The organism is Armatimonadota bacterium, from assembly GCA_018268395.1.
In the GTDB taxonomy this organism is placed as follows: domain Bacteria; phylum Armatimonadota; class Fimbriimonadia; order Fimbriimonadales; family Fimbriimonadaceae; genus JAEURO01.
On sequence record JAFDWQ010000005.1, the window covers coordinates 340,314 to 397,984 of the forward strand.

Consider the following 57,671-nt stretch of genomic DNA (forward strand, 5'->3'; position numbering starts at 1 on the left):
GGGGCAGGTTCTAACTTGATCGTTGCAACAGACTTTTTTCGAGATGGAAGTATCTACTACAAGGTAACGGAAAAGGTAGATGTGGATTCGTTGACCATTGAGGACATTTCTCGACTTCCACTTGAAGAACGGTTGACGATTATGATTTCAGTCGCAAGTTCCGTTGGCCGTCTTCACAGCAAAGGAATTGTTCACGGCGATTTGAAGCCTGATAACATCTTGATTCAGCGCGACATGTCCGGAAAGTTTGTGGGGAGGTTGATCGACTTTGACAATAGCTTCGTGGCCGGTAGCCCGCCGAAGAACCCCGAGGAGGTAGTAGGTGACTTGGCGTTTTATTCGCCTGAGCTCGCCGCGTACATCCAGGGCGTGAAGGGAGTATCGGGGACGAATGTCACGACTGCCTCAGATGTGTTTGCACTTGGGCTCGTTTTCACCCGGTATGCAGCGGGGACGTTTCCCGCCTGGGACAAGCGGTATCCATATGCCTTTCAGGCCGTCTCAGATGGATCCACTGTTCTAGTACCGGACGCGGTGCCGAGCCAATTGAGGCCGCTTTTCGAGGGCATGCTCTCCAGCGATCCGTCGATTCGACCGAGAATACAGACCGTGTTTGACGATCTTAAGAAGGTTCGGAGCGGGCGGACACTAGGCGACCCCGCAGCCGCAGCAATGAGGCCAAGCGGGGTTACTGGCAAGCTGACGCTAAAGGCAAAGTCCGAGAGCGTGGAGCCGAGCACTGAAGGTCCAGCGGCCCTCGTGAGGCCACACTTGAAGCTTTCCAAGAACCTAGAGTCTAAACCGACCGTAGGTTCAGTCACGCCGGAGCCGGCCGTGGAGACAAAACCCACGCTACGAATTAGGTTTGGCAAGAAGCCAGGGTCTTCTTAGGGCCACTGTGCCGAGCCCTCTGCCATTTAAGTTGAAATCGCGGTGCCCGTCACTTCCGAAGGAATCTTGCTGTAGCTCGTGTGGCCAATAGGATAAGTTGGATCGCTAGGTTGAACAGCCGGAGCCAGAAGTCCGCGAGCTCTCTTTTCCAGGCCTCACTCAGCAGAGGCCAGAAAACGAACGAGAGGAACGCCAACCCGACTATTAGTGTTAGAGCTCGGTCGAGAAAGTAAGACAAAACACGACCTAGGGTGCTCCAGGTGATTTGAAACGCTGGAGGGACTACGAGAATCAGGATTAGCCCGATCAACAGCCAAGTGGCCACCCGAAGGTTCACGCTCGTGACGCCGGGGCTCAGCTTTGTGGAACCGCAAGTCGTACAGACCTTTGCGTCGAGCGGGCTCTCATGACCTTCGCTGCAGGCTCTCACGCCCAGCGTCGCTCTACAATTGCCGCACCACTTCGTTTCCTGCGGCCAGACTCGCTTGCACTTCGAGCAAAGGATCATGACCAGACCTCCGGGACGGCTACACCCGACTCACAGAACGTGAGGCATCTGAACCGTTCGTCTGCCTGTGCAAGAGCCGCAAAATGCCGCTTTCTGCGCTCGCTCGTCGTGAAGGTCAAGACCCGCAGTTTGGACGCGTTGTAGGCCCGTTCAAAGGCGCCGCAGAGTTCGTAGTTTCGGTAGGCGAGGAGCTTTCGCGAGAACTTAGTCGACGAAGAATGACCCAGATCGACTTCTATCAAAGTCGGGTGTCCTTCTATGACCGCCATGCCGTCCGGTCGCACTTCGTATGTCTTGCCATGGAAGGCAAACGAGTGCCAGAGCTGAGCCTCGAAACGCCAGGCTTCACCTCCTTTTGCGAGAACAGAAATCCGAACCTCTGTCACCGAGAGGGCGTGGAGCAGAAACCGGGGCGAAGCAGGACGGTTTGTCAACAACTGCGCTATCCGTGCACCGACAATTTCCGCTGCCTCGATTGTTGCCGAATAGAGTCTCTGTCCGTGGAACGGTGTCAAGAGTGGTCGAACGAGGCCGCTTTTGGAGAGCCTGCTCATCGTCCGGTTGCATCGAGAGACCGATTTGAAGTATCCGAGCTTCACTAGCTGATCTCGGCTCAGGACATGACTTAGGGCGACGTCTCGAAGCAAGCGAACGTCACGTTCTGTGATCCTCACAGCCAGTCCCCCAGATCAATGTCGGGCCCATCCCCTTTTTTCGGTTCGGGGGGCGCAGGCTTAGTTGTTTGGTCGGGAGAGCGTGCAAGCACCTTTGCACGAAACCGCTTGATGGCGCGGTCGGAAGCCCTCTTTCCAGGAGCGTCAAATTGAACGAGAGCCGACTCACCGTCGCGGGTCTGGACGAACGCCTGGCCCACGCCGAGCTGCCGAACGTCGTCCAGCGTCCTTTCCCCTCCAAGCTCCCGCGTGACGACTTGCGCATCTTCAAAACCCACCTGGAACAGGATTTGGAGGCCGACGTTGTTGCGAACGACCGAACGAAGCTTGCTTGGGAGTTGAGCTAGGGTCTGGTGCGAGAGCACGAGGGACAGCTTGAACCTCCGCCCTTCAGCGATGAGGCCCTCAAAGCTCTCAGAAGCCATGTTCTCGAATTCGTCGACGTAGAGCCGAACCGGATTTCTATTCCTCTCAGGCACGTCGACACGGGCCAGCATTTCGCGAGCGATCGCTGAGACCACGAGACTCCCGAACATTCGGGCCGAACGCTGAAGCTCGTCTACTGCAAGAGAAATCAGAACAATCTGGCCGGGTTTGCCGAGGACTTCTTCGAGATTGATTGGCTCACAGTCTCCGAGGATGCGGCGAAGGTTTGGCACCGCAAGAAGCGAGGTGACTTTGTTGAGGACAGGCAGTGCCCAAGCGTGTTGCTTTTCCTTGCTGAATTCGTTGAACCGAGCCCAGAAGTCAGTCAGGTCGTCATCGGAGACGCTTTTCAGGCATTGATCCCGGAAGGTCGGGTCGAAAAAGACGTCGTGCAACCTCGGAAGCGGTACTCCTGAGCTTGCCATCAGAAGCAGTACCGAACGGAGCGTCTCTTCGAGCTGGACGCCCCAACTAGGCGATTCGCTCGCCAGTACGTCGAGAACGTGAAGAGCCCGGATGAACGGCTCGCCCGCACCGGACAGTGGGTTGAAGCCGAACATTCTCCCCTTTTCCCTGAGATCGAGAAGTGTGACGCGGGCCGGATCGATGTCCCTTTTCTCGCACAGCCCGAGCACGCCTGCCACAAGGTCGCCACGAAGATCGACGACGACCAGCGAGTGCTCGGCCTGAATGTCCTGGTCGATGAGCCGCAGGATGAGGCTCGTCTTGCCGCAGCCCGTGCTACCGAGAATGTAGCAATGCCGAGCAAAGTCCGAGGCCGTAAAATCCAGCCGTTCGCCAGTTTCGCAGTCAGTGGCAAGAGCCGTGTCAAGCACAGGCTTGTTCGTGCAACGTTTGCCAGATGCCAACTGGGAAAGCCAGACCACAGGCCGTTCGATGAGGTCGAGTAAGTGTTCCATCGTAAACTGATGTGAACTTTGGGGAACGGAGATGGGGCGCACAACCGGCATAACGGTTTCTTTAGGGCAGGCTAAAGCCAAGCCCTTTGGCATCGTCTTGCGCGATGCGATCAAAGAAGAGTTCGGAACCAACCTGGAGTTCGCCCGCGCCGCGGGCAAGACCCAAGGACGAATCTCTCAGGTCATCAATGGCCCCGAGTTCCCGGATGCCAACACCCTTTCCTGGGTCTTGGAGACGTTTGTTTCTTTCAAACTCAGGGAACGCATTCGTGAAGCGTGGGTTCGCGACTTCGCCGCTCCCCGGCTCGACAGCGATTGGCTAGACGGAGGCGACGCGGTGTTATCGCGCATTAATGAGTTGGCCGAACAGGATCCTCGGCTCGCCCTGCGCTTCGCCGAGCAGCTTCGCACGAGGCTTGACGATCCAGAGGCCTGGCAGCAAGCTACCGAGCGGGTAGTGCACTTGAGGCTTCGCTTAGCTAGTCCAGGAACTGCCGCCGTTGTCATCAGCGAAATGGAGCGCCAGGCCACGGTGCGCGATGATCCACTGGATCTCCTGACCAGCCTTTGGATGCGGGGCAACGTGCTCAGGAACCTGGAAAACGTGCCTGCCGACACCCTCCTCAAGACTCACCAGAAGGCCGTGCAGTTTGCAGACGCGTTTACGCCGAGCGATCGAAGCGGCCGGGAAAGATGGCTCAACCGCAAGGCTCAAATGGACAGGGATTTTGCCCTTCACATGCTTTCGTTCCATGAGAGGAAGCCACTCAGTGAACACGACTTGCAACTGGCACTTCGAGCCGTCGAGGACTCGATCAGGGACGGAGACGACCCAGCTTTCTACTACATGGGGATGGAAGTGAGGGCCAGAGTCGAACTCGCGATCGGCTGGGTCGTGAAGGCCGAAGACAGCATCGACGAAATCCGTGCCCAGGGACTAAAACACGGAACCGAGGTCATCGAGAAGACAGAGCTCACGCGGGCAAAAATCCTCATCGCAAGAAACGAAAAAGAACGAGCTCTCGAGCGGCTCGTCAAGATTTCCGCGTACTGTCTTGAAAGAACGAACTTGCACCATTACCGCACTGCCGACCAGCTCATCCTCCGCCTCGTGGGAAGTGTATAGTTCCCGCCCTCCCGCCCTGTCTGTCGGTCGGTTTCTGGTCGGTTTGTTCGGAACAGATGTAGCACAAGACCCCGCACAAGCCTGTGCGGGGTCGGTGAACCTGGTTCGAGTTCGGATCCAAACCTGACTTTCTCGATTGAGATTTTGTGTCTCATTCTAGACTTAACTCCAGCCAGGCCCGTGCTGTGGACAACTCAACGTCGTTCGCTGTTCTTTATATTTACTGTCTATTATTGTTGCTGCTCGAATTCTGATACGGCGTTTCCTATCTTCCTGTAGCGCCGGCGAGGCGTCGTGTGGATAAGTCGCTTCTCCGACAGTGCTTGCACAGCCTTCCAGACGGTCTCGCTACTCCGGCCCGTCCACTTCATCAACTTGCGGTAGGGCAGGACGACGGTGGCGTCAGGCTTGTTCCATCCCGCTGTTTGGCGAAGTAGAATCAGGAGCAGGCGCAATTCCGTGTCGGTCAGAGTTGGGAGCAGGGTTTGGATCAGATAGTTGGGAACCTTCGTCCAGTGCGCTTGAGACCTCGGAAGATTCAGTTTGAGCCTTGGCATAGTAGAACTCTTTAGGTGGTGAATAGTTGTTCCTGACGGCGTCCATGATGAACGCCTCGGGGCGCTTGGCCTTGCGATAGGGCAAATACTCGAGCTGTTTCTCGATCTGGTCATACGGGTAGCCGATCAGGAGTTCTTGGACTCCCTTGTGACTGACACCGAGCTTGAGCAAGTGGTATGCGATTTGTGTCGCCCGGTCGTGACCGGACAAGAGCTCTTCATCCGTCATTGGTTTTCTGCTAGAAATGAAAGGATTCTGAAAGACTGGGCTTCGAGCCCTCCGAAGAAGGCATAGTCCACCTCTCCGTGGGGACGGACACCGATCTGGAACCGGGTGAGTAACTCGACGAGGCCGTCGCCATCGATGATCTGGAGCTTGAGCGGGTTATAGCGATCCTTGTTGCGGCGGGCCAGAGGCGAAACGTGCTTCGTGGCAACGAGGAGGCCCATGTCGGCGTTTCGACGGATCACAGTCCCAGCGAGCTCATCGAGCATCCGTTGGCGCACCGAGTCACGCACGACCTTGACAACCACCTTCGCAGGAACCGTCCCCACATCCATCTGGCAGAGCAGTTCGTGCCCGCCATAACGCGATTTTTGACGGCTTTCCCTGCGGTCTAGGATCTGAACGTCCCCGAACCCGGCACGAGAGAGCACCTTGGACGTGACCATGAGCAGCGAGTGAAGCGAACAGTTCTGTAGCGCACATTTGATCTGGTTCTCATTCATAGGACTCCTTTCTCCCCGTAGCCTCGGGGATAGCGTGACGTCACCCAGGTTCCTGGCACGACGTCCGCATAGTTAGATTTGAGTGCTCCAAACTCATCACAGGCGTTTTCGGGGAGACAGCCCCGGCACCCAACTAGACCGCAGGTAAAGCGGGTCAAAAAGCGGCCCGACTCTGCGCATAAATCCCTTGGATCGATCCGGAAGCCTAGCTCCCGTTCGATCGCCTCCGTTAATCGAGCGACCATCCTGAACGAGGGATTGACCTCGCCGTGGATGACCCTAGACACCGAGGAGATACTGACTCCAGCATCGAGGGCGAGCTTTGACGTGCCCCTGAACGCAAACCGGTCTGAATGCGCCATCACATCGGTGAACCGATTGATGACCGGCCCGAAAGCCTGGAATGGTGGTGGGTGTTTCATAGAAACATTGGATCACACCGAACATAGACCGAACAAGAACTCAACCATCGATGCAATCGTTGCACGCTCGTGCTGCAACTTTTCATGTCGGATTTAGGAGCGTTTAATTCTCGCATGATGCTCCCAGAAGCAAAAACCCGGGGCGGCGTTGCAACTGGGACTTGGGACCAGCGCGGGGTCCCGCTACATTCTCAGCAGGACGATGATCACTTCTCATCGGGGCAACTTGCGTTTGCCAGGCCCATGCCGACCCAAGATGGTGTAGAAAGAGTCCGTTCGATCTGCCACCGCAAACTTGGCCGAAGCCTGTCCGACGAGGAGGCCTATGAAGTTCTGAACCGGATCATTGGGGTCGTCTATTACATTCATCTTGCTCACCTTCGATGCCCAAGTACGCGATCTACACCAGGAAGTCCAACGACGACAAAAAGCTGACCGAGAAATCAACGGGCGAGCAGCTCAATGAGTGTCGTCAGATCGCCTTGCGCGAAGGTTTGACGGTGACTTGGGAGTGTGAAGAGAGTCGTTCAGCAAGGACGCCAGGGCGACGGCTCAAATACACGGAGCTCGTCCGCCTGATCGAACGTGGTCGAATAGACGGCGTCCTGTGCTGGCATGTCAACCGATTGGTGAGGAATATGGAAGAGGGCGGCAGGCTCGTCCAGTTCCTCGTCGACGGCCGGATCAAGGAGATACGAACACCACACGCGACGTACAAATCGGGAGAGAACATTCTTGCGGTCGTTATTGAAGCTGCCAGCGCGACTCAGTTCAGCATCGATCTGAAGAACACCGTCAAGCGGTCGATGGACGGGAACTTTCGTGCTGGCGGGTGCAACTATAAGGCTCCCCAAGGCTATCGGAACGTCCGGGATCCGATCAATTTTGAGCGCGGTCGCATCGAAGTCGACCCCGAGCGGTTTCGCCTCATTAGAAAGGCTTGGGAGGAGTTGCTCACGGGCACGGCGACTTTGCGTCAAATCACCCGTCACCTTTCAGAGTGGGGCTATTCGATTCGGGCGACGCTCAACCGACCTGAGAGGCCCGTTTCGTACTTGGCCGTCACCGAGATGTTCCGCAATCCATTCTACGCGGGCTTTGTCAAGCAGAACGGAGAGCTTGTGCGTGGGAGGCACGAGCCAATGGTTTCCGTCGCCGAGTTCCAGCTGGCGCAGCAGATCCTTGGCCCCAACAAGACTGCACGGCGCGTCCACGAACACGCCTTTGCCGGGCTCCTCAAATGCGCCTATTGCGGACAGACCGTGACCGCAGAGATCAAGAAGTTGCGAACGGGAGTTTGGGAGGGTTACCACTGCTCCAACACCTATGGCAAGTGCACTAAACGGGGACTCAGTTCTACAGAGCTGGAGCAACAAATTGGCGGGCAGCTCTCCAGCCTCAGGATCGATTCCGACATTCTAGAGGTGGCTGTCGAAACAATTCGATCGGCAGTTCGCGAGCAACGTACCAACCTCGCGGTGCAGACGTCGCAACAGGAGCAGGCGCTAGCCCGGGTCGAAGAGCGGTTGCGCAAGTTGACCGACATGTGGCTGTCAGGTCTATTGACTGACGAAGAACGGTACAGGGGGCTTGAGTCACAGCTCTCCGCGGAGCGTCTTGAGATACAAATGGCAATGAACGGCAAGGTCGTGAACGAAGGCATGATGACTCAGAATCTCGATGCTTCAGTCAGGCTCATCCGGCTAGCTGGGAACTGGCTTGGGAACTCCGACGCCGCACTCAAGAAGCAGGTCGCTCACGAATGCGGCCGCCTTCTCTTCTTTGGAGTCGAGAAGCGGGTGGAACTGGAGGTAAGGCCGCTACTCAAAGACATCGTGTCATTTATTGAGGATCAGCGGGGCTCGTTCGAACCGCCAGAAATGGGCTCGCAGAGCAACAAAAAAGCCGCTTTACAGCGGCAGGTTTGCTTTGGTGGACCTAAACATAGCGGAGTCGAAGTGCCACAGAGCCTGCTAGACCTGTTGGCGAGCGATCGCATTGAACTGCCAAGCTTCGAGACATCCATTGGAATCCCTTAGGACTTGCGGTAGGCCGCATGACCATTCGGAAACGGAAGGAAGTTTTTCCCAACTCCTTCTCATGGAAAACCCGGGCTACATGCCTCCCTCGTACAAACCTCGCGCGCAAAGCACCGAAAAAATCGCCAAGTACCAGGCAAACTTCCTTAAGCGGGTGGGGCGTAAGTTCACGTAGCAGCAGGCCCGCCAGCACCCCTTGCATTTGGATCGAATCCTGTCCCTGCTCGCCGCCGAGGACTTCAGTTCGTTGCACGAATGGCTGGATGTTTCAAAGCAACTCACCGCTCAACGTCAAGCGGGTGCACCGGTTGCAGAAGGAAGGGCGCCTCGACCCCCTCAAGGGCTGCCAGAAATAGAGGACGGGTCAAGCCTTGCCGCTGTCGGCCGGATCCCCCAATGAGGTCTCGTCCTCGACTTCTGCTTCGGCTCCGTCCTCAACGGCACGAGGCTCAAGGTGCTGGGCGTCGTCGACGCGCACACCCGCGAGTGCCTGGCCTTGAAGGCCGCGAAGAGCTTCAAGTCGCTGCGTGTACAGGCCGTGCCGGCCTCGCGCTTCGAGCAGCGCGGGGCGCCGCAGAACCTGAGGAGCGACAACGGCAGCGAATTCTTCGCCCGTTCGCTCGCCGTGTTCCTGTTGCAGTCCGGCACTCAGAGCCGGTTCATCAAGCCCGGCTCGCCTTGGCAGAACGGCCACGCCGAGAGCTTCGACTCGCGACTTCGTGCGGAACTGCTGGACGTCGAGGTCTTCCACAACCTGGCAGTGCCAAGCTGTCTTTGTTCCGGCGGTTCTACAACGATCAGCGGCCCCACTCCTCGCTCGGCTACATGAACCCGGCGCAGGCCGTGCTATCCTGCAGGCAGGGATCCTCTTAGGACGATTTCATGAATGGGGGCAGACAATCTGCCAGCAGGAAGCACTTACACAACGGCTATCTCCTCGGGAGCTAAACGGCGCATTCTCGATGTTGGCTCAGATGTCTGTCCGTCGACCCTAGGCCCTAAGACCAGATAACATCATCAACAGCGTGAAGCAAAGGAGGGATGCCCATTAAGCCAGAGACGACATCCAATCAAGTCACTACCACGACTCTTCGATCTGTCCAAGTGAACATTCTCGACCCTAAAGAAGCCGTAGATGCAGTCAACGAGTGCTCGAAGCACGTTTCAGTTTATTTTACTGCATTTCTCGCCTTCACTGCATACATGGTGCTAACGATCGCATCGACGACAGACTACATGCTTCTTGTCGGCCGAGACTTGAACTTGCCTATCGTTAACATCTCCTTGCCCCTGAAATGGTTCTACGCCGTAATGCCACCCATATTCTTGGGGTTGCACCTCAATCTTCTCCTTCACGTCGGTTGCCTGCGAGATCAGATTGATGTTTTTGAGTCGATGGGAGAACCTGCAGAACGTACGTTACGCAGGAAGTTACTATGGCCATTTGCCTTAACGTATGCTTTCTTCCCCGAAACCTTGATTTGGTATCGTGTTGTTGAACTGCTGACTGTGCGAATAATGCCAGTTGTGGCACTTCTTTTCATTCAGCTCCGATTCTTGCCATATCACGATACAACTATTACATCATTGCACCGAATCTGTGTACTTGTTGACTTCGCAATAGTGCTCATCTTTTATCGTATGGTCAACCGCACCAGGATATCGCGATATTTGAAGGTGCTCCAGGCCAGCGCAACTTTGTACGTTAGTGTATTCCTTTTCGTAGTACCTGGTGATCTACTTGATAGCCTGCCGTTTAGTGCAGCATGGTTGGAGTCCAACGTTTGGCCTGGAGTTCCTCTGCAAACCCACCCTATTCATCGTAATCTCCTATTGATGGATCAGAATATTGGTAAGGACGATGTCATTCGGAACATCAGTACGATGCCCCCGGAGGAGCGAATGGGGCCTTTGGATCCATTCAAAATTCCTTCCACGTCATTCAGCGGTCGCGATCTAAGGGGCGCACGCTTCATAAGCTGCACCTTTGTACGTCCACAGTTCTTCAGTGCCGACCTTGCAGGCGCTAGATTCCTAATGTGCGATTTGCTAGGCGGTAGTTTTGAGATGGCACGCTTGGCTGATGCGCATCTGGTCGGTTGCTCACTGCGCTCGACAAACTTCCGTGGGGCCGATTTCGAGGGTGCCGTGGTTGAAAAGTCGGATTGCAGTAGCGCGGTTTTCACATACGCAGATCTTTCGTCCGCGAGTCTTAGAGATGTGTTACTGCGTAAGGCACGATTGGGACTAGCAAAATTTGAATCACGGGGACATATTCTGATACTGAGGGACACTGAATGGTCTAGCGCTGACTTTTTTCTGCGAGGGGGCACCAAGGACTTGGATGCGATTCAATGGTTAGTAAAACATTATCCTGCAGATGGGTGACCTTGATTGGCGTAAGAATATTGACGTTCCCATTGGTGAAGACCCATTGATAGGAGTACTGCCTGCAGGAAAGTTCGGTCTGTGCGAGGCCGAGTGATCGAGTCTCGCGGTGTCGCCACCGGGGTCTGGTTAGTTCAGGCCACGGCCGAGGGAAATGCAGACCTGAGCGGACAGGGCGCCGGCGACCATATCGCAGGCTGGTTCTGGTGGACGGAATGGCTCACAGAGTGCTGGGTGAATCCACACGGACAGTACGCCCCCGACCACTCTTCTGGCACGCGCTGACGCTCCTCGGTTGTGCCCTGAGTTCGCTCGGTGTCTCGTACGCCGTGCACCGGACCTACGAGGGGAGTGGTGTGTTCCCGACCTCAACCTCGATCGTGACGCTCTTCACGGTGTTTGAGCCCCGTTCCGTGCATGATGCGTCTGGGATGGTCTCGGACGCACCTACGTGTGACTCGTGGCCCTCATCTGCAACATACTGCTGCTCTTTGCCGCATCTCAGCTGATGGTCGATGTTGGATCCCCGGCTTGATTTCGCCAGACTGCGAGCCAGTATTCAGTTGTCTACCGTATTTTATCTTCAAGGAGCCTGAAACGCCTGGCTGACAGCGCGTGATGAGGCACAGCAATGGACAAGTTGGACGCGACCTTCTGAAAGCAGCCCCACACTATGTGGGGCTGGTGAAAGGCTCAAGTACATCGAAAACATAGGCCAAGGGGATCGTCTAGTGAGGCGGATCCAAAGGGCCTTTCGGCAAGGGATCGAATCATCCTGTCCACCGTCCGATTGCACCGAGAGAAGGTCGGAAGCTTCCCCGGAGCGCGTCGAGACACCGCTAGATCAGTCTTTGGATCCCATTGATACCTCCAGAGTCGAGCGGCGCGGAATGGCTCGTTCCTTAGATCGTCGCCCAAGTGCGCACGAATGCCACCAGAAAAGACAATTACTCGCGGCGCCCCCCATCGCAAAGGAACCACCGCTGCTCGTTGGTGAGCTTCGTTGTGCACACCGCAAACAAGGATTTCCGCGTTAAGGATTCGGCGCTCAGCCTCTCTCTCGATGTCGTCGAGCACTGCTCTGCTCCAAGGGCCGGGCCCGAAGGCTGCTTCCACACAGGAGAGCTTGCCGTGCAAGAGCCGGACGTTGCCATACAGCCACAAGCCGCCGGCATCGTAGAAGCTTGGCTCGTCTTCGTATCGAGTGCACCTACGTGCAGGAATGTCAGAAGTTGCGCCAGATGATGGCGCTTTGTTTAGGTTGGTAAGGGGCATGATCGAGACCTCTCGACCCGCCGCGGCACAAGGGGCCGGGCGTGTCCTCACCATGGAAAGTCACCTCTTGTATCGGTGAAAGAAATGATCCATCGATGCAACTCTGCGTCCGTTCCTTGCACAGATGACCCATTTCTTGTGACCGGCATCGATTGGAGTGACAGTGGCCTCAGCCCAGGGCCATCGGGCTCTGGGCAACTGAGGTTTATCCCATGCACATTCAAAAAAAACGGGGCCTCGCGCGACTGTGTGAGGTCTCTTCGTGAACGAGAAAGTCTACGAACAGGTCACGGCCCAGATCACAAACGCACTCCTCCGAGGAGTCGTCCCATGGCGCAAACCGTGGGCCGGCGGTGATGCAATGCCGACAAACGCAAGAAGCAAGAAGCAGTACCGAGGGGTGAACGTGTTCCTACTTGCGCTCAGTCCCTTCACCGATCACCGATGGGTCACCTTCCAGCAAGCACAGGAGTTGGGAGGCAACGTCAAACGGGGCGAGCGGTCTTGCCCGGTCGTCTTTTGGAAACCCTGGCACGTCGAAGGCGTCGACCAGGAAGCCGGTGAGGTCGTGAAATGGAACGTTCCACTTCTCAAGCAGTACCACGTCTTCAACGTGGAGCAGTGCGAGAAACTAGACATCCCTCCGCTGATGCGCCACGGCAGGTTAAATAAACGGATCGAGCGGGCTGAGCAACTGTTCCGAAGCGTCCCTGATCCTCCCCGGTTCCAAGAACAAGGGACGTCGGCCTGGTATCGACCGACCGAGGATCTCGTCCAAGTGCCACCGATCGCGTCGTTCGAATCGGCAGACTCCTACTACGCCACAGTCTTCCATGAGCTAGGACATGCCACGGGTCACGAGCGGAGACTGAACCGAGCCTCAGTCACTGGCGAGATTCAGTTCGGATCTGCCTGCTACAGCCGCGAAGAACTCACAGCGGAGCTCTGCTCAGCGTTCCTTTGCGCGGCCATCGGACTCGACAATTCACTCATTGAAAACTCGGCGAGCTACGTCCAGTCTTGGCTCTCAGCCCTTCGAAGCGACAAGCGAGCCATTGTGTTCGCTGCCGCACGGGCACAGAAAGCCGCCGACTATCTCTTGGGAGTCACCTTTGACGACCAACCCATCTAGGCGCGTCCAGCGCCTCCCAGCCCCACAGCACATGCTTGGGGCCTTTTTTATTTGTGTCGGACTCGCCGAAACAAGAGAAGTCCACGACCGTTTGGAAGCGCGGATTTCAACTTGACCGTGGGGCGCTTTACTTCTTGCGCAGATATACGTGCGTCTGCAGTGGATCGGCCTCATAGTCGGTGATGACACCGAAGCGTTGGCCGTTCCTGGCAACATGTCCAGAGTGGAAGCCGTAGGGCTTTCCGAAGATCGGGTGGTTCCCCTCAAGTCTGTGTCAGTTCCTGGATTGGCACGCCGATGCTTGGCAAGAGCATCTTTGATTGAGGTCTTGTCTAGGGCCTCTTTTGCGTCGTCCCAAATTACGATTTTGCCAGTGTTTACTCGCATTGTGATTTTCCTTGGCCGCTTTTTCGGAGTGGCCAGCCCGATCCTATCGCCGTGCTAAGACAATGTCGCCCGAAGGAGCTCAAGTATTAAGCCGAGGCTAAATCGAGACTCCGAATGTTGTCGCGCGCGTTTCTCCTTCATCGCCGCGACGATAAGAGCCAGCTGGCAAGAAACAGCCCGATCAGCGCCAGGAGCACGGTGACGTGACCCAGGATCGCCGTCCGCCACTCCCGCCGATCGATCTGGCCGGCGCACCACTTGCAGACGACCCGCATGCCGTAGCTGGTCTGAACGTGGCTCACGCTCGTCTTCGGATACCTACGTCGAAGCCACTCTCCGGTCTTGACCCGTCGACGGAGGTGCCGTCCGTCTTCGATCTTCCGCCCACAGCGGTAGCAGTTCGCCATTTGCCAAGTACGCCCCCAAAGCGGTCGTTCCGCAAAACCCACCCGTTTGATGCAAGCGCTTGACACTCGGGAACCAAGTGTCGTATCGTGCCGTTTGGTATCATACGAGAACAAACGACATGACTACATCCGGATGGCTCACGCCCGAAGAGGCTGCCAATTACCTGAGCATTGGGCGAACCAAGCTGTACGAGCTGGCACAGCTTGGGAAGATTCCAGCCCAACGGATCGACAAGCAATGGAGGTTCAAAGCTGAAGACCTGGATCGGTGGCTTTCGGTTTCAAAATCGATCGACGGGTATTTCCAAACGATCCCGGCAAACATCCTCGACAACGAGCTGCTTCGCGAACCGCAGCGCGAAGCCTATGCCAAGCTGTATGACTTCTTTAAGTCGGGTGGCAAGGACGCTCTGATTCAGCTCCCCGTGGGTTGCGGCAAGTCAGGTTTGGCGTGTATCGCACCGTTCGGCATCGCCGAGGGAAGGGTGCTGGTCATTACGCCGAACCTCACGATCCGTGACGAGATGAAGAACAATCTCGACATCACAAACCTGAAGTGCTTTCTCAAGCGCTCGAACGTGTTGTCGAAAGTGGACATGCTTTCCGGGCCCTTCGTGACGACGCTCGACACGGGAAACACGAGCGTGACGGATGAATCTCACTTCGTCGTCACCAACGTGCAGCAACTCGCAACAAACACGGACAAGTGGCTCACAAAATTCACATCCGACTATTTCGACATGATCATCGTCGACGAGGCACACCATAGCGCCGCGTCGAGCTGGCAGAAGGTGAACGACCACTTTCCGAAAGCCAAGGTTATCAACCTTACGGCGACGCCGTTCCGCAGCGACGCTAAGGAAATCGGTGGTGATCGGATCTATCGGTATCCGTTCCGCAGTGCGATGGCTAGGGGTTACATCAAGAGCCTCACCGTGGTCTACGTTTCTCCGCAGGAGATCGAGCTCACATTCAAGGGCGAGAGTGAGGCAACGACGCTCACGCTAGACGAAGTCCTGAAGCTAAAGGAGGAGGAATGGTTCAGCCGTGGCATTGCCATGTCGGACAAATGCAACGAGTCGATCGTGGACAACAGTCTGGAGAAAGTCGAGTTCCTTCGAAACGGGTCTAGCATCAAGCACCAGATCATCGCCGTTGCAATGTCTATTCCGCACGCGGAGAAGATCCGGCTGCTCTATGAGGAGCGAAACTACGACGTAGCTGTCATCCACAGCAAGATGAGCGAAGAGGATCAAGCCACCGTCCTCAAACGCCTTCGCAGCAATGAACTCGACGCCATTATCAACGTGCAGAAGCTGGGCGAGGGCTTTGACCACCCTCAGCTTAGTGTTGCCGCCGTCTTCCGACCTTACCGCTCTCTAAGCCCCTACCTTCAGTTCGTGGGCCGTATTATGCGCGTGAACGTCCAGAACAAGCCGCGCGATCCGGACAACTATGGATTCATAGTGACCCACGCTGGGATGAACCTCGACCGACTTCTAGACGACTTCAAGCAATTCGAAAAGGACGACGAGGAGTTCTGGGCGAAGATTAGCGCGGGATTGGAGCCGGACGAGCCGCCGCTTCCTCGGGGGGAAGGTGGCGGACGCCAAAACATCAAAGCGCCGCTCGTCGTCCATGGTGAAATCGTCAATACGCTCTTTGAAGAGGAGTTCATTGACGACGAAGAGGAACGTCTCCAGCAACTCCGAGAACAGCTCGAAGCCCTTGGCTTTGATCCCGGCAAAGCTACGGAGATAGTCCGCACGGAAAGGAAGGAGCGCTACGAAGTGGTTCCCGCGGCGTCCCCGCTCGTCGTTCAACCTCAGAAAGAGCTGGAGAGGCTGCGCAAACAGCTAGACATTGAGATTCGGGCCAAGGCAAAGGTGGTCGTCGTGAACAGCGGATTGAAGATTATTGGTCGAGACATTCCCGCCAAACTCATTCCGGACATCGCCGCCGTGAACAATTTGATCGCCGTGATCGTGATGATGAGCCAGGCCGTCAAGCAGAAAGTAAACGACCGGCCACGTGCCGAGTGGAGTCGCGACGACTTTGCACGGGCAATTGAGCTGGTTCCTGGAATCGCGCAAGATACCGTGAGGCGAATCTTGGCGGCCAAGGGAGCTAAAGATGCCTAAAGGACGGCCGCCCTCGATGCTGAGCATGGGCAATGGCCCTTTGAAGTTCGTCACCTCGGTCAACGCGACCAATTGCAAGAGGTGCAAAGGACGCATTCTCGGGAAGACGTTGTGTGCTGAGCTTCCAGTATTCCAAAATGGATTCCCCATACCAAAGCGTGTCTGCCTCTCCTGTGCTGCTGCTATCGTCAACACGACGCAGTCCGACCTCGACAACCTGCGCGCTCAATTACCGGCATGAACCTTCCGGAATGCGCTCACTTCCACTAATCTGAACTTATGCTCACAGGCGACCTACGAAACCAAATCGACCGACTCTGGGACTCGTTCTGGTCGGGTGGAATCTCCAACCCCCTGGAGGTGATGGAGCAGATCACGTACCTGCTCTTCCTTCGGCGTCTCGACGAGCTCCAGCAGCTTGAGGAGAACAAGGCCTCTCGCCTCGGTCAGCCGATCGAGCACCGTTTCTATCCGGATGGAAAGGATACGAAAGGGCGTTCATACCAAGACCTTCGTTGGAGCCGGTTCAAGCATTTCGCCCCCGCCGAAATGTACGAGGTGGTGAATGAGCACGTCTTCCCGTTCCTCAGGACGCTAGGCGGTAATGGCAGCACCTACGCCCATCACATGAAGGACGCACGGTTCACGATCCCGACCGCTGCACTCCTGTCCAAGGTTGTCGACCTCATCGACAAAGTGCCGATGGAAGACCGGGACACCAAGGGCGACCTGTACGAGTACATGCTCAGCAAGATCGCCACGGCCGGTCAAAACGGGCAGTTCCGCACTCCGCGTCACATCATCCAGCTTATGGTCGAGATGATGGCTCCACGACCGACCGACACGATCTGCGATCCAGCCAGTGGCACTTGCGGCTTTTTAGTTGCGGCCGGCGAGTACCTTCGCCGCGAGAACCCGGAAATGCTCCGCGACCCCAAGCTCCGCGACCACTTCCACGGGCAGATGTTCCACGGTTACGACTTTGACAACACCATGCTCCGCATCGGCAGCATGAACATGATGTTGCACGGAGTCGAGAACCCGGTCATCACCTACCGCGACTCCTTGGCCCAGGATCACGGCGGCGAGGCGAACAAGTACACGCTGGTCTTGGCAAATCCGCCGTTCGCAGGCTCTCTGGACTATGAGAGCACGGCCAAGGACTTGCTCCAGATCGTCAAGACGAAGAAGACCGAGCTCCTTTTCCTTGCACTCTTCCTCAGGCTCATGAAGCCGGGTGGTCGGGCCGCGGTCATCGTCCCTGACGGTGTGCTCTTCGGATCGAGCACCGCTCACAGGGCTCTCCGCCAGCTCATCGTCGAGGAACAAAAACTGGACGCCGTTGTCAGCCTTCCGAGTGGAGCATTCAAGCCCTACGCCGGCGTCTCGACTGCCGTGCTGTTCTTCAGCAAGACCAACTCGGGGGGAACAGACGAGGTCTGGTTTTACGACGTCAAAGCTGACGGCAGGAGCCTCGACGACAAACGGACTCCCCTTCTTGGTGAGGACAAGCTTGGGCCGGTTCCTGCAACGAAGTTGACCGAGGAAGAGCACGCCAAGAACAATCTGCCCGATGTACTGGCACGGTGGGGCCATCGAGCAGACACTGAGCGCCAGAATCCAAGAACGGCTCAGAGCTTCACTGTGCCCAAGTCTGAGATCGCGGCCAACGGCTACGACCTCAGCCTCAATCGGTACAAGGAGATCGAGCACGAGGAGGTCGAGCATCGCGACCCGAAAGAGATCTTGGCACAGCTCTGGAAACTAGAAGAGGAGATTCAAGCAGGCATGCGCGAGCTTGAAGCAATGCTATGAGTAATGATCCGCACCGAGCATTCATTTCACACGCCAGCGAGGATAAGCCGGTCTATGCCGAGCCCCTGGCTGTCAGCCTGCGTGCGATGGGTGTGGACGCTTGGTTAGACAAATGGGAGATGCAACCAGGCGACAGCCTGATCCAGAAAATCTTCTCAGAAGGAATTCATGGCACAGACGCGGCCGTGATCATCCTATCCCATACAAGCATCGTTAAGCCTTGGGTTCAAAAAGAACTCAATGTCGCGGCAGTCGACAACATCCAAAAAGCGCTCCGCTTGATCCCGGTTCGGGTCGATGACTGTACAGTGCCCGACGTGCTCCGTGATCTCCTTTGGTTGGACTGGACTGCCGAAGGCGGTGCGGAACCCGTTGCTAAGCGGATCGTCGAGACGCTTCACGGACATAGTTCCAAGCCACCACTTGGAACACCGCCTCCCCACCTGACAGCACCGAGGTTCACTGTCCCCGGCTTGAACGCCCGTGACATCAAAGTCCTCCAGATCATCTTTGAAGCGTCTCTGGAAAGCGGAACTGTGCTAATTCAGGGCGAACCAATCCTCGGGCCCGCAGAAGAGGCAGGACTTTCCTTTGACCAGGTTAAGGAGTCCATCCAAATGCTTGAGTCTCGCGGCTTCATCGTCGACGAAGATCAAACAATCGCTCAGCGCCAAGTGATCGTCACCCTAAACCCGGGTGAAGCACTGAAGCTTGGGCAATCGTATGGATATGACCTTGAAGCCATGCTTCGTAAGCTCGTGGCCATAGTCTGCAATGAGCAAGCACACTCTCTTTATGCCCTGGTCGAGCAGTTGCCCGAGTACCCTCGGGGCCTTGTCGAGGCATCGGTCAGAGTGCTCGCAGGAAATGGCTTTTGGCGAGAGTCCGGAACGATCGACGGGAATCTCCATATCTATTCGGTCACGCCGACAGCGAAGCGATGGTTGGAGGCGAATACATGAGCGACCAACCCAGGTCAGGCGAGATCATCCTCTACACCGCCACCGATGGCGTGGCCCGAATTGAAGTCACATACGAGAGCGAGACGTTCTGGCTCTCTCAGCGGAAGATCGCCGACCTGTTTGGCGTGTCCGTGCCGACCGTCAACGAGCACCTGGCGAACGTCTTTGAGTCTGGCGAACTCGACCGCGAGGCAACTATTCGGAAATTCCGAATAGTTCAGGTGGAGGGCGACCGGGAGGTCGAACGCGAGGTCGAGCACTACTCTCTCGACGCCATCATTGCCGTCGGCTACCGGGTCAACTCCAAGCAGGCGACTCAGTTCCGGATCTGGGCCACCAACACCCTCAAAGAGTACGTCATCAAGGGCTTCGTCCTGGACGACGAGCGGCTCAAGCTCAACAAGCGGTTCGGCAAGGACTACTTCGACGAGCTCCTTGAACGCATCCGGGAAATCCGGGCGAGCGAGCGGCGCTTCTATCTGAAGATCACCGACCTCTACGAGCAAGCAAGTATCGACTACGATGCCAAGGCGGAGATCACCAAGACCTTCTTCGCGACCGTCCAGAACAAGCTCCATTGGGCCGTGAGTGGTCAAACCGCTGCCGAAATCATCGCCGATCGGGCTGACGCGACCAAGCCGAGCATGGGGCTCACGACGTGGAAGAACGCACCGCACGGCAAGGTGCTGAAAGGTGATGTCGGAACGGCGAAGAATTACTTGATCGAGAGGGAGATCAAGGACTTGGAGCGCATCGTCACGATGTACCTCGACTACGCCGAGCTCCAGGCGTCGCGGCACATCGCGATGAAGATGGCCGACTGGGTCGAGAAGCTCGACGCCTTCCTTCAGTTCAACGGCTTCGAGGTGCTCGACAACCCTGGCAAGGTCTCGGCCGAGGTGGCCAAGCGACTGGCTGAGGAGCAGTACGAAAAGTACAGGGTCAGGCAAGACGAGGCGTTCGAGAGCGACTTTGAACGTGAGGTGAAGCGAATCGAAGGGGAGGAACAATGACCTACGAGACGTTACCGCTAGCGAAGGTCGCCACATTTCTAGATTCAAAACGTAGGCCGGTCAAAGAGGCTGACCGAGTGGAGGGGCCGTATCCCTACTACGGGGCGAACGGTCAGCAGGGATGGATAGACGGCTTTCTGTTTGACGAGCCGCTAATTCTTCTCGCCGAGGACGGTGGCCACTTTGATGATCCCAAGCGAGGGATTGCATATGCCATCAAAGGCAAGACATGGGTTAACAACCACGCACATGTCCTGAAACCGAGTGAGAGGATGGATTTTCGATATCTCCTCCACGCTCTCAAGAATCGAGATGTTCGAGCGTACATTAACGGAAGCACACGAGCGAAACTCACCAAGGACGGAGCCGCGAGAATCCCAGTCCAGGTTCCGCCGCTCGACGAGCAACGCCGCATCGCGTCGATTCTGGACAAGGCCGAGGACCTCCTCGCTAAACGCCGCGCCGCGCTCGACCTCCTCGACCAGCTCCCGCAAGCCACCTTCCTCGAAATGTTTGGCGACCCCGCCACCAACCCCAAGGGCTGGCAAGTTCGCCCACTACGTGATGCGGCCGATGGCAAATATGGCGTGAAAGCGGGGCCGTTTGGGTCAGCTATCAAGAAGGAGGACTACGTCTCTCATGGGTATCGCGTCTATGGTCAGGAGCAGGTCATTGGTGGCAGTTTTGAGATCGGAGACTATTACATCGACGAACGCAAGTATAAGAAGCTTGAATCCTGTGCCGTCAAGACTGGCGATCTCTTAATGAGCCTGGTCGGGTCATTTGGAAAGGTTCTAGTTGTTCCAGAAGGCATTGAACCGGGCATCATCAATCCTCGACTGCTCAAGATTACGCCTAACTCCTCATTGCTTAATTCAACGTTCTTAGCTCACCAGATTCAGTTCCCAACCACCCAATCTCGGCTATCTAGCGTGGCTCACGGCGGAACAATGGGCGTGCTAAATGCTGGCATTCTGAAGGATCTTATCACCGTCATGCCTCCCATCGACCTCCAACGCCGATTCGTCGCCCGAGTGGAGGCGATCCACCGCGCCAAAGCCGCCCACCGATCCGCCCTCGAGAAACTCGACGCCCTCTTTTCTACGCTCCAAAGCCGAGCTTTCGAACAAGGGCAGACCCCGCCCGAATACATGACGCGAGAACTCGTTTCCCGCTAGAATGAGGGAGCCATGTCGAGCACCGTCCGAACTCGGCTCAGTCACGAGACCCTGAAATGGGCCCGTGCTGCGAGTGGCTTTGAACCTGACGAGGTGGCCAAGTCGGCGGGTGTTTCACTTCAGCGATACAAGGAATGGGAGACAGGAGATGACCGACCCACCTTCAGACAACTTCGCCAAGTGGCGAACAAGCTGAAGCGCCCGCTGGCAATGTTCTACTTGCGGAAGCCACCTGTCGAACCGGCCCTTCCTCCCGACTTTCGAGTTGTTCCAGGCAAGGAGGACAGCTCGTATAGCCCTGAGTTACGGCTTGAAATCCGAAAGGCCGAGCGGATGCAACTGCTTCTGGCATGTTTGGTCGAAGAATTGAATCTTTCGCAGCCAAAGGACGTACCTCGCATCCGAGTCGAGGACGACCCAGAGTCCGCCGGAGGGCTCTTGCGCAGTTTCCTTGGACTTTCCGTTGAGCAACAACTCAGTGTCGGCGAGCCAGCGGCTCTCTACCGAGAATGGCGAGACGCCATCTTTTCGCGAGGGGTTGTACCGATACAATTTGGTGTTGAGCGCGAGCAAGCGCTGGGCTTTGCCTTGTGGCACGACTTTGCACCCCTCGTGGCCGTCAATACGAGGCAAGCAGCGGAAGCGAAGACTTTCACCCTGCTTCACGAGTTGGCACACATTGCCTTGCGTATGCCAGGCGTTTCGGATGCGGCAATTCCCTTCAGGCAAGTCTCCGACGGATCACGATCCGAGATAGAAGCCTTTTGCAACCGCGTTGCCGCCGCCACCTTGTTGCCGGCGGACTCAGATGCTCTGAAGGCCACAATGTCGGCTCTTACGCAGACGGCGAAGTTGGATCTAGCCTCTTTTCGCCTGCAGGCCCGCCGTTACGGTGTCAGCAAGTATGCCTTGGCCTACAGGCTCTCTAGTCTAAACCCGGATCTCGGAAGCGGAGTACAGGCCGCTGTTTCTCAGTGGTTTGCCATCGATAACGCCAAGAAGCCAGCCCCTACTGTGAAGAAGGGCGGGCCGCCGCCCGCGCTGATAACTCTCGGCAGACGCGGACGAGGCTTTTCCAAGGCAGTTCTGTCTGCAGTGCGTGAGAGCCGCCTTAGCGTTGATGATGCACGAGACCTGCTCGATCTTGAACCGCACCATTTCCCCAAGCTTGAGGAGTACGTTTTCAAGGGCACTCCCGATGAGGAGGGCGAGGAGTGAGCAATACATACTTGCTCGACAACAATGTGTTGATCTTCCTCCAGTGGGGCGATCCCCACTTTCAATTCGGGCCAATTTACGACTGGATAGATACGATGGGTCAAGCTGGCCGCCTATTCGTTCCTGAGGTTGTGCTTGGTGAGTTCAAGAACAAGGAGCGAAGGCAATGGTTCGACGACCGCCCTCATCTGTGCCTCAAACACGATGACGACCAGGACGAGTGTCTGGCAGAGCTGGTTAATCAGCTCCCTGACTTCGTTGACCCTTCAAAGACATCCGAGGATGGCGATCAGCCCCTTGTGTCGGCTGCGATGAAGCTCAACCGCGTGGCCACCGGGGACTTTGGCTCGGGCCCGGCGATCGTTGTGTCACACGAGCAGCGCCGAAAGGCAACGTTTCCATATCTGAAGGTTCCGGACGCCTGCGATCACTACCAGATTCATTGCGTCGATTTCTTCGAGATGCTAAGGATGGAGGGAGTGCTAACCATCTGATCCGTCATGGATTCTCAGTTTTCCTTCTTACAGCTCGAGTTTCCCGAAGCCTTCGAATCCGCCTACCGGGCGGAGGCTTTGGCAAACCCGGATCCTCGGGCGGCATGCTTCTACGCACGCCGCGCCCTCGAGTTGGCCGTCACCTGGATTTACGAGAACGATCCGGCAGTTCAGCTCCCCTATCGCGAAGACCTGAGCGCACTCATCCACGAGCCGTCGTTCCGGCAGCTCGTCGGCCAGCCCGTCTTCTACAAATGCCGCGCGATCAAGGAGCTCGGCAACCTAGCAGTCCACTCCAACAAACCAATGACGGCGAACGAGTCAGTGTCAGCTGTCCGTGAGCTCTTTCACGTCTGTTACTGGCTCGTCCGCACGTACGGGAAGGGTGCGAAACCAGAACCGGGAACAACGTTCAACCCGGCTCTTCTTCCAACGGACTCGGGAGTCCCAAAGCAGACCCTGGCCGAGCTCCAAGCACTGAACGATCAGTTGGCGACAGAGCGTGAGAAGCTGTTCACAGCCCTCTCTGAGCGAGATGACTTGGACGAGCAGCTCAAGAAAGCTCGTGCGGAGCTTGCGGCAGTCAAAAAGGCAAACGAAGCGACTCCAGATCGGCACAACTACTCCGAGGCCGAGACTCGCGACCTCTTCATTGATCTCCTGCTCTTGGAGGCAGGATGGACCCTCGACAAATCCGAAGACCGAGAATTCGAGGTTGACGGAATGCCGAACAACGAGGGTAAGGGGTTCGTCGACTACGTCCTTTGGGGAGATGATGGCAAACCGGTCGGACTCGTGGAAGCCAAGCGCACGAAGCGGGATCCTCGCGAGGGGCAGCACCAGGCAAAGCTCTATGCCGACTGCTTGGAGAAGCGGTTCGGGCAACGGCCGGTGATCTTCTACACGAACGGCTACCAGCACTGGATGTGGGACGACGCGTCGTACCCACCCCGGGAAGTGCAGGGGTTTTTCAAGAAGGCGGAGCTTGAGCTGATGATCCAGCGGCGACTGTCGCGGAAGTTGCTGGCCCGCACGGCGATCAACGAGAAAATTGTCGAGCGCTACTACCAGACGAGGGCGATACGCCGTATCGGCGAGTCCTTCGAGCAGGACAACATGCGCCGCAGTCTGCTGGTTATGGCGACTGGCGCCGGCAAGACGCGAACGGTCATTGCCCTTGCTGACCAACTGATGCGAGCAAATTGGGCGAAGCGCGTGCTCTTCCTGGCCGACCGCGTTGCACTTGTTAACCAAGCGGTGAACGCGTTCAAAAAGCACTTGCCTGAAGCGACGACCGTCAACCTCGTCACCGAGAAGAACGTCGAAGGCAGAATCTACGTCAGTACGTACCCGACCATGATCGGCCTGATCGACGAGACGAAGGGCCAAGAGCGAATGTTTGGGCCAGGTCACTTTGACCTCATCGTGATCGACGAGGCCCACCGCTCGATCTTCATGAAGTACAAGTCGATCTTCGACTACTTCGACAGCCTGTTGGTAGGATTGACGGCGACGCCGAAGGACGAAGTCGACCGCAACACTTACAAGCTGTTCGAGTTGGAAGATGGCGTGCCGACCGACGCATATCCGCTTGAAGACGCGGTTCTTGACCACTACCTGGTGCCAGCGCGATCGGTGTCCGTCCCTCTGAAGTTCCACTCTGAAGGGATCAAGTACGACGACTTGTCCGATGATGAGAAGGAACAGTTTGAGCTCACCGATTGGAAGGAGCGCGACGATGTGCTCCAGAGCAAGAAGGTCGAGGCCACGGCGATCAACCAGTGGCTGTTCAACGAAGACACGGTCGACAAGGTGCTTAAGCACCTAATGGAGCGCGGGCTGAAGGTTGACGGCGGCGATAAGCTTGGCAAGACCATCATTTTCGCCAAGAACCACGACCACGCGGTCTTCATCGCCGATCGCTTCAACAAGAACTACCCGATTTACAAGGGCGATTTCGCCAAAGTCATCGATTTTAAGACCGAGTACGCCCAGGATCTCATCGACAAGTTCAGCAGCGCGCCGAAGATGCCTCAGATCGCGATCTCAGTGGACATGCTCGACACCGGAATCGATGTTCCTGAAGTCGTGAATCTCGTCTTCTTCAAGCAAGTTCGTTCCAAAACCAAGTTCTGGCAGATGGTCGGGCGCGGCACGCGCTTGTGCCCTGACCTCTTCGGCCCAGGTCTGGACAAGAAGGAGTTCTTCATCTTTGACTACTGCGGCAATCTAGAGTTCTTCAGCCAGGATATGGAGGGCACTGACGGCACTTCTGGCATGTCGCTCTCCGCGAGGCTGTTTGCGGCTCGCTTGCAGCTGATCGCCAAGCTGAGCTCTACGGAAACGGGCGCCACAGCAGTCAGGGAGCACGTCGAACAATACGGCGAACCAAAGTCGGACGAGGAAGTGATGAAGTCCATCGTCGGAATCCTCATGGCGGAGGTTGGCTCGATGAACACGGGCAATTTCATCGTGCGTGCAAAGCGGAAGTTTGTCGAGAAGTACCAGCAAGCTGAGGAGTGGGGCGACCTAGACCCGGAAAAGCTAGCTGAGCTGGAACACGAAATCGCAGGCCTACCGACTGAGCAAGCTCCCGAAGCAGTGGAGTCCAAGCAGTTCGATCTGACAATGCTCCGAGTCCAACTGGCGCTCCTCAATTCATCGCCCACCTACAAGCGGCTGAAGCAACAAGTGCAGGACATTGCCGGAGCTTTAGAGGAGTCGGCCGACATTCCAGCAATCAAGGCTCAGATGAACCTCATCGAGGACTTACAGAACGATGGATGGTGGGAGGATGTGACTGTTCCGATGCTGGAGATGGTCAGGCTCCGATTGCGCACACTGGTCAAGCTCATCGAACGACAAAAGGGCAATCCGGTCTACACAGACTTTGGCGACGAGATGGGCGAGGAGTCCGAGGTCACCTTGCCTGGATTTACGAGCGCCGTCAGCTTTGAGCGATTTCGCGAGAAGGCACGTGCCTTTCTGCGGGCGCACCAAGACAAGGAAGCGATCCAGAAACTCCGCCTGAACGAGCCGATGACCGAAGCAGATCTTGCCCAGTTGCAGGAGATCCTAGTTGAAAGCGGAACAGGCGACGAGGAGACAATCCAAAAGGCTTCGGAGCAGGGGCTTGGATTATTCGTGCGATCCCTGGTCGGGCTAGATCGAGAGGCTGCGAAGTGCGCGTTCAACGAGTTTCTTGTCGGTAGGGAGCTGAATCCGAACCAGATCGAATTCATCGATCTGATCATCAACTATCTCACGGAACACGGGGTGATGGAGCCGCGGGCACTGTACGAGTCCCCCTTTACGGACATCAATCCCCTCGGCCCCGATGGGGTCTTCGAGTCAGGTTGGGTCGACAAGATCATCGGCGCGCTCACCTCAATCCGAGAACACGCCCTGGCATAGGATTGCCCTGGCCAATTCCGTGCCAGGGCTTCATTCTCACTTGTCTGATGCTTGAACAGGCTCAAGTAGTCGTAACCTGTTGCCCGCAGCAGCCCACGAATCACGAATCGACTTCTTGTACTTGGGCAGCACCCCAACAAAGTCGACTGATGTAACTCGGCGGTCTTTACAGATTCGATCGATTGACTTTGTGTAGCGAGAGATGGTGGGGGTATTCGAGGCCGAGTCATCTCCCCCGTCGGTCATCACGGTGACCTGTACGCGGTCAGCGGTCGTTGCGGATAGCCGGGCCGAAACAGCCTCTGCCATGTCAACGAAGTTCGTGCCTCGGCGCTTATCCGACGAGTCGGTTCCTCGTTTCAATCTGGAAACGATGGCCTCGATTGGCGTCGAGTCAATTTCTCCCGCGAGAAGTTCTTCAGTGGTAGACCCCATCCTGTAGAGGCTGAACGTCGTACTGGGATCCGCTGACTCCAGCCTCGATACGACAACTGCTTGTTGTTGAGCACGCTCGGCTCGGGTGCTTCCGCTGTAGTCGACGACGAGCACAAGTTCAGTTCTGCTCCCGTGGATGCAAGCGGCCTGGCACAGAACCACCGCGATCAATATGAGGGACGAGTAGCCCTTCACAGTCCGTTCTCCTTGTCGGCCCGGCGAAATCGCTTCGTCGCATCCTGCGCCTGGGCCTTCCAGCCAGCGAATCGAGCGTGTCTCCGATGGATTCGGAGGTCTGCCTTATGTTCCTCGGGCATGTCGGGAGATTCCGGAGTCTCTGAGTGATGCCTGTCAATCACCCCGGCAAGCGTACGTTGAACCTCTTGGATCTTCGGATCCAGCCGATCGAGCTCGCGCTCGATCGTTTTCACTGTGTTGAGCGACTCGATGGCGTTTCGCACTTCCAGATAGTGGCGTTGGTCTTCCATCTCGGCGCGCTCGTGCCTTCTCTGCTCGGCTTCGATTCGCCGCGATGATTCAATTGCGTAAGCGTCGTTGAAAGCGACAACACTCGCACCCACGACATAGACGGAGCTCAGACAGCAACCAATCAGAAAGGCCAGCCAAAAAGGCGTCGCGTGCGCTGGATCGACAAGTGCGCGTGCGGCATTGACAGCAAGGATTGCCTTGGCGTCGATGAGAGCCACCGCGAAGATGCACGCACTAGAAACGGTCATTGCTGTCGTAAGGGCCAATCTTGGCTTCATCCGATCGGCCGAGGCGGCCATTGTTCCGGCGCGCTTCCACGTTGGATGCACCGTGAGGAAGACACCTGCCACGATCACCGCAGCGAGTGCCATCGAGATCAACAGGGCAATTGGATTGAAGGCGAGTTGTTTTGGTGGCGTTTGCATGACCACTGCACCCATGCCGACGGTAGCCAGAACGAAGCACCCGACCATTCCGGCCCATTTGAGAATTTGACTTCCCCCAAGGGCCGAGGTGTGCACTCCGGCTAGCCCCGCACGGTCAGCTGCATCGGCCTCGTGCAGCTTTGTGATCGCGTAGACGTCCTGAACTGAAGTGTGACCAGGCACGTACTCCAGACCAAGCACGGCGAGAGCCTTGACAGCCACCTCGTTAGCCGCGCACAGGTCGGACTCCAAGGTCACCCTTTGTGTGAGTAGCTTCTGGAGCCGCTCCGACTCAATTGACTCAACAAGGTCGATTTGCCGACCCTTCCTTTCGATGTGCCGCCGATGTTCCGACAAGCGCTCATCCAGTTTCGCCTCGTGGATGGCCTCGCGCTCGGCGTGAGTGTGCAGCCATTCTTGGATCTCGTGGTCGAGCCCGGCTTGCTTGGCGTCGCGCTCGGCAGATTGGTGAGTTTGTTTTCCGTTGCTTTCCATGATTTCACCGCGACCGGCTGAAGGTGTGGAAGCTTCGCGATTCGACTTGCGCGTCCCTGGATTCTCTCGCCTGGACGAATGCGTCCAGTTGGGCCGAGGTGATGCGACGAGCGCGCCCGATCGTGATGCTTTCCAGTTCACCGGATTCGATGAGTCGGTACACGAACGCCCGCGAGAGCGAAAGAAGCCGGCAGGCCTCCATGACTGTGTAGGCGAGCTTCGAATGATTCATGTGCTGACTCATGCGGCGATGGTCACACGGTGCGTTCTTAGGTTCCGAATTGACGCCAGATTCTTTAGCCGGGACTAAAGCGCTTGCACCGATGGCGAGCGACTTGTGCCTCAGAGTGAAGCTGATAGAGTCGGATAGCGGTGGCTCTCAACGGGCCGATGCACCAGAGACCGTGCGCCACAAAGCACGCTGGTTGTCGGCCCTTACGGAGCCACCATACGAACACCGAATCAATCAAAGTTCCCGCTGGGTCTCATCGACGCGCTTACGGTCCCCAATCAAAAAAGCGATGTGTGGCAGATTTCCTCATTCGCGATAATGGTAAGATCTTGCTTCTCGACCGTCTGGCGATCGGCCGCATTCTTGCACTGTGGTTTCCCCACCATTACATCCTGAACATAGGCTGGATTTTGCCGCTAGACTTATCAACAATGATCGTTAGGGAGTCGCTTCGATTGGCATTTGTGTACGTGGCCGCGAAGACTCCAGAGAAATCATCAATTGTTACTGTAACCGGGAAACGCAGTTCATAGTGGAGTGCTACCTTCAGTGTCTCAAGCAGCATTGTCGTTCTCTTTGCCCAGCTCTTTGACTTCCGGCTCCGCCTGTTACCGGAGCTGTCCCCAAAACCCTGAGTTTCGAGGCCCTCATGTTGCCGCACAGGAGCGGAAACAATACTTGGACTATGGCCCGACGATTTCACTATCAGCGTCAGGGCCTCATCGGCCCAGACTGCCTGCAAAGTAAAAGCCCTTGGCACCGTCTTGCCAAGGATTGAATTGTTCGCGCACCTGTAGAGAGCCATGGCTTCGGGCCCCGACAGTATTTGGGGCGACACCAGAGGAAGCCCCGAAAGAGCAATTAGCAGCGTCATCATTTATAGAAATAATCCTTATGTTATCTAATTCCGTACCTAGCACATTCCTTAGGGATTGGGCAGTTGTTTCGCTTGAAGAAAATGCATTCCGAGCGCAGAAAAACGTCGACATCGCTTTCGCACTGTGCTGGATTCGCGGCCCTTTTGCACTTGCTCTTGGAGTTGATCGCACACGAATAGCTAATCATGTGTGCTTCACACTCCCGCGGATTGCCATCACTGTTAGTTGGACCATCTGGCCGTCCGTTACAAGTCGCCGTGTTGCGAGCATGCCACAACTCGTGTTTTGCAATACATTCTAAGATGAAGGACGGTGGCTTATGGCCCAAACCCTTCTTAAGTACACCGGCGTAGACGCACACGTATGGTGAGCCGCAACAGCATATTGTTTCACCCACTGGGGCACCACCTGTCCTATCCATTTCATCCAAGTGCCCTCTTTCGAGACTTTCGCAAATGCCTTCGCATTTTGCTATGTAAAGAATAAGGCCAATCTGGGCACTAAGGCCGGTAAAGTCGGAGAATGCTTGCGGCATCGCAGATGCATAGATGTACGCTGACTCTTTGGGCCAGATGGGATCCACGGTCATCCATCTTCCGAGGTTTTGGCGATAGTGCCTGGCCCTGACGTACGTCCTGCGGCTGGTGTCCTTGTAGTAGCCGAGGGTGCCCACGTACTGGAACGGTGTCGCGCTGGAGCCGGACCTGAGTTCGCCGTACGGCCAGTACTCCCAAGAATCGGTCACCGATTGCGCGTTGTCGAGCAGGGCCACGGTCGATCCAAGCGGGTCGGGGACGAAGTCCTTCCGCACCCCGCCCCTCACCTCAGAGACGACCTCGCCGTCCACGACCGTGTACCGAGCCTTCATCGGCATGATCTGACGGACATTGTACGACAGTTTTCAGGTGCCGGATACAATCCGGACTCAGTGTCGTTCCGAGAGCAGTGGTACAGCGACGAACAAGCCCGGTTCCTGGCCGTGCTCGCCAGACTTTGCCGTCCGCTTGAAGGGTCAGTCCTCGAATTCGGCAGTTGGGAAGGTAAAAGTACATGCGCCATCGCAAACTCAGTGCATCCACAAGTCGTGACTGCAGTCGACACGTGGCAGGGTAGTGCGGACGAAGACCCCGAGCACGTCTCAGTCAAAGCCGCGAAGGAGCGAGACGTCAAGGCCATGTTCGATTCGAACGTGCGGGCTCTGACCGCAGGCAATATCCGCGCCGTCGTCGAGGATTGTCACCGCTTCATGGAAGATTACGCCAGCCCGGTGAAGTTCTGTCACATCGATGCGAGCCACGACTACGACAGCGTGAGCCGCTCCATTAGGGCCGTGCTTCCGAACCTCGTTGAAGGAGGGATCCTTTGCGGCGACGACTTCATCAACGCCAGCAGCCTGGCTCCCGGATTGAACGGCGGAGTCGAGCGGGCAGTTCGAGAGTGCCTGCCCGGGTTCCTGTCTCGCGGAAACCTTTGGTATTGGATCACGACTGCCAGGCGCATGGCCCTTCTACACGGATCCGGGTAAGACTGGGTGGAGGTACGTCGCTCCCACGTCGGTCGCGCGAAAAAGACCCGAAAACCTCATCCAAGAATCCGCCCTCATCTCGAACAGTGCGCCTGCGTAATCCGGATACCTGTCGGCGGCCGGATGCAGACGCGTCAAGTCGGCCTTGCGCCAGCGGTCTGCCTCGATAAGATAGCACTGGTCGGAGAACCCTCGACCGATCGAATAGCCACGGCGTTCTGCGACCGAAACGGAGCGGACTTCCCGCAGGTTCCCGTTCCAAACAGGGTTCACGCATGCTGTTTCCAGATCTTCCGATAGAAGCCGGCATCCTCTGCCGACCCAGTCGCTCTGGTGGCCTAAGGCCGCATCGCTCGCGTAATGCACGAGGAACCTCGTCTCGCAAAGCCGGATCCCGACAAGTTCGGCGGACGAGTACCAAAGCCCTCGCCCAAGATCGGCCGCAACGAGGTCGAACGAAGCGAGGACGGGCTCAAGGCAGTCGGGAACAAAGATGGCTGATGTTGCGAGGCCCTTCTTGACCAGGTGATCGGCCGCCTTCATGGCCGCGACCGGGTCCTTCACGTTGTTCACCAAGATCCTCCGCTCTTCGAAAGGGGTTTCGTGCCGATCGATCAAGGACGCGAAGTGGCGTTCTTCGAGCACCTGCCGCCAGTCTGCTTCCCAGCACTTCGTTTCGAACGTCACGGACAGATCGTTACTCAACAATCCGCATCATGACGGATCGTAGCGACCGTTCCTATTGTATGATTTTCATCCATGGGTAAGACGACCTCGCGCCGAGGGCTCTGCGTGGTCTATTGCGTCCACGACGACCGGTACTACCTCGAAGAGGCGATCGGGTCGTTCAAAGGGGCGGGGCCGGTCTACGCTTTCGTCAGTAGGATCCCATGGCACGGCGCCCTGGGAGACTGGCAGGCAGCAGGCCAAGCAGCGGTAAAGGCAGGGGCCACGGTCGTCGAAGGCGAATGGCCCGACGAAGACTCCCACCGCCGAGCGGCCCTGGACTTCGTCAAGGTGCAGGGCTACTCTTTCGCTCTCATACCGGATGGCGACGAGATCATCGAAGACCGCTTGCTCGGACAGCTTGTGTCGGTCGCGGCTGGAGACCAAGCCGACGTGGTGAATGTGGAATGGGACACGTACTGGTGGTCGCCGGAGTACGTCGTCCGTCCACGAGAGCCGTTTAGGCCCGTGATGCTGGTCAAACTCGACACCGCGCACCACGTCCATTTGCGCCAGTTCATAGGCGACCGGACGATGTCTCTCGGAGAAAAGTGCGGCATCGTCCACCACTTGTCGTACTGCGGCCCGGACGAGAGGATCCGAAGGAAGATCGGATCCTGGTCTCACCGGCGCGAAGTCGTACCGGGCTGGTACTCGGACGTCTGGTGCAGATGGAAGTCGGACCGTGCCCTACGGCACCTGCATCCGACGCACCCTTCGAACTACGGGTTCGCGGAACGGATCCGGATCCCTGCTCAGTTGTCGTCGGTCGCAAAAGAACCAGAAGCGTCCCGCGCCAGCCAGCGCCGCGGCACATCTGAGAAGTGGCCCACGGTGTCCGTATGCATCCCGCTCTTCGGTGGAGAAGAAGACATCGCAGCGTGCCTCGACAGTCTCGAGAGCTGCCGCGACCTTCTGCACGAAGTGATCGTCGTCGACAACGGGTCCCCCGACAAGGCCGCGTCAAGAGTGAAGGAGTGCGAATGGGCGACGCTCATCGAGAACGAGCGCAACCTCGGGTTCGCCAAAGCCAGCAACCAAGCCTACGCACATTCTTCCGGCGATGTAGTGCTGTTCTTGAACAGCGATACGGTCGTCCCCAGGTCGGGACTCGTGGCGCTGATCGAGGATCTAGAACTCTCAGGCACGATCGCGGCCGCAGGGCCGCTTTCCAACACCGTCGGACATTCTCAGCGGACAGAGCCGACTTACACGCGCCTCGAAAACCTCGAACTGTTCGCGGAAGACCTGGCGTCGACTGGATCGGAGCCCCGCGACACGGACATGGCCGTGGGATTTTGCCTGGCCGTCAGGAGGCGCGTGCTTGAGGAGGTCGGACCTTTCGACGAATCGTTCGGGACCGGACTCTTCGAGGACAACGACCTCTGTCACCGTATCCGCAGGGCAGGCTACCGCATCGTGGTCTCGACGAGGTCGTACGTCCACCACAAAGGCTCGGCGAGTTTTGCAAGGGCCGGAATCGACTCCGGCCGGCTGCTTCAGGAGAACGCGCAGAAGTACAAGGACAAGTGGAGGCACGACCTTGAGACAGGGTTCGTGGACGTGCTCCCTGGACTGTCCGAAAGGGCGTGCACGTACGTGGCGGACCGCAAGCCGGAAGTGCTGGTCAGAAAGCTGCGCCCTTTGGTCGAGCGGGCGGACGTCAGCCTTTGCATGATCGTGCGCGACGAAGAGCGCGTGATCGGAGACTGTCTGAGGAGCGCGGCACCGTTCTTCCGGGAGATCGTCGTGGTCGATACAGGATCGACCGACCGGACGGTGGAGATCGCGCGCTCGTTCGGCGCGCGCGTGTACGAGCACACTTGGGAGTCGAGCTTTTCAGTGGCCCGTAACCGATCGCTCTCGTACGCGAACGGCAAGTGGATCTTTTGGATGGACGCGGACGACACCTTGCCTTGGTCGACCGGTGAGGCACTCTTACAGTCGGCCGTAGGGGCACCCGGGCACGTGCACGCCTTTGTCGTCCCCGTGCAGTTCGTGGAGGACGGCGCGCCGTCTGGAACCCGAGTCGACCATGTCAAGCTCTTCAGACGGCTCCCGAACGTGCAGTTCGAGGGCCGGATCCACGAGCAGGTCCTTCCCAGCATCAGGCTCCATGGTGGCGATCTGGGCAGGTTGCCGCAAGTCGTGCTCCATTCGGGATACGACACGTCCGAGGCAGGTCAGGCGAAGAAGCGCGCGAGGGACAGGGTATTGCTAGCCCTCGATTACTTCGAACGGCCCGGGCATCCGTTCGTGCTGTTCAACCTCGGAATGACCTGCCACTTCACCGGACACCACCGGAAGGCCGTAAGGTGGCTCAAGAGAGGATTGAAGTCGGCGAACGCTACCGAAAGCCACGTGCGAAAAGCGTACGACCTATTGGGCGTCTCGTTGAGGGAGCTTGGGAGGCACCACGAAGCGAAGGAAGCCTTTAAGGAGGGGCTGGAGCGCGTGGGAGAAGACGCCGAGCTCCGTTTTCACCTGGGGCTGTCGTGCACGCAGGAGGAGCGGTACGAAGAAGCACTGGTCCACTATGACGCGGTCCTCGCCTACGATCCGGACTCCGCGTTCCACAGTTTCGACATCGGGATCCTAGGGTTCAAGACGCTTCACAACCGTGCGGGGGTCCTTGCGCGTCTTGGCCGGTACTCGGAGGCCAAGACAGACTACAGCGCGGCCATCGAACAAGCTCCCGACTTCCTTCCCAGCACCTTTGAACTGTTCGACCTCGCACTTGGGAAAGAGGACTGGGAATGCGCCGAACGGTGCATCGGCCACGTTGAGTCGCAAGAGGGCCGCTCAAGGAACTATATTGGGATGGTCGCGAGATATGGGTCCGCGATCGGCGGGCCCGGCGGAGACGTAGCGGCCATTTCAAGGGCCGTCGAACGGCATCCTGCCGAGACGGAACCCAGGCTCATGCTCGGACGTCGTCTGGCGGAGACCGGGCGGCTTATAGAAGCCAAGCCGCACTTGGCGCACCTTGCTTCACGAGGCGTAGCGGAAGCCGCGTACGTCCTTGCCGTAGCCGAAGTTATGAGGGACGACTATCCGGCTGCCCGCGACTGGATGTTGCTCGCGCACTCGTTGAACCCCGGCCACGGTCAGACCGTCGAACAGCTCGCGCGGATCAATGCGGCGCTCGGAATGCCTGAGGAGTCCGGGCTTGTACAGTGACCGGGTCCTTGCGCTCGCTCTCGATTGTCGCCACTTCGGCCGACTGGAGGGTCCCACGCACGAAGGGCTCGTGGGGATTCCAGGCGAAGGAGAGTTCGCGTTTTTTTCGCTCAGGATCGTCGACGGAACAGTACAGGAAGCCGCGTTCGAGACTTATACGTGTCCTGCCGCAAAGGCGTCCTGCGAACTCCTCTGCCGCGTCATCGAAGGCAAAACATTAGAAAAGTCTAAATTAATTTCTGATAATGACCTGTTACTATTGATAGGAGGACTACCGGAAGGCAAGGGCCACTTAGCCGGCCTGGCAGTCTCCGCGTTACGGAGCTGCCTTCGCGGGGTCAAAACGGAGTAAAGGGAAGATGTTCGATTGGAGCGGGCCACCGTTTTGGTGCGGGACGTGCGTAGACAGCGGATCTGGGGGTAGCGGCGGAGGCTTTGGCTCCGGCGGAGGAAACGGATCCGGACCGTGCAGGTGCAACGTGGGTGGTAGTTATTGCGTTTCAGCCGGATTGACCAGGCTCCCGTCACAGTCCTGTCCGAACGTCTCTCCGCTCGCGGTGCCCGCGACCCCGTCCTCCTGCCCGGTCGTACCGCCTGTGTAGGCCAGATTTTTTGAAGATGCACGAAAAGTCGATACCAAGAAGCCGCACGCCCGAGGGACTGCCCGATTACGGCGATCCTTTGGTGGCCCAACGACAGCACCCGCACCGTCCCTCGCCCGACCCGGTCACCGGAAACCTTGTCATCGATCCTGAGATCCGCTTGAAGGCGCTCGGGTTCGACATCGATATCAGCTTTTACTACAGCTCCCAAAACGATAAGGACGACGTGTGCGGTAGGGGCCGGTGGTCGAACGCGTTTCAGCAGATCGTAAGCTATCCGAAAGGCGCCGTCCTGACCCGCGGAGACCTCGCGTCGTACGTCTATTCGATCATCGGCACGAGCGGGAACACGACTACGTTCCTGGGCTTGAACGAACAGTGCAGGACGAGCCTTTCGTACGACACGGCCGCGGACAAGTACACGGAGTACTACTCCAACGGCATGCGGATGTTGTACGCCGTGGCAGGATCCGATCCGACGAAGTACAGCGTCGAAAGCGCGATCGACCCTGTTGGGAACAAGCATTCGTACAGCTACGACGCCAACGGAAACCTGGAATCGATCGAGGTTCCGGGCGGTCGGTTGCTTACGTTCGCGTACGTCTCCAGTTCCCCGACGTCGCTCCTGCAGAGCGCGACGGACTGGGCCGGCCGGACTTGGTCGTTCACGTACGACGCGAACCGGAACCTCGTTTCGCTGACGGTTCCGACCGGATGTGAGACGGGGTACGCGTACACGAACGTCTCGACCGGTCATGCGTCCTTTGCGACCGTCCTGTACAGCGTCACGGACCCGCGAGGCTTCTTGACGTCGTACGCCTACGACTCCGACCTCCAGGTCGTGGGCATGTACCTCGGAGCTGGCGCAGTTTGGAACTATGCCTACGACCGGCCGAACAGCCGGACCGTAGTCACCAGCCCGACGGGAGGCTTGACGACCTACAACTACGGTCCGACGACGGGTCAGGTCTCGGTGGTGGAGACTCCGGACGGGGTCGTCGAGTCATTGACGTACGACGCCAACGGTTATCTCGCTTCCTCGAGGAAGCAGTTAGGCGTTGCGACGAGCTGGACCTACGACCGCTTCGGTCTCGTACAGACAGAAACGGACGCACTGGGAAAGGTCAAGACGTTCGAGTACGACCAGTGGCTCAACCTCACAAAGGTGACGGACGCACTCGGCAACGTTTGGACGTTCGTCTACACGGACGGTGTCACTTCCGCTAGCGCGCGACGCCTTTTCGCCTCCGTCGATCCCTTAGACAACAGGACGACGAACAGCTATACGGCAGAGGGGCTCCTTCAAACGACGAAGGATCCCAGAGGACTGGTGACGACCTTCGCCTACGACGCGTTCGGCAACCTTGCGAGCGTCACGTACCGCGACGGTGGGGTGGTGACGAATTCCTACGACACGCTCGGCCGCCTGACTATGCAGGCTGACCAACTGAACCGTGTGACCACCTTCGCCTACGACGCAGCCGATAACTTGGTCGGGCGCACCGGGCCCTACGACGGAGCGGGGTCACCCGGCGCGGCGACACCGGTCTGGACGTACGTCTTCGACCAGTGCCTGATGACCGCCGAAGTCGACCCATTGGGGAACAGGACATCGTATACGTTCGGGAGGTACTCCAACAAGACGACGGTCAAAGACGCGCTTGGAAACGTTACCAGTTTCGGTTTCGACCCTATGGGGTACGTTGTCAGCGTTACCGACGCGCTCCTCAACGTCACGACGTACGAATATGACATCGCGAAGCGGCTCACGACGCTGACCGATCAACTAGAGTTCACGACCACGTACGCGTACGACCTTGCAGGCCGTCAGACGACCGTCACCGATGCCCGAGGCCATTCGGTCTACACGCAGTTCGACGGCCGCAACAACGTCACGACCGTCACAGACGCGCTCGGCAAGAAGACCACGTTCGGCTATGACGACCTCGGAAGACAGGTCCAGGTGACGGATCCGCTCGGTAACGTGTCATCGACCGTGTTCGATGCCGCAGGAAGGGTCAAAGCGTCTGTCGACCCCATGGGTGGCCGCACCACGTATTCCTTCGACAAAGCGGGGAACGTGGTGACAGTGATTGACGCGAACCAGAAGGTCACCACGAATACGTTTTCGGGCACTTCTAACCGTTTGGTGTCCGTGACCGACGCCAATGGGAACACGACGGGCTACCAATACGACCTTGCCGGTCAGCAAACGACGATCATCGATCCTGCCGGCGGGACGATCGTGACCTCGTACACGGTCGAGGGATGGCGCCGCTCCATTCAGAACGAGATCGGGAAGGCGACGACGACCTCATACGATAAGAAGGGCCGCCCCGTGACCGTCATCAACGCCCGGTCGAGGATCAAGACCATCACGTACGACGCCCTTGACCGCGTCGTTAGCCTTCAGTACCAGAGCGGAGACGTCGCTACGATGGCCTACGATGTGCTTGGCAGGCGGACAACGCTTCAGGATTGGGTCGGCGTGACGACATACGTCTTCTCCAAGCGCGGAGAACTGACCGACGAGACGCAAGTGGGGAACAGGATCCAGCGGATGTTCGACGCCGTCGGAAACCGGACGACGCTCATCGATCCGGACGGCGGGTCGTTCGCCTACGCGTACGACGCGAACGACCGTCTTGTCAGCCTCACAGACCCAGGTGCCGGTACGACGACGATCGCGTACGACGACGCGGGCAGCCGGATCGGCATGAAACTTCCCAACGGATCCAGGCGACAGTACCAGTACGACAAGTCCGGCCGGTTGACGACCCAAGTGGAGCTCGACGCTGGCGGGACACCGATCATGACGATGGTGGACTCGTACGACAACGTCGGCAACCGCACCAGGCGGGACAAGGACTCGGTCGTCACATCGTGGTCCTACGACGACGGTTACCGCCTCACTGGCCAGCAAACGAACGGCGCTTGGGCGACCTTCGCTTACGACACTCGGGGCAACATCAAAGTCAAGCACCATCAAGGTACGAACCCGATGAGTTTCACGCTCGATGCGGCCAACCGCCTCGTGACGATGCTGCAGGGAACGACCAAGACCACGTACGCATACGACGACAACGGCAATCTGGTGCACGAAAACGCCCCGTTCAACGCGTATTCGTTCGTTTACGACGATGAAGACAGGTTGCTCGTGGAAAACTCCTTAAGCGCATCGCCGAGCCTGTCGACCTACGCTTACAATGCGGACGGGCTCCGACAGACGGCGGTTCCTGCAGCGGTCTCGCCAGTCAAAACGACGTTCGTCTGGGACGGGACCGACTATCTCGGTGAGTATTGATAGAATGGAGGCAAGGCCATGGCGATGAAGGCCCGGTACACGGTGGCGGACGGCGAGGTCGTCTCCGAGGTGAGGGGCGGGGTGCGGAAGGACTACGTCCCCGACCCGCTTGGATCGACCGTGGCCCTGCTCGACAACGCGCAATCGGTGACCGATTCTTGGGAGTACTGGCCGTACGGCGAACTCAGGTCCGGCTCCAGCGCGACACCGTTCCAGTACGTGGGCACCCTCGGCTACTACAAGGACACGAGCCGCCGGACGTACGTCAGGGCTCGGCATTATCGGCAAAGCCAGGCGAGATGGCAGACAATAGATCCACTGTGGCCAAGAGCTGGATATACTGGGTACGACGTGGGCAACCCTTTAAACGACATTGATCCCTCGGGATTAGAGCCACGAGGGAAATGCGAATTGTCTTTCTTTTGTATTCCCCTAGGCCTTGGCGCCAAGTCTTGCATGCTCTGTCTTACCAAACAGGTTAGAAATAAGGTAATCATAATCAAGTGCTGGCCAGCGGGCTCTGGAGGACACGGAGATCCCATTCCTAAGGGCTGCTGGTGCTTCAACCAATCCAACTGGGTTAATCGATTGCAGCTTGGTCGTCCCTCGCGAGCATGGGGAGAAGGCAACTGCATCATGCCCCTCGTCCCATGTCCAAAGGACGAAGCGAGAATGAGAAGGGAGAATCCTACTCGTAAATTCCACCCAGGAAGCATGTGTCTTCATGGAGGGGGGGAAATCAATAACATGGAGTCTGGCGGCTGCATTACAACAGAGTCAAAGATGATCATGGAGTTAAAGACACTCCTAAAGAAACATTGCCTAAACACTTCGGGAAAATGCGGTATTACAATTCACGTAAGCTAGTGCTTCGAACTTTCGCTTCGATATGCCTCGTTATTGGACTGCGGAATGACGGACTAGCACAGAGTTCGGAGCAGTCCAAACTAGTGGAGAGATTAGTTCGACAATGGAAAAGCCTCGATAATGCCCCGACTTCTAAATCTGTCTGGACGTGGCATGTTGGCATTCCTAGCCGGCTATTTGACGCAGGTGATAAAGGTAAGATTGCGCTCCTATTCCTCCAGCCGTCGCAGTCCCCATCTAGCGATCTTGAACTAGCTGATAAAAAGATTCGATCTCTGATGGCATTGTCAGATAAAGGGCTAAGAAAACTTCGGGAGCCATACGTTCTGCATTCGATTCATTGGGCTAGTAAAGCGCTAGATTCGTTGACAAAGCAGCAGTTTGACCATTGGTTGAAGGAATTTGTGAAAGCTCAACCAGGTAAGGGCGAAGCGAGAATGCTAATTGAACTCCTAAGCAAGAAGTAGAGGATCAGTTGTTTGGTTTTTTTGCGGAATGACAGGTCTGGGCAAGCCCAGACTTATTTGCCTATGAATATGGTCGCAATAATCCTGAACGATTTCAAGATCCTTCAGGTATGTGGGTGGGTGGCCCGGTCTGGCAACGAGCCATGGTCAGCAGGCGGGCGGTGGATTTCCGTTGCAGACCGGGGCCAAAACGGCACTTACCGACGGTCGCGACGGGTGGCCCGATCAAGAGTGACCTCTCGCTCGCGTAGCCCGAGAAGATCGCATTATGGATCCTCACTGTAGAATGGGGCCGTGAGGCGTGTCCTTCGGACGCTGTCGGCAGGGGTTTCGTCACCGTGCCCGAGCCTGGAGGCTGCCGGGTGTCCTCTGCCTCGCGCCCCGGTCGAACCGAGGTCAAGATCCTGCGGAACCGGGGTGCAACGGGCACGAGGCACTCCGTTCACCCCGTCCACCCCGGAGGGAGATCACCCCTTGGTCAGGCCACCCGCCGGTATTGAGCGGCTTGGACAATCCCAAGGAGGTCGGAGACGACGACCGTGTACCGGGCCTTCATCGGCATGGACGTGCACACATTCTACGCCAGTACTCGCACAAGTAGTCGCTGCCGTCCCTGACGAAGGTCGTCTTCGCCGAAGAGACCGCCCTTTCAGCTCCAGAAGGCACTTGCCTCGAAGTACGATCGTCCACCCAGTGGTAATTTAGCCGCGCTCCTCGGATCCAGGCAGCTCGGTGGCAACAGTGGATAGCGCGCGACCTTTGTGCAAATCAACTTCTGGAAACAACCAGAGGGCCCCTAAGAGTAAGACCGCCAAGCCAGCATGGGTGGCGTCATTTGTGTCGCCTACATTGAAGAGGACTGACATGAGCACGATCCATAAAACTGGCAACACAATCAAGCGAGTCAGCTGCGTACGTTTGTCCAGCGAAGCGAGGTGTCGGGCCCGCGTGCAGCCCAGCACCATTACGCAAAACAGCAGTCCCAACCAAATGTCGTATGCAGCAGATTCCCAGAAAGGAACGGAATGCCGGTCAGCAAGCCACTCGCTGTGCCACTCTGTCGGACTGGCGCCTGATGGCGTACCCATCAACCAGACCCACAAGCCCCACCTATCGAAGGTTAAGAAGTATACGGCAAGCGAACTAAAGACGATTTCAACGAAGATGAAGACTATCCAAGCAAACCTCTGTTGCTGTCCCCCGTACGAGCCCTGCATTCGATCAGTTCGTACCATTATGTTCCAAATCTAACCGTGATGCGGCCTCATCACTTGTCCCTCTGTGCCGGTTATCCCTGCAGCTTGGAATATCACCTACACAATCATAGGGAGTGGGATATGGTTCAGGTTTTCCATGTCGATAGCCAAATAAGTGTATCAACTCATGAAGGATGATGCAGTGCAACGAGGGGCATTTGGAAGTCCAAGCATCGTCACAAATGACAACTGTGGTGCGATCTTTAATGTAGGCGCACCCACCGTTGCATCGTGGATCCCCCCAGTTTTGGCAGTGAAGTGTAACCACGGTCGACGAACTGTTGGAGCAGAGGGCAGCAATTTGATCATATGCGCCAAGCTTGTACGGTTCTGCGCACACGACCTTGCCCAGGCACTTCTCTAGCAGAGATACGCGAGGGCACAAGGCAGTTTTGAAACTATCGCAAATTTGATATCGCATTGCTTTTGTGCAATTGATCGTGGCAAATGGCAAGGCGCAAGTGCCTGTTGGGTCAGTGCTGGTCGAAGGAGATGATCCGGAGTAAGAATATGGCCTTTCGACTGGCCACAACAGATCGACCGTCAGCCACTTGCCCACGCTCTGACGGTAGTGCCTCGCCCTGACGTACGTCCGTCGGCTCGAGTCCTTGTAATAGCCCAAAGTGCCGACGAATTGGAACGGCGTCGCGCTCGACCCGGTCCGGACCTCTCCGTACGGCCAGTACTCCCAGGAGTCGGTCACGGACTGGGAGTTGTCCAGCAGAGCCACGGTCGAGCCCAAGGGGTCGGGAACGTAGTCCTTCCGGATGCCCAAGCGCACCTCGGAGACCACCTCCCCCTCCACCACCGTGTATCGGGCCTTCATTGCCATCGGGATGCTCCGCTCATTGTATCACAGCATTCAGTTCGGCGTCTGAAGCAGCGGGAGGTAAAAGACAGATTGGCGACTTGCCACCGGAAGAAGTAATGGCCGCTCTGGTGCTACGGATCGAAGCGCATGAGGCGGAAGACCGGTATCTTCGCGATCGCCTCTCAGGAGGAATCAGCACGCCTTGCAGTGACCCCGAGCTCCCTCAAAAGCCTCGCTCCCGCAGCCCGCTGGGGAGCACCCACCCGTTTTCTCTGAACAGCCTCCTGACGGCGTCGACCTCCAGGTCCCGCTCGGCCGGCAGCCGCTTCAGGGCCTCGCTCTCGGCCTCCAGTTCGCGCAGGCGCCTGACGTCCTGCGTCTCGAGCCCCGAGTACTTGCGCCTCCAGACGTAGAAGGTGTTCGGGCTCACGCCGTGCTCCCGGCACAGCTCCGCCTGGGTCTTGCGGCCCTCGGCCGCCTCTTGAAGGATCCTGACGGTCTGCTCTTCCGTGTACTTGCTCTTCTTCATCGCGAGTCCTCCCCGCCATCTTCAAGGGACGGGACGGACTACTCTTGTGGCGTCTTCATTTCCGGGGGGCAGACCACCTCATTCCGGGGGGCAGGTCACTAGGAGCCAGTAGCGCTCAGATTCTACAATGATCGTTGCGCTTGCGAAAGAGAAATCTGCGCACCAAGACTACCCATGCGAAGTGGAAGATATACTGAGCGCATCCATCGTGCGACCGACTCTTTTGACATTCTACTGATCGAGACCACACTCGGAGCATAAACGTCGAAGTAGAAACCCACAGAGTCATTCGCGTCTTCCAGATCCATGAAGATCGCGGAGAAAAGACAGATGTCTGGAGAAACGCTGGAGACTTTGATTACTCCACTGTTCTCTAAGTTATGTAAGCGCTGGACTCCGAACTGAAGCTCCGCATCGTTCTTTCCTTTCGACGCCTCGAGCAAGAGTGTCCTCCAAAAATCTATGGCTTGTGATTCCGATGCGCACAAAAAGTTAAACGTGGCAATAGGACGCTCACTATCTTGAGGGGTTAAGAGCCTTGCCACGATTTCATGCAAGACGTGGTGTCCGCAAGCGTCGTTCATCACCTCTGGAACGACGACTGCGGAGAGCGAAACGCACTCTCTCGCCATCCGGACGAGCATAGTGAAGTCCGACCGGTCGCACCGGATTTCGGAGCCAGCAGCTTCTATCCCGAACGCCACTTGAAGCCTACCAAGCACGTGATTGCGATCCGACTTGGAATGTTCCGCTAGGCGCCTTTCGAAGGCCGACCGGATATGGCTCTGGAGTTCTGCGCTGCAAGGGCGCTTCATCCTGAAGACAGGGCTGAGCGAAGCTAGTAGGCTCTCCCTGCTAGCGTGACGCACGCCGCCTTGGCGGAAGATGTCGTCGGCTAGATCTTTCAGCGATCCGAACAGCGGGTGGCCGCGTTTATCTTGAAACGCCAGTAATGCCGTCAGTGGTTCGCTTGCCTCGAGCGAAGCGTCGTGCCGTTGCTTTGCCATTGCGTCCTCCGTGACGAGCAGGTCGGATAGTATCCGTCCGACGGAGATAATACTCGGCTAGAAGCTGCAGGTCCTGGGTATTGCTAGTCCGATCCGCTAGTTGCCGCTATAGTGGCTATATGAAAGCCGGGCCCTGTGTGGGCCCGGACGGACGTAGGCCAGAACTAGCTACTTGGAGAATGCCTAGTCTGGCTAATCGACCCACTAGTCGTGGATCATCATGATGGTAGGCCACGATTGACGGTTTGTCAAATCTTATAAGGCAAAATGACAATCAATTGGCTGACTGACATCGACGATGAGCCCATCGCTGCCGAAACATGCGTATGGATGTGGCTAACCGATCGGCAAAAATATGAAAGTGCAGCTAGGTTCGAGCTCTTGGCATCACTTTGCGAACAACGCTTGAGGGAAATCGAATCAAACCTCTTGAAGACTCGAGTTCTGGCAATGGCCGACATGGAGACGGCCAGTCACGCGCTCGCCCATTGAGAGCCGAGTACATCATAGAGGCGTCGTAGATCGTCCCGTGACTCCTTTTCCGAGAAATTCCCCTCTACCGGGCGTCTGGTGCCCGAACTGCCACGACTTTAGTCGACCGCATTTGGTCGTTGACAACAAGGATCTTCGCCTGATACTGGCAGGTTCGAGTGCCAGCGGTTTCCGTTCATCAACTAGACGAAGACGGGCGTTTGCGGCCACGGTTACTAATAGCTAGGATGGCAGGACAGGTGATGCATCAACCAGATCGATTCGGCTAGAGTGAATACGAAGCACTTGCCGACCAATCGGTGTTCATCTCCGTATCGGGCTGGCTGAGCACGTGGGGTGGTTGAGTGTTGCTGGAGCCTCGACGAGGGATACCACGCAACGTGCTTCATGCCGGACCGAGCACCGTAGCTTCCAGTCTTGAACCGCAAGATTCCGGTTCGAACCGTCGGCGATCCTAAATGCAGCAAGAGCTCTCCGGGCCGCGACATCTCTGGCTTCCCAGTTCGTGGCTTCAAGCGTTCATAATGCGGACATGGAAGACCCCGAGGCCGCTCGACAACCGACGGAGGAACAGATGCTCGAGGCACTAGCGACAGCGTCCGAGGAACTGCTCAAGGATGCAAATGCATGGTTCGGCAAGAGCGACGTGCTCCGCCGCGCCGGAGATATTCTCGATGAGGCATACAAGGCCGCTGTTAGGCATGTCATCCACCTCTCTACTGCTGCCGCCGCAGGCACCGATGTGAGTCGCGATCTTCCGGGAGCGCAAAAGGACACGAATCTGCACGCGGTAAGTCAGATGCTCTACCAGCTGAGCATGGAGAACGCCTTGAAAGGGATCGCGGTAAAGCAGGGAAAGGAGCCGCTAAGATCGCACGATCTCGTGGAGTTGGCAAAGGCAGCCGGGATAGTCCTAGAAGCCGGTGAGGAGAGCAAGCTGAAAGTACTCAACCGGATGAATGAGCTCGGTCGATATCGCGTCGGGGGGTCAGAGAAGAAGGGGTACACACACGGGACAGTCGGCTTCAACAACATGGACAAGCTCTACGAGTCGATCTGGAACAAGATCCGAAAGGCTGCTCAGTAGGTACGATCAACCATATGGCTCGATGCACAGCACCCAGACAGGGTCACCGAACAGCGAGCGGCGCAGCGAACTGCCCAGTATGCGGCAGCCGCTATGGACGCTACGGCGGTTTTGGCGGCTACGGTAGCGGTAGCAGCTACGGATCGAGCTCGTACCCATCCTCCTCATCGTCGGTGAGTAGCGGAGCGGGCCGTAGCAGCGGCGGCGGATCCAGCCGTAGCACAAGACCACGATGGTCGCGAGCCGGTTCCTCTCAGTTGTACACGCCTGGCGAGGTGCAAGCGCTCACGCCGATCCGCAACAGTGTAGAGAACCTAGCGAAGCAACCTGATCTTCGGGACGTTTTCCTCTGCCACGCGTGGGACGACCGGAAGGCGGCTGCAAAGGAGCTACACGATCTGCTCGAGTCGCTTGGTGTCCGGGTCTGGTTCAGCGAGAAGGACGTTGGTCTCGGCGTACCGTTGCTTCGCGCCATCGACAAGGGCTTGGCGAACTCGCGAATTGGGATCGTACTCGTTACCCCCGCGCTGCTGAGTCGCCTCCTGAAAGAGACCATCGTCGACAAAGAACTTTCGGCGCTCTTGGCGGGCAATAGACTCGTTCCAATCGTGCACGAAACGACGTATGATGCTCTCCGCGAAGTGAGCCCCTTGCTGGCGTCCCGAACCGGCTTGGATACTGCCGAAGAGACGATGGCAGACGTCGCGGCCAAGATCGCCGAGCTGGTCGCCCTCTAGCTCTGTCCCGACGAGTGACTGGGGCAAATGGCGACCCGTCGTCGCTAGATGGTGGTCCCCGACACGACAAGGGTCAGACATTTCAGCTTTAACAGATTCACAAAGTCCGGAACAGAATTGAGAGCGTCAAGATCGGGCCTGGTCACGACAATGATTCTGATTTTGTCGATCAATGCAGTGGCAGTCTCAAAGCGGGCCTGCGTCAGACCGGCGGAGTCGCCAGTGATGCCGTTCATAGCCAGCAGAATTCCAAGTGTGCAGCCACGGTGTCTCAGCCTAGTGGAAAAGTATGCTACTTCATGGGATCCAATAGGACTGCTCCAATTCTTGCACTCGACCAGGATGATGTCCGGAAATGCCGAAAGGCTTCCGCTAACAGCAGAGTTGTACACGGCCAAGTCGATCTCTTCTGTTTGGAAAGTGTTCAACCGATTGCGCAAGACAAGGTCAATGCCCGGTATTACGCGGAAGATGTTCTCAACGAGCGATTCGAGAGCCTTGCCTTTTTGCTGCACAGTGGCCGACGTATCACAGGCGCGAAGATCCGCTTCCAACTGCAGTCGGAAGGCAGACTTCTTCGCTGTCTTAGCCACCATGCACCGCGGCATTTCGCGACCGGACTAGCTCTGTTACGAACTCTCCATCAGCAAGTGAGTGTTTCAGAGTTTCCAGCGAGACCTCGAATACAAATGGAGGCCCAGCGAGTCTTCTCCACTTGATCAATGGCGGCCCGGGCTCGGCTGTCGCCACCGTGACAATTAGTCCAATGCCGGCACCGGACTGTTCAAGGAAGCGGCTGACTTGCGCAACCGCATCTGACTTGATGGGCCCCCCTTTTACTTCCACGGCGAGCAACGGGCTTGAAAACACGGAGCTGAGTTCGTCTATCCATACCGCAAAGTCCACTTGGGGTGGCCCGGTGGAAGGCTTAGATTCACGGATCAAGTATCCGGCCTCCTCGAACATTCTGGCGATCTCCGACTCCGCAGCAGAGTGCCATTGCTTGTGGGGCCGCTGGGTCACGCTGGCCCTGACACGGCGGGCGCTCGTGCTTTCACTTCTTCGTCTGTGCAGCGAGGCGAGAAAAGCTTCCAGATTGAACCTAATTGCTTCAGCGTCGTTCGCTGCCGCAAGCACGACATGATAGGAAGAGAATTCTATTGGTATTTGCGTCTTCGGGTCGACGATTATCAACAGCGGCTTTCCAGATCCGATGGCGATGCCAGCTTCGAGCATGGTCCACCGGCCCTCATAAACAGGGGGAAACACGATGCAAAGGAAGTCACATTTCCGTATTCCCGCTCTAATCGCGGCGACCACCGTCGAGTGGCTGTGGACTTTTGTGACGTCCACCCATTCTACGTTTTGCCTTGCAAGTTCCGAACGAAGGACTGCCGTGTCAACGTTGTATGGGGCGGAGACGAAGCACCTATAGTTTTTTTCGTGATTCACTGCTAGAGCCTGTCGATCAGCGAGAAGTCTACCGTCGGGAAACCATGAGTGGTGGCACCGCCCGGTTCCTTACTTGGGTTGCACCACCATCCTCCTCTGGGAGCTTCGGCGGTGCAGGCTACGGCTGACGCGCCCCGACGCGAGATAACGCGGGTTCTGCACGATTTCGGCCGCAAATCGAACTCCTACAGGAGATAGCTGCCCGCTGACACTGCCGTAGCTCGCGGGTCCACCAGGAAAAGTGCGCGTAAACTGCGAATAAACTGCAAAACGACAAGCGCCCTCCGGTGTCGGAGGGCGATTTGACTGATTTTGAACCTAAGAAGTGGCTGCCGCAGTAGGACTCGAACCTACGACCCGCTGATTAACAGTCAGCTGCTCTACCGACTGAGCTATGCGGCAGTGTTCCGGACGGGAATTGTACCAGAGATCATCGGTCGGACGGGTGGCGCAGATTAGGGCCTGTACGGTGCCGTGGCAGAAATTTGAAGAGGGGGGCAGAACCGTCCGCAGGCCCAAAAGTGAGCCTGGCCGCGAGGGAGGAGCGGAAGGGCCGAACGGCCTTCGGTTCCATGGTGGGGTCGCATCACCCGCCACAAGAAAGGCGGCCCGTCGATTGTCCTCCGCGTCAGAGTGGGAAGCCCACAACGAGACTCGGGAGGCGAGGAGAAGCCGCCCCGTCGGAGGGCTTGTACCGAGTCCCAAGCCGGCCGTCGATCGTCCAACGAAAACGGCTTCTCGACGGATCTATCGCGGCGTGGTGGACGAGCGGCCGCCATCCTTGGTCGACGGCCAGCCTGGGCGGACAAATTCGAGCCGGGCCGGGACGAGGAGTCCACGGTCCGGCTGTCTCGGCCGATCGGTCAGGGATCACCGGATCCTGCGAAGCCGTCGGAGCCTTCCGAAAGGGAACGAGGGCTAGCCCGAGCCTTTGGCCTTCGCTTCGAGATCCTTCTTCTGCTTTTCGATCGCGGCCTTGAACTGCTCGTTGTCCTTGAGTTCGCTGGTCGGGATCAGTGACTGCACTTTGGTCACGGCTTCCAGCGCTGACTTGTAGTCCTTGAGCTGGGTGTGGAAGTAGGCCGCGTACTGGTAGACCATCATGTTCTTCTCGTCGCCCGCCTTCACGGCCAGATCGAGGGCGTACCGGCCCTGGTCGACTTCGGCGGACGTGCCCTTCACTTGGCGGATGGCGAAACTGCAGAGCGCCATGATCGACTCTTCGTCCTTCTTGTCGGCCAGTTCCTGCGCCGACTTCTTCCATGCGCCGGCGTCCTCTTTGGCGAGCCAGCCGAAGCGGATCATCTTGGCGGTGTTCGCCTGGTCCGGGTTCTTGGCCACGAGGTCGTCGAGCTTGGTCTTAGCGTCTTCCCGCTTGCCGTCGTCGAACAACTTCGTGATCGCGCCGATCTCCTGCTGGACCGCCATCATTTTCCGGTTGGCGGCGGCCGATTTCTCGAACTTGGCTTTGAACGCGTCCACGTCGAACGTGCCCGCTTTCACCTCTTCGAGCGGCTTGTCCATGCTCATCGGATGGCCGATCCACATGACCTTCCCGTCCTTGACGATGAAGGCGCTGGGGATCCCGTTCTGACCTGCAGCAGACATCCACGACTGGGACATGCCTTCCTTGTTGCCCGAGTAACCGACGTTGTAGTCCATTTTGGGACCCATGTCGGCCACGAACTTCGCAATGTTGCCGTCGACGTCGTCTTCCCAGATGCTGACGCCGATGAACGTGACATCCTTGTTCTTCTTCGCCATCTCACTGAGATGGGGGATGGACTCGCGGCAGGGACCGCACCAGGTCGCCCAAAACTCCACGACATAGGTCTTCCCGGGCTCGAACTCCTTGACGGGTTTGCCCTTGTACCAAGTCTTGACGTCGAGTTTCGGTGCCGGCATTCCGGGGCCGAGGTCGGCCGAGGACAGGCTCGGCAAGGCGCACGCCACGAGCGCGAGCGGAAGAAGACGGCTAAAACGTCGCATGACGTTCACTTTACACGCCGCTAAGGTGCCTTCGTTCCCGAAAAGCGCACGATCGGGCAGGATGCTTTAGAATTGGAACCGGTCGATGTTCTCTTTGGTGAAGACCATCGGGTCGCCGAGGAGGACGTTGTCGCCCTTGACCGCCCGCTTGCCGAGCCGTTTCGAATCGAATTCGGTCGCGCCCGGCTTCAGCTCTCCCGTGGCGAGTGCTTTGGCCACCTCCACCGTCAAGAACCCGAGGTCCTTCGTGTTCCAAAGCAAGACGGACTTGACCGTCCCGTCCTTGACGAAGGCCCGCATGTCGTTCGGCGTCGAGAGGCCCGTGACCATGACTTGGCCGGCTTTTCCGGCCTGCTTGACCGCTTCAGCCGCTCCGGGAAAGGCGACAGAACTGATCGCGAAGACGCCCTTCAGATTGGGATAGGCCTTCATGAGGTCGGTCGTGACTTCGAAGGCCAACTTCTGGTCTTCGTTCGAGGCCTTGGTCGCCACGAGCTTGAGGTTGGGGTACTTCTCGAGCCGCACTTTCATGTGCTTCATCCACTCGTTCTGATTGGCCGCCGTCAGCCGGGCCGTGACGATCGCGACGTCGCCACCCGCCTCGCCGATGTCCTTGGCCATCGTATCCACGAGCCCGAAACCGATCTGTTCGGCCGTGGCCTGGTTGACGAAGTAGTCCCGGCTCGACGCGTCGGCATCGGCGTCCCACGTGATGACTTTGACGCCTTTGTCCCGCGCCTCTTTAAGGGCAGGGCCGAGCACGGCCGGATCGTTCACCGAAACGGCGATGACGTCCGCACCTTTGAGGGCCCACTTCTGGATCATGGCCGCGGCCTTTTCGGGGGAGCCGTCGGTGGGGCCGTCATAGTGGACTTCGACACCGCCGAGTTCCTTCGCCGCCTCTTCCGCCCCTTCCGAGCACGACGTAAAGTAGGGCACACCTTTCTGTTTCGGCAAGAGATAGACCTGGACCGTCTTGCCGCCTGCCATTGAGCCTCCGCCCCCACCGTCGCGAGCGGTGCCTTCGCCTCCGCCTGAACAACCGGCCAGGGCAAGGGTCGCGAAAAGGGCGAGGACGAAACTGCGTCGCATCGGCGCGATTCTATCCGATGGACCGGTTGCGGTTTCGGAGTGAAGCAGCGGCCGTCGCGACGACCAGGAGGGCCGCGATGACGATCAGATTGAGTTCGTCACGTTCCCAATGCCAACTGACGAACTGTCGCGTTTCATGGACGAGCAACACCCCAAGGGTCGTACCGACCACGCTTCCACGGCCCCCGAAAACGCTCGTCCCGCCCAAGACGACGGCGGTGATCACGTCGAGTTCCATTCCTTGGCCGATGTCGGCCTTGACCGTGTTCCGTCGAGCCGCGTAGAGGACGGCCGCTGTTCCGGCCGCCAGACCCGTGAGGACATAGGCGCAAGTCTTCACTCGGTCGACTTTGACTCCAGACATCCGGGTGGCCGTTTCGTTGTGACCGATCGCGAACAGGACTTGCCCGCCGGGGGTCAGAGCGAGCACTGCGGCGGCGGCGACCAGAGCCGCAAGGAAGAGCAGGGAAGGGAGGGCCCCACCCATTGCTGACGCGTAGGAGCCTGGGAATCCGGAGATCGGTCGGGCGTGGCTGAGGCCCTCCGCAAGGCCATAGAAGGCGGACATCGTCGCCAGGGTCACGATCAGGGGAGCGATCTTTGCTTTGGCGACGAAGAGCCCGTTGGCCCATCCACAGAGCGCGCCGGTCACGACCCCGACGGCCAGGCCCGCCCAAGGGGATCCCGTCCGCTCGAACGTCAGACCGAATCCGACCGATGCCAAAGACATCGCCGCGCCCACGGAGAGGTCGATCCCGCCCGTCAGCATGACCAGCGTCATCGGGATTGCGATCAGGGCCGTCTCCCAGACAAGCCCGGAGAGCTCGGCCTGCGTCCTCCATGTGACGAACGAGGGGTCCGCGACCCTGGCGCCGATAAGAAGAGCCAGCAAGAGGACGGCCAGAAGCGCTTCATGGCCCGATCGGAACCGACTCATGTGGCCAACGCCTCCCTTTCGGACCGGGATTCGACGATCCGGTCGGCGACGACGGCCCCAAGGATGAACAGGCCTTGGACCGCCCGCTCCCAATAGGTGGCTTGATCGCCCAGGCGAAGGTAAACGAGTTCCGTACGCACCGTGCCGAGGAGGAAAACGCCGAACAAGGCGCCGATGACGCTGCCCCGTCCTCCCGTGATCGAAACACCGCCGACCACGACGCACGTGATGACGAACAACTCCCAGCCGGTTCCGAATCCAGACTCGATCACGGAAAGCCGGGGGACCGAGACCACCGTCGCGAGGGCCGTCAACACTCCGAGCAGGACGAAGGAGACGAGCTTGATCCGGCCTTTCCGCAGGCCCGTCACGTCCGCCGCATGCGGGTCGCTTCCTACGGCGTACGCCCGTCGACCGAACGGCGTCCAAACAGCCGCGGTCGCGGCAAGGGCCACTACCGCCGTAGCCGCGATCACGGGGACAGGGACGCCGGCGAGCGCCCCGGTCCCGATCGTCCGGAGCCCGGGAGGCAGGTCCGTGATCCACTTGCCTCCCAACATGACCTCCGTACAGCCGCGATAGAGCGACAGGGCGGCCAAAGTCACGATGATCGACGGGAGCCGGACCAGGCTGACGAGGAGGCCGTTTGCAAGTCCGAGAACGCCTCCCAGACCGAGAGTCACGGCGATCGCCGCCGGTGGGCTCCAACCTCCGAGAGTCGGAGAACTCAAGGTCCCAAGTACCGACGCGAGAAGGCCCGCCATCGCTCCGACGGAAACGTCGATCTCACCGACGACGACGACCAGCGTCATGCCGCACGCGACGATGGCGAAAGGTGCGTTCTGAACGAGCAGGTCGCGGACGTTGACCGCTGAGAGGAACAACGGGTTGACCGCTTGGACGACGATCATCGCGACCAGGACGAGTCCGAGGATTCCGGTCTCGCGTCGCGCGAGAAGGGACTTCACGGTGCGCCCCCGGAAAACGAGAGGGCCATGACCCGTTCCTCTGTGGCATCGGCCGCCGAGACTTCGCCGGCGATCTTGCCTTGGGCCATCACGAGGATCCGGTCGCTGATCGACAAGAGTTCGGGGAGGTCGGACGACACCACGATCACCGCCTGGCCCGAATCGGCAAGTCCACGGACGATCCGGTGGATTTCGGACTTCGCTCCGATGTCGACGCCGCGCGTCGGCTCGTCGAGGATGACCACCTTCGGTCGGGTGGACAACCACTTACCGACGACGACCTTTTGTTGGTTTCCGCCCGAGAGCGCGGCCACGGGCAGTCCGGGTCCAGCCGTTTTGATGCGGAGTTCCGCTGTCTGCTCGGTGACGACGGCTTCCTCCGCCTTTCGAGCGATCAGCCCGGCCCGAGCAAGACGGTCGCGAACGGCCAGGACAAGGTTCGTCCGGACACTGAGAGGAAGGACAAGGCCTTCGGACCGCCGATCCTCCGGGACGAGCGCGATCCCCGCCTTCAAAGCCGCACCAAGGTCGCCCGGTTTTAACCGGGAACCGTTCGCTTCGACATGGCCCCGATCGGCGCGATCGAGTCCGGCCAAGATCCGGACCGTCTCGGTCCGGCCGGATCCGACCAGGCCCCCTATCCCGAGCACCTCGCCGGCGTGGACGTCGAAGCTGACGTCGTCGATCGCTCCCTTCCGACCGAGGCTCCGCGCTCGAAGGGCCACCGGGCCGCGTGCGGACGGGCGGGGTTCGTGTGGCGGGACGTCGCGACCGATCATGGACCGTATCAGGCTCCCATGGTCGAAGTCCGTCGCTGGGCGGGTCTCGACGATCGCTCCGTCGCGCAACACCGTGACCGAATGGCACAACTGCAGGACTTCCTCGAGGCGGTGGCTGACGAAGAGGACGGAGACGCCTTGGCCGTTCAACCGTCTCACGGTCTCGTGCAGCGTCTTCGCTTCACGAGGAGAGAGCGATGCTGTGGGCTCGTCCATGATCAGGAGCCTGCATTCCGCCGCAAGGGCCCGAGCGACCGCGACCATCTGCCGGTGAGCGATCGAAAACCGACCCACCGGGACGCCGAACGGAAGGTCTTGCCCGAGGGCGTCCATGAGTCGGGCCGCTTCGGCGCGCGAAGACCTTCGGTCGAGCACGAGTCCCCTGGCCCAGGTCTTTTCCCGACCCAGAGCAAGGTTGTCTTCGATGGAGAGGTCCGGGAACAGGGTGGGTTCTTGATGGATGACACCGATACCGGCCCTGGCGCAACCGAGCGGGTCACCGAACGGGATCGGCCTTCCATCGAACAAGGCCGTTCCTCGGTCGGGTCGGACGGATCCGGTCAGGACTTTGATCAGGGTCGACTTTCCGGCTCCGTTCTCGCCGACCAAACCACGGACTTCGGCGGACCCGACGTGGAGGGTGACGCCGCTGAGGGCCGCTGCCCCGTCGTACGACTTGGCGACGTCGTTCACGTCAAGGAGCGGCGTCCCGGCCATCCGCACGGATGATAACCCTTCCGCCCGCTTCGTGGCCCGATCTTCTGGACGGGAACAGTGCGGCTGAGTCGAATCGAGGACAAAAACCGTCCTGGTTTGGAACGGTGCACTTGTCCGGGTGAGGGTTCCTACCTATAATGTCGGTAGGGCCCGGACGCTTCATCGTCGGGGATCGGACAAGAATGTCGCGTTTGAAGCAAAGAGGCTTTACACTGGTGGAACTTCTGACGGTCATCGCGATCATCGCGATCTTGGCCGCGATGTTCATGCCCGTAATTCAAAGCGCGCGCCTCGCCGCGTTCAAGACGCTCTCGGGGAAAAACCTCAGCCAGATTTCGACCGCCGCCATCCTCTACTCGAACGACTGCGACCAGGTCATGCCTCCCGTTTACACCCACGGGGCGCCGGTGAACGGCGGGACACAGGAGATCATCGGAACCGACCAGGTCGTGATGCCGTACATCCAGACCGAACGTCTCTGGGGAAGCCCGGTCGATTCTACGTACCGGGCGACGGCCGACCCGAGCTTCTACAACGACGGCGACTACATGAAGCGCTCCATCAAGCGCAGCTACCAGTTCATCGGCAACGTCATCACGAAACGCGCGAACGGGTACGACGTCGACACCGGAATGGGCGTCGGGTTCCCGACGGGGTACTGGGACATGCCGGGACGGGCACAGTCCTCCTACGAGATCCCGGCCCAAACGGTCTTCATGGTCGAAGGCTGGCGCGGCGACTACGAGTACAGCACCGTCGGCAGCATCTACTACAACGCCGTTTGGTCGTGTCTCACCTGGATGTTCCCGGGCCGCCCCAAAGACAACGATTCCGGCTGGAAGTCGATGATCCACCCTTCGTGCCATCAAGAGTACGAAGACTCGCGTTCGAATCCCGGTTACTTCGGCGGAAAGGGGCTGTACACGTTCGCCGATTCGCACCTGGCGATGCTGACGTGGCAGAAAGTCGCGATGAACGATTTCGAGCTCCTTCGTGCGGTCGGCCGTAGCCGCTGAACGTACGCCGCCGACCCTCGGCCGCAGCCTGTTTTCGATTTGTCTTAGGGTCGAGAATCAATAATGCCGGCCTCGTAAATTTGACGTTCACGGCGCGCTGCCGCTGTGGAAAGACGCCCTTGACGCGGAGGATTCTATGAGTGTGCGAAAGGGCTTTACTCTCATCGAACTGCTGGTCGTGATCGCCATCATCGCGATCCTAGCGGCCATCTTGTTCCCGGTTTTTAATGCTGCCAAAAGAGCGGCGTACCAAACCCAATCTTCGAGCAACGCCAAGCAGATCGTCTTGGCCGCCACGATGTACTCGAACGACAACGACGACCTATGCCCCCCGGTCTACACCCACGGGCCGATGGTCAACGGTGGCGGACAGGACATCATCTACGCCGACCAGATCCTGATGAGCTATGTGAAGTCGGAAAAGATCTGGGCGAGCTCGGTCGACGACGCTAAGCGGAACGACCCGGTCGTGGGCAACTACACCTGGGCCTATAACGACGGCGACCTGATGAAGAAGCAGCTCAAGCGCAGCTACGCCTTCGTCGGCAACATCATGACCAAGACCAAGAACGGTTACGACCCCGATACGGGCATGGGCGTCGGCTTCCCGTCCGGTTATTGGGACCAACCGGGCCGGTCGTTGACCTCCTACGAAAAGCCGGCCGAGACCGCCATGCTCGTCGAGGCCTGGAGCCCGAGCGATCCGTACAACTATGTCGGCAGCATCTACTACGCCGCCGTCTGGAACTGCTGGTCGTGGATGCTTCCTGGCCGTCCGAAAGACTACGCGACGATCGTCGCCGACCTCGTGCCCGCCTCGTGCACCGCGCAGTGGGACCAGTTCAAATCGAACCCGGGATACGCCAAGAGCAAAGGCGTCTACGCCTTCGCGGACGGTCACGTAGGACTGCTGACGTGGGACAGGGCCGTCGCGGACGAGTTCGAAGTCTTCCGCGCCGTCAACAAGAAGAGCTGACCTCTTCATCGACCGTAGCGAGACCCCGGTGGCAGGCCCACCGGGGTCTTGTCGCGTTCCGGGTGCCAAAATGGACGCCGCACCTGCATGAAGATCCTCGTCATCGGTAGCGGACCCATCGTCATCGGCCAGGCGGCCGAATTCGACTATGCAGGCACCCAGGCGTGCAAGTCCCTCCGCGAAGAAGGGCACACCGTCGTCCTCGTCAATTCCAATCCGGCGACGATCATGACCGACGAGGAAACGGCGGAAGCCGTCTACATCGAACCGCTGACCCCCGAGTTCTGCGAACGCGTCATCGCCCGAGAACGTCCCGAAGGGCTCTTGCCGACGTTGGGCGGGCAGACGGGGCTCAATCTGGCGTCCCAACTGGCCGAGCTCGGGATCCTCGAAAAGTACGGTGTCCGGCTCCTCGGCACGCAGCTCGATGCGATCCGTAAGGCCGAGGACCGAGAGCTCTTCCGTTCGTTGATGCGAGAGATCAAAGAGCCCGTTCCCGAGAGCTGGATCGTCGAATCCGAAGCGGAACTTGAAGCCCTGTTGGAGATCGTCCCCTACCCCTGCATCGTCCGCCCGGCGTATACGTTGGGCGGGACGGGGGGAGGCGTCGCGAACGACCGTGAGGAGCTGTGGGAGACGGGCCGAAAGGGCTTAGCCTTGTCGATGAGGTCGCAGATCATGGTCGAACGCTCGCTCCTCGGTTGGAAGGAGGTCGAATACGAGGTCATGCGGGACTCGAAGGGGAACTGCATCACCGTCTGCAACATGGAGAACCTGGACCCGATGGGTGTCCACACCGGGGACTCGATCGTCGTCGCTCCGTCCCAGACCCTGAGCGACATCGAGTACCACATGCTCCGGTCGGCTTCGCTCAAGATCATCCAGGCCCTAGGGATCGAAGGCGGGTGCAACGTCCAGCTCGCGGTCAACCCGGATTCTTTCGACTACTACGTCATCGAAGTCAACCCCCGTGTTTCACGGTCGTCCGCCCTGGCCTCCAAGGCGACCGGCTATCCGATCGCGCGGGTCGCGGCCAAGATCGCCGTCGGAAAGTCCCTTGACGAGATCGACAACGCCGTCACGAAGAAGACGAAGGCGTGCTTCGAGCCGGCCCTGGACTACTGCGTCGTCAAAATCCCGCGATGGCCCTTCGACAAGTTCACTTCGGGCGACCGGAGGTTGGGCACCCAGATGAAGGCGACGGGCGAAGTCATGGCGATCGACCGGTCGTTCGAGGCGGCGCTACTTAAGGCCGTCCGGGGCCTGGAAGTCAAGTCGAAAGACCTCTTTTCGGCCAAGATGTCCTCGCTGGACGACGACGCCCTCAAAGAAGCGCTCCGCGTACCTACCGACGAACGGTTGTGGGCTCTCGCTGAGGCCTTGAGACGAGGTTGGCCCGTCACAGAAGTCCGGGCGCTGAGCCGCGTCGACCTGTGGTTCCTGAGAAAGATCCAGGCCATGGTGCGTGACGATGCCGGGACACCCTCAGTGACGAAGACCGTCTACAAAATGGTGGACACCTGCGCAGGCGAGTTCGAGTCTCACACCCCCTACTTCTATGCGACCGTCGGTGACGCCAGCGACGACGCTGGCTCCTAGGCCCGACGATGCTCGCCTTCGCCCTGGCCGCGACCCTGCAGGTTCCCGTCGTCCTCGAGTACGAGCCGTTCGGCGGCCTTCAGATCCGGGTCGGGCCGGTTCCGATCGTCCGTGGATCGGCGTTCGAGTACAAGGATCCTCGGACCGGCGCCACGCTCTACAGTTCCCGGTGGGCGCCCAAGGCCGTGACCAGGGCGTCCGACGGGTCCGTGCGCGTCACGTACACCGGAAACGGCGGAAACGCGCTCGGCATCCACGACTTTCGGCCGACTCCGACCGGAGTCAAAGCCCGGTACCAGTTCCAATGGCGGGGTGCAGGCACCGTCCGTGTCGAAAGCACGTACGCGCTCCTGTGGGGGCCGGCCGTCTCTCACGGGGCTGCATCGTTCGACGGAGGTCAAGGCACGTCGCTCTCGTCCCCGATGAAAGGGTCGTGGGAGGACAGGAAGGTGTCCGCAGGCAACACCGCTTTTCGCTTCTCGAGCC

Annotated in this window: 47 protein-coding genes and 1 tRNA gene (2 of these 48 cut by a window edge); 26 read left to right on the plus strand and 22 right to left on the minus strand. The window is 58.3% G+C overall.

What is annotated here, in order from left to right; translation table 11 throughout:
- On the plus strand, nucleotides 1-891 hold the 3' portion of the coding sequence (locus tag JST30_11290) for a protein kinase (protein MBS1714907.1). It extends 243 nt beyond the left edge of the window; 891 of the gene's 1,134 nt are visible here — the last part of the coding sequence; the start codon falls outside the window, past its left edge; it ends in the stop codon at nucleotides 889-891.
- Between the two features lie 504 nt (nucleotides 892-1,395).
- Here the strand turns inward: JST30_11290 and JST30_11295 are convergent.
- Together JST30_11295 and JST30_11300 are read right to left on the minus strand one after the other, a co-directional pair.
- Nucleotides 1,396-2,073, minus strand: a complete 678-nt coding sequence (locus tag JST30_11295) for a replication-relaxation family protein (GenBank protein MBS1714908.1) — start codon at nucleotides 2,071-2,073, stop codon at nucleotides 1,396-1,398.
- Nucleotides 2,070-3,470 carry an ATP-binding protein gene (locus tag JST30_11300; GenBank protein ID MBS1714909.1) on the minus strand — a complete coding sequence of 467 codons (1,401 nt, stop codon included), beginning with the start codon at nucleotides 3,468-3,470 and terminating at the stop codon, nucleotides 2,070-2,072. The genes JST30_11295 and JST30_11300 overlap by 4 nt, the downstream gene beginning before the upstream one ends.
- On the opposite strand from JST30_11300, the gene JST30_11305 reads away from it, so the two are divergent.
- Nucleotides 3,451-4,545, plus strand: a complete 1,095-nt coding sequence (locus JST30_11305) for a hypothetical protein (GenBank protein MBS1714910.1) — start codon at nucleotides 3,451-3,453, stop codon at nucleotides 4,543-4,545. The genes JST30_11300 and JST30_11305 overlap by 20 nt on opposite strands.
- A 402-nt stretch (nucleotides 4,546-4,947) precedes the next feature.
- On the opposite strand, the gene JST30_11310 is transcribed toward JST30_11305, so the two are convergent.
- Genes JST30_11310 through JST30_11320 form a run of 3 tightly spaced genes read right to left on the minus strand, consistent with a single transcriptional unit; the run spans nucleotide 4,948 to nucleotide 6,253 of the window.
- Nucleotides 4,948-5,331 (minus strand): hypothetical protein, encoded by a 384-nt coding sequence (locus tag JST30_11310; protein ID MBS1714911.1) that lies wholly within the window; start codon nucleotides 5,329-5,331, stop codon nucleotides 4,948-4,950.
- Complete coding sequence (locus tag JST30_11315) at nucleotides 5,328-5,831, minus strand: restriction endonuclease (GenBank protein ID MBS1714912.1); 504 nt, start codon at nucleotides 5,829-5,831, stop codon at nucleotides 5,328-5,330. The genes JST30_11310 and JST30_11315 overlap by 4 nt, the downstream gene beginning before the upstream one ends.
- The gene (locus tag JST30_11320) at nucleotides 5,828-6,253 is read right to left on the minus strand and encodes a helix-turn-helix domain-containing protein (GenBank protein ID MBS1714913.1); all 426 of its coding nucleotides are present in this window, start codon (nucleotides 6,251-6,253) and stop codon (nucleotides 5,828-5,830) included. The genes JST30_11315 and JST30_11320 overlap by 4 nt, the downstream gene beginning before the upstream one ends.
- Nucleotides 6,254-6,636: 383 nt before the next feature.
- Here JST30_11320 and JST30_11325 point away from each other — a divergent pair, with 383 nt between their 5' ends.
- The 4 genes from JST30_11325 (at nucleotide 6,637) to JST30_11340 (ending at nucleotide 13,087) form a co-directional block, all read left to right on the plus strand.
- The gene (locus JST30_11325) at nucleotides 6,637-8,292 is read left to right on the plus strand and encodes a recombinase family protein (protein ID MBS1714914.1); all 1,656 of its coding nucleotides are present in this window, start codon (nucleotides 6,637-6,639) and stop codon (nucleotides 8,290-8,292) included.
- 454 nt (nucleotides 8,293-8,746) lie between these two features.
- Nucleotides 8,747-9,121, plus strand: coding sequence for a transposase family protein (locus JST30_11330; protein MBS1714915.1), 375 nt, complete (start codon nucleotides 8,747-8,749; stop codon nucleotides 9,119-9,121).
- Between the two features lie 275 nt (nucleotides 9,122-9,396).
- Nucleotides 9,397-10,680: a pentapeptide repeat-containing protein gene (locus JST30_11335; GenBank protein ID MBS1714916.1), complete on the plus strand. Its 1,284-nt coding sequence runs from the start codon at nucleotides 9,397-9,399 to the stop codon at nucleotides 10,678-10,680.
- A gap of 1,537 nt (nucleotides 10,681-12,217) precedes the next feature.
- Nucleotides 12,218-13,087: a DUF1738 domain-containing protein gene (locus JST30_11340; protein ID MBS1714917.1), complete on the plus strand. Its 870-nt coding sequence runs from the start codon at nucleotides 12,218-12,220 to the stop codon at nucleotides 13,085-13,087.
- A gap of 524 nt (nucleotides 13,088-13,611) precedes the next feature.
- Here the strand turns inward: JST30_11340 and JST30_11345 are convergent.
- Entirely contained in the window at nucleotides 13,612-13,881 is a 270-nt protein-coding gene (locus tag JST30_11345; GenBank protein MBS1714918.1) for a hypothetical protein, read from the minus strand.
- Between the two features lie 119 nt (nucleotides 13,882-14,000).
- Here JST30_11345 and JST30_11350 point away from each other — a divergent pair, with 119 nt between their 5' ends.
- From JST30_11350 to JST30_11385, 8 genes are all read left to right on the plus strand, one after another.
- Complete coding sequence (locus JST30_11350; protein ID MBS1714919.1) at nucleotides 14,001-16,022, plus strand: DEAD/DEAH box helicase family protein; 2,022 nt, start codon at nucleotides 14,001-14,003, stop codon at nucleotides 16,020-16,022.
- Between the two features lie 279 nt (nucleotides 16,023-16,301).
- A complete protein-coding gene (locus JST30_11355) occupies nucleotides 16,302-17,837 on the plus strand; it encodes an SAM-dependent DNA methyltransferase (protein ID MBS1714920.1) in 1,536 nt (511 codons plus the stop codon).
- Nucleotides 17,834-18,799: a toll/interleukin-1 receptor domain-containing protein gene (locus JST30_11360; GenBank protein MBS1714921.1), complete on the plus strand. Its 966-nt coding sequence runs from the start codon at nucleotides 17,834-17,836 to the stop codon at nucleotides 18,797-18,799. The genes JST30_11355 and JST30_11360 overlap by 4 nt, the downstream gene beginning before the upstream one ends.
- Entirely contained in the window at nucleotides 18,796-19,812 is a 1,017-nt protein-coding gene (locus tag JST30_11365; protein MBS1714922.1) for a virulence RhuM family protein, read from the plus strand. The genes JST30_11360 and JST30_11365 overlap by 4 nt, the downstream gene beginning before the upstream one ends.
- The gene (locus tag JST30_11370) at nucleotides 19,809-20,990 is read left to right on the plus strand and encodes a restriction endonuclease subunit S (GenBank protein MBS1714923.1); all 1,182 of its coding nucleotides are present in this window, start codon (nucleotides 19,809-19,811) and stop codon (nucleotides 20,988-20,990) included. The genes JST30_11365 and JST30_11370 overlap by 4 nt, the downstream gene beginning before the upstream one ends.
- 12 nt (nucleotides 20,991-21,002) lie before the next feature.
- Complete coding sequence (locus JST30_11375; protein MBS1714924.1) at nucleotides 21,003-22,208, plus strand: ImmA/IrrE family metallo-endopeptidase; 1,206 nt, start codon at nucleotides 21,003-21,005, stop codon at nucleotides 22,206-22,208.
- Nucleotides 22,205-22,702 (plus strand): DUF4411 family protein, encoded by a 498-nt coding sequence (locus JST30_11380; GenBank protein ID MBS1714925.1) that lies wholly within the window; start codon nucleotides 22,205-22,207, stop codon nucleotides 22,700-22,702. The genes JST30_11375 and JST30_11380 overlap by 4 nt, the downstream gene beginning before the upstream one ends.
- A 6-nt stretch (nucleotides 22,703-22,708) precedes the next feature.
- A complete protein-coding gene (locus tag JST30_11385) occupies nucleotides 22,709-26,116 on the plus strand; it encodes a DEAD/DEAH box helicase family protein (protein MBS1714926.1) in 3,408 nt (1,135 codons plus the stop codon).
- 36 nt (nucleotides 26,117-26,152) lie between these two features.
- Here the strand turns inward: JST30_11385 and JST30_11390 are convergent, their stop codons facing one another.
- From JST30_11390 to JST30_11400, 3 genes are read right to left on the minus strand one after another with little or no spacing between them, the layout of a single operon-like run.
- Entirely contained in the window at nucleotides 26,153-26,746 is a 594-nt protein-coding gene (locus JST30_11390; GenBank protein MBS1714927.1) for a VWA domain-containing protein, read from the minus strand.
- A complete protein-coding gene (locus JST30_11395; GenBank protein ID MBS1714928.1) occupies nucleotides 26,743-27,960 on the minus strand; it encodes a hypothetical protein in 1,218 nt (405 codons plus the stop codon). Before JST30_11395 ends, JST30_11390 begins: the two co-directional genes overlap by 4 nt.
- Nucleotides 27,961-27,964: 4 nt before the next feature.
- Nucleotides 27,965-28,192 carry a helix-turn-helix domain-containing protein gene (locus JST30_11400; GenBank protein MBS1714929.1) on the minus strand — a complete coding sequence of 76 codons (228 nt, stop codon included), beginning with the start codon at nucleotides 28,190-28,192 and terminating at the stop codon, nucleotides 27,965-27,967.
- Between the two features lie 293 nt (nucleotides 28,193-28,485).
- Here JST30_11400 and JST30_11405 point away from each other — a divergent pair, with 293 nt between their 5' ends.
- Nucleotides 28,486-28,725: a hypothetical protein gene (locus JST30_11405; GenBank protein ID MBS1714930.1), complete on the plus strand. Its 240-nt coding sequence runs from the start codon at nucleotides 28,486-28,488 to the stop codon at nucleotides 28,723-28,725.
- 364 nt (nucleotides 28,726-29,089) lie between these two features.
- Here the strand turns inward: JST30_11405 and JST30_11410 are convergent, their stop codons facing one another.
- On the minus strand, nucleotides 29,090-29,944 hold the full coding sequence (locus tag JST30_11410; GenBank protein MBS1714931.1) for a hypothetical protein: 855 nt from the start codon (nucleotides 29,942-29,944) through the stop codon (nucleotides 29,090-29,092).
- A gap of 54 nt (nucleotides 29,945-29,998) precedes the next feature.
- Here JST30_11410 and JST30_11415 point away from each other — a divergent pair, with 54 nt between their 5' ends.
- A complete protein-coding gene (locus JST30_11415; GenBank protein MBS1714932.1) occupies nucleotides 29,999-30,595 on the plus strand; it encodes a class I SAM-dependent methyltransferase in 597 nt (198 codons plus the stop codon).
- On the opposite strand, the gene JST30_11420 is transcribed toward JST30_11415, so the two are convergent.
- On the minus strand, nucleotides 30,578-31,300 hold the full coding sequence (locus JST30_11420; GenBank protein ID MBS1714933.1) for a hypothetical protein: 723 nt from the start codon (nucleotides 31,298-31,300) through the stop codon (nucleotides 30,578-30,580). The two genes, JST30_11415 and JST30_11420, sit on opposite strands and share 18 nt — an antisense overlap.
- A gap of 54 nt (nucleotides 31,301-31,354) precedes the next feature.
- Here JST30_11420 and JST30_11425 point away from each other — a divergent pair, with 54 nt between their 5' ends.
- From JST30_11425 to JST30_11440, 4 genes are all read left to right on the plus strand, one after another.
- Entirely contained in the window at nucleotides 31,355-34,501 is a 3,147-nt protein-coding gene (locus JST30_11425) for a glycosyltransferase (GenBank protein MBS1714934.1), read from the plus strand.
- Nucleotides 34,491-34,853 (plus strand): iron-sulfur cluster assembly scaffold protein, encoded by a 363-nt coding sequence (locus JST30_11430; GenBank protein MBS1714935.1) that lies wholly within the window; start codon nucleotides 34,491-34,493, stop codon nucleotides 34,851-34,853. The genes JST30_11425 and JST30_11430 overlap by 11 nt, the downstream gene beginning before the upstream one ends.
- 266 nt (nucleotides 34,854-35,119) lie before the next feature.
- On the plus strand, nucleotides 35,120-38,407 hold the full coding sequence (locus JST30_11435) for an RHS repeat protein (protein ID MBS1714936.1): 3,288 nt from the start codon (nucleotides 35,120-35,122) through the stop codon (nucleotides 38,405-38,407).
- An 18-nt stretch (nucleotides 38,408-38,425) separates the two neighbouring features.
- On the plus strand, nucleotides 38,426-39,274 hold the full coding sequence (locus tag JST30_11440) for a hypothetical protein (GenBank protein ID MBS1714937.1): 849 nt from the start codon (nucleotides 38,426-38,428) through the stop codon (nucleotides 39,272-39,274).
- A 1,688-nt stretch (nucleotides 39,275-40,962) separates the two neighbouring features.
- Here JST30_11440 and JST30_11445 read toward each other — a convergent pair.
- The 3 genes from JST30_11445 to JST30_11455 form a co-directional block, all read right to left on the minus strand.
- A complete protein-coding gene (locus tag JST30_11445) occupies nucleotides 40,963-41,829 on the minus strand; it encodes a hypothetical protein (GenBank protein MBS1714938.1) in 867 nt (288 codons plus the stop codon).
- A gap of 202 nt (nucleotides 41,830-42,031) precedes the next feature.
- Nucleotides 42,032-42,337 (minus strand): transposase, encoded by a 306-nt coding sequence (locus JST30_11450; protein ID MBS1714939.1) that lies wholly within the window; start codon nucleotides 42,335-42,337, stop codon nucleotides 42,032-42,034.
- 122 nt (nucleotides 42,338-42,459) lie between these two features.
- Nucleotides 42,460-43,344 carry a hypothetical protein gene (locus JST30_11455; GenBank protein MBS1714940.1) on the minus strand — a complete coding sequence of 295 codons (885 nt, stop codon included), beginning with the start codon at nucleotides 43,342-43,344 and terminating at the stop codon, nucleotides 42,460-42,462.
- Between the two features lie 1,024 nt (nucleotides 43,345-44,368).
- On the opposite strand from JST30_11455, the gene JST30_11460 reads away from it, so the two are divergent.
- Together JST30_11460 and JST30_11465 are read left to right on the plus strand one after the other, a co-directional pair.
- Complete coding sequence (locus JST30_11460) at nucleotides 44,369-44,923, plus strand: HEPN domain-containing protein (GenBank protein MBS1714941.1); 555 nt, start codon at nucleotides 44,369-44,371, stop codon at nucleotides 44,921-44,923.
- A 14-nt stretch (nucleotides 44,924-44,937) separates the two neighbouring features.
- Nucleotides 44,938-45,660 (plus strand): toll/interleukin-1 receptor domain-containing protein, encoded by a 723-nt coding sequence (locus JST30_11465; protein MBS1714942.1) that lies wholly within the window; start codon nucleotides 44,938-44,940, stop codon nucleotides 45,658-45,660.
- A gap of 44 nt (nucleotides 45,661-45,704) precedes the next feature.
- On the opposite strand, the gene JST30_11470 is transcribed toward JST30_11465, so the two are convergent.
- The 8 genes from JST30_11470 to JST30_11505 form a co-directional block, all read right to left on the minus strand.
- A complete protein-coding gene (locus JST30_11470; GenBank protein MBS1714943.1) occupies nucleotides 45,705-46,256 on the minus strand; it encodes a restriction endonuclease in 552 nt (183 codons plus the stop codon).
- Nucleotides 46,246-47,112 carry a hypothetical protein gene (locus JST30_11475; protein MBS1714944.1) on the minus strand — a complete coding sequence of 289 codons (867 nt, stop codon included), beginning with the start codon at nucleotides 47,110-47,112 and terminating at the stop codon, nucleotides 46,246-46,248. The genes JST30_11470 and JST30_11475 overlap by 11 nt, the downstream gene beginning before the upstream one ends.
- Before the next feature lie 326 nt (nucleotides 47,113-47,438).
- Nucleotides 47,439-47,514, minus strand: a tRNA-Asn gene (locus tag JST30_11480).
- A 516-nt stretch (nucleotides 47,515-48,030) separates the two neighbouring features.
- The gene (locus JST30_11485) at nucleotides 48,031-49,101 is read right to left on the minus strand and encodes a TlpA family protein disulfide reductase (protein MBS1714945.1); all 1,071 of its coding nucleotides are present in this window, start codon (nucleotides 49,099-49,101) and stop codon (nucleotides 48,031-48,033) included.
- A 66-nt stretch (nucleotides 49,102-49,167) separates the two neighbouring features.
- Nucleotides 49,168-50,193, minus strand: a complete 1,026-nt coding sequence (locus JST30_11490) for a substrate-binding domain-containing protein (GenBank protein MBS1714946.1) — start codon at nucleotides 50,191-50,193, stop codon at nucleotides 49,168-49,170.
- A gap of 10 nt (nucleotides 50,194-50,203) precedes the next feature.
- The gene (locus tag JST30_11495; GenBank protein MBS1714947.1) at nucleotides 50,204-51,130 is read right to left on the minus strand and encodes an ABC transporter permease; all 927 of its coding nucleotides are present in this window, start codon (nucleotides 51,128-51,130) and stop codon (nucleotides 50,204-50,206) included.
- Nucleotides 51,127-52,098: an ABC transporter permease gene (locus tag JST30_11500; GenBank protein MBS1714948.1), complete on the minus strand. Its 972-nt coding sequence runs from the start codon at nucleotides 52,096-52,098 to the stop codon at nucleotides 51,127-51,129. Before JST30_11500 ends, JST30_11495 begins: the two co-directional genes overlap by 4 nt.
- A complete protein-coding gene (locus JST30_11505) occupies nucleotides 52,095-53,600 on the minus strand; it encodes a sugar ABC transporter ATP-binding protein (GenBank protein MBS1714949.1) in 1,506 nt (501 codons plus the stop codon). Before JST30_11505 ends, JST30_11500 begins: the two co-directional genes overlap by 4 nt.
- 176 nt (nucleotides 53,601-53,776) lie before the next feature.
- On the opposite strand from JST30_11505, the gene JST30_11510 reads away from it, so the two are divergent.
- The 4 genes from JST30_11510 to JST30_11525 form a co-directional block, all read left to right on the plus strand.
- Nucleotides 53,777-54,610, plus strand: a complete 834-nt coding sequence (locus JST30_11510; protein MBS1714950.1) for a prepilin-type N-terminal cleavage/methylation domain-containing protein — start codon at nucleotides 53,777-53,779, stop codon at nucleotides 54,608-54,610.
- Nucleotides 54,611-54,746: 136 nt separating this feature from the next.
- A complete protein-coding gene (locus JST30_11515) occupies nucleotides 54,747-55,586 on the plus strand; it encodes a prepilin-type N-terminal cleavage/methylation domain-containing protein (GenBank protein MBS1714951.1) in 840 nt (279 codons plus the stop codon).
- Nucleotides 55,587-55,673: 87 nt separating this feature from the next.
- Nucleotides 55,674-57,185 (plus strand): carbamoyl-phosphate synthase large subunit, encoded by a 1,512-nt coding sequence (carB, locus tag JST30_11520; GenBank protein ID MBS1714952.1) that lies wholly within the window; start codon nucleotides 55,674-55,676, stop codon nucleotides 57,183-57,185.
- A gap of 8 nt (nucleotides 57,186-57,193) precedes the next feature.
- On the plus strand, nucleotides 57,194-57,671 hold the start of the coding sequence (locus tag JST30_11525) for a hypothetical protein (protein MBS1714953.1). Its footprint extends 2,030 nt past the window's final position; only the first 478 of its 2,508 coding nucleotides appear in the window; the start codon lies at nucleotides 57,194-57,196; the stop codon falls past the right edge of the window.

Coding starts and splice junctions, on each gene's coding strand:
- JST30_11305 (MBS1714910.1), top strand. CDS start 3,451: ATGGGGCGCACAACCGGCATAACGGTTTCTTTAGGGCAGGCTAAAGCC.
- JST30_11300 (MBS1714909.1), bottom strand. CDS start 3,470: ATGCCGGTTGTGCGCCCCATCTCCGTTCCCCAAAGTTCACATCAGTTT.
- JST30_11310 (MBS1714911.1), bottom strand. CDS start 5,331: ATGACGGATGAAGAGCTCTTGTCCGGTCACGACCGGGCGACACAAATC.
- JST30_11315 (MBS1714912.1), bottom strand. CDS start 5,831: ATGAATGAGAACCAGATCAAATGTGCGCTACAGAACTGTTCGCTTCAC.
- JST30_11320 (MBS1714913.1), bottom strand. CDS start 6,253: ATGAAACACCCACCACCATTCCAGGCTTTCGGGCCGGTCATCAATCGG.
- JST30_11325 (MBS1714914.1), top strand. CDS start 6,637: ATGCCCAAGTACGCGATCTACACCAGGAAGTCCAACGACGACAAAAAG.
- JST30_11345 (MBS1714918.1), bottom strand. CDS start 13,881: ATGGCGAACTGCTACCGCTGTGGGCGGAAGATCGAAGACGGACGGCAC.
- JST30_11350 (MBS1714919.1), top strand. CDS start 14,001: ATGACTACATCCGGATGGCTCACGCCCGAAGAGGCTGCCAATTACCTG.
- JST30_11355 (MBS1714920.1), top strand. CDS start 16,302: ATGCTCACAGGCGACCTACGAAACCAAATCGACCGACTCTGGGACTCG.
- JST30_11360 (MBS1714921.1), top strand. CDS start 17,834: ATGAGTAATGATCCGCACCGAGCATTCATTTCACACGCCAGCGAGGAT.
- JST30_11365 (MBS1714922.1), top strand. CDS start 18,796: ATGAGCGACCAACCCAGGTCAGGCGAGATCATCCTCTACACCGCCACC.
- JST30_11370 (MBS1714923.1), top strand. CDS start 19,809: ATGACCTACGAGACGTTACCGCTAGCGAAGGTCGCCACATTTCTAGAT.
- JST30_11375 (MBS1714924.1), top strand. CDS start 21,003: ATGTCGAGCACCGTCCGAACTCGGCTCAGTCACGAGACCCTGAAATGG.
- JST30_11385 (MBS1714926.1), top strand. CDS start 22,709: ATGGATTCTCAGTTTTCCTTCTTACAGCTCGAGTTTCCCGAAGCCTTC.
- JST30_11395 (MBS1714928.1), bottom strand. CDS start 27,960: ATGGAAAGCAACGGAAAACAAACTCACCAATCTGCCGAGCGCGACGCC.
- JST30_11400 (MBS1714929.1), bottom strand. CDS start 28,192: ATGAATCATTCGAAGCTCGCCTACACAGTCATGGAGGCCTGCCGGCTT.
- JST30_11410 (MBS1714931.1), bottom strand. CDS start 29,944: ATGCCGATGAAGGCTCGGTACACGGTCGTGGACGGCGAGGTCGTCTCT.
- JST30_11425 (MBS1714934.1), top strand. CDS start 31,355: ATGGGTAAGACGACCTCGCGCCGAGGGCTCTGCGTGGTCTATTGCGTC.
- JST30_11435 (MBS1714936.1), top strand. CDS start 35,120: ATGCACGAAAAGTCGATACCAAGAAGCCGCACGCCCGAGGGACTGCCC.
- JST30_11440 (MBS1714937.1), top strand. CDS start 38,426: ATGGCGATGAAGGCCCGGTACACGGTGGCGGACGGCGAGGTCGTCTCC.
- JST30_11445 (MBS1714938.1), bottom strand. CDS start 41,829: ATGGCAATGAAGGCCCGATACACGGTGGTGGAGGGGGAGGTGGTCTCC.
- JST30_11450 (MBS1714939.1), bottom strand. CDS start 42,337: ATGAAGAAGAGCAAGTACACGGAAGAGCAGACCGTCAGGATCCTTCAA.
- JST30_11455 (MBS1714940.1), bottom strand. CDS start 43,344: ATGGCAAAGCAACGGCACGACGCTTCGCTCGAGGCAAGCGAACCACTG.
- JST30_11460 (MBS1714941.1), top strand. CDS start 44,369: ATGGAAGACCCCGAGGCCGCTCGACAACCGACGGAGGAACAGATGCTC.
- JST30_11465 (MBS1714942.1), top strand. CDS start 44,938: ATGGCTCGATGCACAGCACCCAGACAGGGTCACCGAACAGCGAGCGGC.
- JST30_11470 (MBS1714943.1), bottom strand. CDS start 46,256: ATGGTGGCTAAGACAGCGAAGAAGTCTGCCTTCCGACTGCAGTTGGAA.
- JST30_11485 (MBS1714945.1), bottom strand. CDS start 49,101: ATGCGACGTTTTAGCCGTCTTCTTCCGCTCGCGCTCGTGGCGTGCGCC.
- JST30_11490 (MBS1714946.1), bottom strand. CDS start 50,193: ATGCGACGCAGTTTCGTCCTCGCCCTTTTCGCGACCCTTGCCCTGGCC.
- JST30_11495 (MBS1714947.1), bottom strand. CDS start 51,130: ATGAGTCGGTTCCGATCGGGCCATGAAGCGCTTCTGGCCGTCCTCTTG.
- JST30_11510 (MBS1714950.1), top strand. CDS start 53,777: ATGTCGCGTTTGAAGCAAAGAGGCTTTACACTGGTGGAACTTCTGACG.
- JST30_11515 (MBS1714951.1), top strand. CDS start 54,747: ATGAGTGTGCGAAAGGGCTTTACTCTCATCGAACTGCTGGTCGTGATC.
- carB (MBS1714952.1), top strand. CDS start 55,674: ATGAAGATCCTCGTCATCGGTAGCGGACCCATCGTCATCGGCCAGGCG.